The organism is Micromonospora sp. BRA006-A (assembly GCF_033433935.1).
Lineage (GTDB): Bacteria > Actinomycetota > Actinomycetes > Mycobacteriales > Micromonosporaceae > Micromonospora > Micromonospora aurantiaca.
The window spans coordinates 5,714,072-5,765,284 of the sequence record NZ_JANCLW010000001.1; the positions used below are offsets into that span (position 1 = coordinate 5,714,072).

At 73.5% G+C, this 51,213-nt stretch carries 46 protein-coding genes (1 of these 46 running past the window's edge); 17 read left to right on the top strand and 29 right to left on the bottom strand.

Annotation, left to right across the window (positions count from 1 at the left end; all coding sequences use genetic code 11):
- A protein-coding gene (locus NMK34_RS26005) for a M48 family metallopeptidase (RefSeq protein WP_318335588.1) crosses the window boundary here: on the bottom strand, positions 1 to 8 show its 5' portion. The gene continues 514 nt to the left of window position 1, outside the view; the window shows 8 of its 522 coding nt (coding positions 1-8); the start codon lies at positions 6 to 8; its stop codon lies off the left edge, out of view.
- 474 nt (positions 9 to 482) lie between these two features.
- On the opposite strand from NMK34_RS26005, the gene NMK34_RS26010 reads away from it, so the two are divergent.
- The 3 genes from NMK34_RS26010 (at position 483) to NMK34_RS26020 (ending at position 3,298) form a co-directional block, all read left to right on the top strand.
- On the top strand, positions 483 to 650 hold the full coding sequence (locus NMK34_RS26010) for a DUF5679 domain-containing protein (RefSeq protein ID WP_007464795.1): 168 nt from the start codon (positions 483 to 485) through the stop codon (positions 648 to 650).
- A 178-nt stretch (positions 651 to 828) separates the two neighbouring features.
- Positions 829 to 1,941 (top strand): TOMM precursor leader peptide-binding protein, encoded by a 1,113-nt coding sequence (locus tag NMK34_RS26015; protein ID WP_318335589.1) that lies wholly within the window; start codon positions 829 to 831, stop codon positions 1,939 to 1,941.
- Positions 1,942 to 1,951: 10 nt separating this feature from the next.
- Positions 1,952 to 3,298: an AarF/ABC1/UbiB kinase family protein gene (locus tag NMK34_RS26020; protein ID WP_318335590.1), complete on the top strand. Its 1,347-nt coding sequence runs from the start codon at positions 1,952 to 1,954 to the stop codon at positions 3,296 to 3,298.
- Between the two features lie 318 nt (positions 3,299 to 3,616).
- Here the strand turns inward: NMK34_RS26020 and NMK34_RS26025 are convergent, their stop codons facing one another.
- The 3 genes from NMK34_RS26025 to NMK34_RS26035 form a co-directional block, all read right to left on the bottom strand.
- Entirely contained in the window at positions 3,617 to 3,982 is a 366-nt protein-coding gene (locus NMK34_RS26025) for a WhiB family transcriptional regulator (RefSeq protein WP_013288404.1), read from the bottom strand.
- A gap of 132 nt (positions 3,983 to 4,114) precedes the next feature.
- Positions 4,115 to 4,369 (bottom strand): hypothetical protein, encoded by a 255-nt coding sequence (locus NMK34_RS26030; RefSeq protein ID WP_318335591.1) that lies wholly within the window; start codon positions 4,367 to 4,369, stop codon positions 4,115 to 4,117.
- Between the two features lie 129 nt (positions 4,370 to 4,498).
- Complete coding sequence (locus NMK34_RS26035) at positions 4,499 to 6,622, bottom strand: ATP-dependent DNA helicase UvrD2 (RefSeq protein ID WP_318335592.1); 2,124 nt, start codon at positions 6,620 to 6,622, stop codon at positions 4,499 to 4,501.
- Positions 6,623 to 6,713: 91 nt separating this feature from the next.
- On the opposite strand from NMK34_RS26035, the gene NMK34_RS26040 reads away from it, so the two are divergent.
- Positions 6,714 to 6,956, top strand: a complete 243-nt coding sequence (locus NMK34_RS26040; RefSeq protein WP_018784736.1) for a mycoredoxin — start codon at positions 6,714 to 6,716, stop codon at positions 6,954 to 6,956.
- 57 nt (positions 6,957 to 7,013) lie between these two features.
- On the opposite strand, the gene NMK34_RS26045 is transcribed toward NMK34_RS26040, so the two are convergent.
- Positions 7,014 to 8,369, bottom strand: a complete 1,356-nt coding sequence (locus tag NMK34_RS26045) for an MFS transporter (RefSeq protein ID WP_412098920.1) — start codon at positions 8,367 to 8,369, stop codon at positions 7,014 to 7,016.
- A gap of 46 nt (positions 8,370 to 8,415) precedes the next feature.
- On the opposite strand from NMK34_RS26045, the gene NMK34_RS26050 reads away from it, so the two are divergent.
- From NMK34_RS26050 to NMK34_RS26060, 3 genes are all read left to right on the top strand, one after another.
- Positions 8,416 to 9,396 carry a helix-turn-helix domain-containing protein gene (locus NMK34_RS26050; RefSeq protein ID WP_135241923.1) on the top strand — a complete coding sequence of 327 codons (981 nt, stop codon included), beginning with the start codon at positions 8,416 to 8,418 and terminating at the stop codon, positions 9,394 to 9,396.
- Between the two features lie 71 nt (positions 9,397 to 9,467).
- Positions 9,468 to 9,707, top strand: coding sequence for a DUF397 domain-containing protein (locus NMK34_RS26055; RefSeq protein ID WP_318335594.1), 240 nt, complete (start codon positions 9,468 to 9,470; stop codon positions 9,705 to 9,707).
- Between the two features lie 196 nt (positions 9,708 to 9,903).
- Positions 9,904 to 10,173 carry a hypothetical protein gene (locus NMK34_RS26060; RefSeq protein ID WP_318335595.1) on the top strand — a complete coding sequence of 90 codons (270 nt, stop codon included), beginning with the start codon at positions 9,904 to 9,906 and terminating at the stop codon, positions 10,171 to 10,173.
- Between the two features lie 275 nt (positions 10,174 to 10,448).
- Here the strand turns inward: NMK34_RS26060 and nudC are convergent, their stop codons facing one another.
- Genes nudC through NMK34_RS26075 form a run of 3 tightly spaced genes read right to left on the bottom strand, consistent with a single transcriptional unit; the run spans position 10,449 to position 14,043 of the window.
- Complete coding sequence (gene nudC, locus NMK34_RS26065; RefSeq protein WP_318335596.1) at positions 10,449 to 11,396, bottom strand: NAD(+) diphosphatase; 948 nt, start codon at positions 11,394 to 11,396, stop codon at positions 10,449 to 10,451.
- Entirely contained in the window at positions 11,393 to 12,736 is a 1,344-nt protein-coding gene (locus NMK34_RS26070) for a pitrilysin family protein (RefSeq protein WP_318335597.1), read from the bottom strand. The genes nudC and NMK34_RS26070 overlap by 4 nt, the downstream gene beginning before the upstream one ends.
- Positions 12,733 to 14,043 carry a pitrilysin family protein gene (locus NMK34_RS26075; RefSeq protein ID WP_318335598.1) on the bottom strand — a complete coding sequence of 437 codons (1,311 nt, stop codon included), beginning with the start codon at positions 14,041 to 14,043 and terminating at the stop codon, positions 12,733 to 12,735. Before NMK34_RS26075 ends, NMK34_RS26070 begins: the two co-directional genes overlap by 4 nt.
- Positions 14,044 to 14,191: 148 nt before the next feature.
- On the opposite strand from NMK34_RS26075, the gene NMK34_RS26080 reads away from it, so the two are divergent.
- The 4 genes from NMK34_RS26080 to NMK34_RS26095 are packed head-to-tail and all read left to right on the top strand — an operon-like array spanning position 14,192 to position 17,351.
- Positions 14,192 to 15,253, top strand: coding sequence for an ABC transporter substrate-binding protein (locus NMK34_RS26080; RefSeq protein WP_318335599.1), 1,062 nt, complete (start codon positions 14,192 to 14,194; stop codon positions 15,251 to 15,253).
- The gene (locus tag NMK34_RS26085) at positions 15,250 to 16,029 is read left to right on the top strand and encodes an ABC transporter ATP-binding protein (protein ID WP_318335600.1); all 780 of its coding nucleotides are present in this window, start codon (positions 15,250 to 15,252) and stop codon (positions 16,027 to 16,029) included. Before NMK34_RS26080 ends, NMK34_RS26085 begins: the two co-directional genes overlap by 4 nt.
- Entirely contained in the window at positions 16,019 to 16,903 is an 885-nt protein-coding gene (locus tag NMK34_RS26090) for an ABC transporter permease (protein ID WP_318335601.1), read from the top strand. Before NMK34_RS26085 ends, NMK34_RS26090 begins: the two co-directional genes overlap by 11 nt.
- A gap of 4 nt (positions 16,904 to 16,907) precedes the next feature.
- Entirely contained in the window at positions 16,908 to 17,351 is a 444-nt protein-coding gene (locus NMK34_RS26095) for an RrF2 family transcriptional regulator (protein ID WP_030273860.1), read from the top strand.
- Between the two features lie 145 nt (positions 17,352 to 17,496).
- Here NMK34_RS26095 and NMK34_RS26100 read toward each other — a convergent pair whose 3' ends face one another.
- The 7 genes from NMK34_RS26100 to NMK34_RS26130 all read right to left on the bottom strand — a co-directional run bounded on the left by NMK34_RS26100 (position 17,497) and on the right by NMK34_RS26130 (position 28,509).
- On the bottom strand, positions 17,497 to 17,682 hold the full coding sequence (locus NMK34_RS26100) for a hypothetical protein (RefSeq protein WP_318335602.1): 186 nt from the start codon (positions 17,680 to 17,682) through the stop codon (positions 17,497 to 17,499).
- 169 nt (positions 17,683 to 17,851) lie between these two features.
- Positions 17,852 to 19,105: a DEAD/DEAH box helicase gene (locus NMK34_RS26105; protein WP_318335603.1), complete on the bottom strand. Its 1,254-nt coding sequence runs from the start codon at positions 19,103 to 19,105 to the stop codon at positions 17,852 to 17,854.
- Positions 19,106 to 19,284: 179 nt separating this feature from the next.
- Complete coding sequence (locus tag NMK34_RS26110) at positions 19,285 to 19,488, bottom strand: cold-shock protein (protein WP_013288421.1); 204 nt, start codon at positions 19,486 to 19,488, stop codon at positions 19,285 to 19,287.
- 204 nt (positions 19,489 to 19,692) lie between these two features.
- Entirely contained in the window at positions 19,693 to 23,097 is a 3,405-nt protein-coding gene (locus NMK34_RS26115) for an ATP-dependent helicase (RefSeq protein ID WP_318335604.1), read from the bottom strand.
- Positions 23,094 to 26,792, bottom strand: a complete 3,699-nt coding sequence (locus NMK34_RS26120) for an ATP-dependent helicase (protein ID WP_318336428.1) — start codon at positions 26,790 to 26,792, stop codon at positions 23,094 to 23,096. Before NMK34_RS26120 ends, NMK34_RS26115 begins: the two co-directional genes overlap by 4 nt.
- Before the next feature lie 287 nt (positions 26,793 to 27,079).
- Complete coding sequence (locus tag NMK34_RS26125) at positions 27,080 to 27,625, bottom strand: TIGR00730 family Rossman fold protein (RefSeq protein ID WP_318335605.1); 546 nt, start codon at positions 27,623 to 27,625, stop codon at positions 27,080 to 27,082.
- Between the two features lie 2 nt (positions 27,626 to 27,627).
- Positions 27,628 to 28,509 carry a TIGR00730 family Rossman fold protein gene (locus NMK34_RS26130; RefSeq protein WP_318335606.1) on the bottom strand — a complete coding sequence of 294 codons (882 nt, stop codon included), beginning with the start codon at positions 28,507 to 28,509 and terminating at the stop codon, positions 27,628 to 27,630.
- A gap of 155 nt (positions 28,510 to 28,664) precedes the next feature.
- On the opposite strand from NMK34_RS26130, the gene NMK34_RS26135 reads away from it, so the two are divergent.
- Complete coding sequence (locus NMK34_RS26135) at positions 28,665 to 28,826, top strand: hypothetical protein (RefSeq protein ID WP_013288426.1); 162 nt, start codon at positions 28,665 to 28,667, stop codon at positions 28,824 to 28,826.
- A gap of 49 nt (positions 28,827 to 28,875) precedes the next feature.
- On the opposite strand, the gene dapE is transcribed toward NMK34_RS26135, so the two are convergent.
- Entirely contained in the window at positions 28,876 to 29,949 is a 1,074-nt protein-coding gene (dapE, locus tag NMK34_RS26140; protein WP_030273854.1) for a succinyl-diaminopimelate desuccinylase, read from the bottom strand.
- 103 nt (positions 29,950 to 30,052) lie between these two features.
- Here dapE and dapD point away from each other — a divergent pair, with 103 nt between their 5' ends.
- Entirely contained in the window at positions 30,053 to 31,012 is a 960-nt protein-coding gene (gene dapD, locus NMK34_RS26145) for a 2,3,4,5-tetrahydropyridine-2,6-dicarboxylate N-succinyltransferase (RefSeq protein ID WP_262013984.1), read from the top strand.
- A gap of 57 nt (positions 31,013 to 31,069) precedes the next feature.
- Here the strand turns inward: dapD and NMK34_RS26150 are convergent, their stop codons facing one another.
- Positions 31,070 to 34,420, bottom strand: coding sequence for a S8 family serine peptidase (locus NMK34_RS26150; protein ID WP_318335607.1), 3,351 nt, complete (start codon positions 34,418 to 34,420; stop codon positions 31,070 to 31,072).
- Positions 34,421 to 34,560: 140 nt separating this feature from the next.
- Here NMK34_RS26150 and NMK34_RS26155 point away from each other — a divergent pair, with 140 nt between their 5' ends.
- Together NMK34_RS26155 and NMK34_RS26160 are read left to right on the top strand one after the other, a co-directional pair.
- The gene (locus NMK34_RS26155; RefSeq protein ID WP_318335608.1) at positions 34,561 to 35,127 is read left to right on the top strand and encodes a sugar O-acetyltransferase; all 567 of its coding nucleotides are present in this window, start codon (positions 34,561 to 34,563) and stop codon (positions 35,125 to 35,127) included.
- 83 nt (positions 35,128 to 35,210) lie between these two features.
- The gene (locus tag NMK34_RS26160; RefSeq protein ID WP_318335609.1) at positions 35,211 to 37,796 is read left to right on the top strand and encodes a hypothetical protein; all 2,586 of its coding nucleotides are present in this window, start codon (positions 35,211 to 35,213) and stop codon (positions 37,794 to 37,796) included.
- A 12-nt stretch (positions 37,797 to 37,808) separates the two neighbouring features.
- Here the strand turns inward: NMK34_RS26160 and NMK34_RS26165 are convergent, their stop codons facing one another.
- From NMK34_RS26165 to fdxA, 5 genes are read right to left on the bottom strand one after another with little or no spacing between them, the layout of a single operon-like run.
- A complete protein-coding gene (locus NMK34_RS26165) occupies positions 37,809 to 38,456 on the bottom strand; it encodes a nucleoside/nucleotide kinase family protein (RefSeq protein WP_318335610.1) in 648 nt (215 codons plus the stop codon).
- On the bottom strand, positions 38,456 to 39,100 hold the full coding sequence (locus NMK34_RS26170; protein ID WP_318335611.1) for an SIMPL domain-containing protein: 645 nt from the start codon (positions 39,098 to 39,100) through the stop codon (positions 38,456 to 38,458). The genes NMK34_RS26165 and NMK34_RS26170 overlap by 1 nt, the downstream gene beginning before the upstream one ends.
- 5 nt (positions 39,101 to 39,105) lie before the next feature.
- A complete protein-coding gene (locus NMK34_RS26175; RefSeq protein WP_318335612.1) occupies positions 39,106 to 40,122 on the bottom strand; it encodes a prephenate dehydrogenase in 1,017 nt (338 codons plus the stop codon).
- A 1-nt stretch (position 40,123) separates the two neighbouring features.
- Complete coding sequence (gene dapC, locus NMK34_RS26180; protein ID WP_318336429.1) at positions 40,124 to 41,233, bottom strand: succinyldiaminopimelate transaminase; 1,110 nt, start codon at positions 41,231 to 41,233, stop codon at positions 40,124 to 40,126.
- Positions 41,230 to 41,556, bottom strand: a complete 327-nt coding sequence (fdxA, locus tag NMK34_RS26185) for a ferredoxin (protein ID WP_007464872.1) — start codon at positions 41,554 to 41,556, stop codon at positions 41,230 to 41,232. Before fdxA ends, dapC begins: the two co-directional genes overlap by 4 nt.
- Positions 41,557 to 41,635: 79 nt before the next feature.
- On the opposite strand from fdxA, the gene NMK34_RS26190 reads away from it, so the two are divergent.
- Entirely contained in the window at positions 41,636 to 42,673 is a 1,038-nt protein-coding gene (locus NMK34_RS26190; protein ID WP_318335613.1) for a GNAT family N-acetyltransferase, read from the top strand.
- Positions 42,674 to 42,686: 13 nt separating this feature from the next.
- Here NMK34_RS26190 and NMK34_RS26195 read toward each other — a convergent pair whose 3' ends face one another.
- From NMK34_RS26195 to mshB, 3 genes are all read right to left on the bottom strand, one after another.
- Positions 42,687 to 43,151 carry a hypothetical protein gene (locus tag NMK34_RS26195; protein WP_262013992.1) on the bottom strand — a complete coding sequence of 155 codons (465 nt, stop codon included), beginning with the start codon at positions 43,149 to 43,151 and terminating at the stop codon, positions 42,687 to 42,689.
- Between the two features lie 86 nt (positions 43,152 to 43,237).
- On the bottom strand, positions 43,238 to 43,732 hold the full coding sequence (locus tag NMK34_RS26200; protein WP_318335614.1) for a hypothetical protein: 495 nt from the start codon (positions 43,730 to 43,732) through the stop codon (positions 43,238 to 43,240).
- Positions 43,729 to 44,652, bottom strand: a complete 924-nt coding sequence (mshB, locus tag NMK34_RS26205) for an N-acetyl-1-D-myo-inositol-2-amino-2-deoxy-alpha-D-glucopyranoside deacetylase (RefSeq protein ID WP_209310357.1) — start codon at positions 44,650 to 44,652, stop codon at positions 43,729 to 43,731. The genes NMK34_RS26200 and mshB overlap by 4 nt, the downstream gene beginning before the upstream one ends.
- A gap of 85 nt (positions 44,653 to 44,737) precedes the next feature.
- Between mshB and NMK34_RS26210 the strand changes: the two genes are divergently transcribed.
- Positions 44,738 to 46,882, top strand: coding sequence for a prolyl oligopeptidase family serine peptidase (locus NMK34_RS26210; protein WP_318335615.1), 2,145 nt, complete (start codon positions 44,738 to 44,740; stop codon positions 46,880 to 46,882).
- Positions 46,883 to 46,970: 88 nt separating this feature from the next.
- Here the strand turns inward: NMK34_RS26210 and NMK34_RS26215 are convergent, their stop codons facing one another.
- The 4 genes from NMK34_RS26215 to NMK34_RS26230 form a co-directional block, all read right to left on the bottom strand.
- Positions 46,971 to 48,713 (bottom strand): ABC transporter substrate-binding protein, encoded by a 1,743-nt coding sequence (locus NMK34_RS26215; RefSeq protein ID WP_194800443.1) that lies wholly within the window; start codon positions 48,711 to 48,713, stop codon positions 46,971 to 46,973.
- A 108-nt stretch (positions 48,714 to 48,821) separates the two neighbouring features.
- Positions 48,822 to 49,808, bottom strand: coding sequence for an ABC transporter permease (locus NMK34_RS26220; RefSeq protein WP_318335616.1), 987 nt, complete (start codon positions 49,806 to 49,808; stop codon positions 48,822 to 48,824).
- A gap of 11 nt (positions 49,809 to 49,819) precedes the next feature.
- Positions 49,820 to 50,827: an ABC transporter permease gene (locus tag NMK34_RS26225; protein WP_318335617.1), complete on the bottom strand. Its 1,008-nt coding sequence runs from the start codon at positions 50,825 to 50,827 to the stop codon at positions 49,820 to 49,822.
- On the bottom strand, positions 50,824 to 51,213 hold a 390-nt coding region (locus tag NMK34_RS26230), incomplete at its 5' end, for an oligopeptide/dipeptide ABC transporter ATP-binding protein (protein WP_412098921.1). The genes NMK34_RS26225 and NMK34_RS26230, both read right to left, overlap by 4 nt.

Consider the following 51,213-nt stretch of genomic DNA (forward strand, 5'->3'; position numbering starts at 1 on the left):
ACGGCCATTACCGGTCCGCGCAGCCTCGGTTGACTGTCACGATGGAAAGCTAATGCGTACTGACCAGGACTCCGCAAGAGTCAACACGACGACACGCGCCCGGAAAGTGGCGGTTGATTGTCAGGAGTCCGGAAAAAAATTCTTTGCGACGGTAGCTGACCATCACCTGACCGGCCCTGTTCACGTTAAGTGATCTACGACGAGTGACGGTCGGTGGGGCCGCGCGAAGCGGATCTGGGTGCATTCATCCGGCGTGTCCGCGCGAAACTGACTTATCCGACGTTACTCGGCATGCACACTCTCGACGTCGACTTGCTCACAGAGTCGGCGCACAGCTGACATGGAACTGCCCGTACCTGGGTAGGGTCCGCCAACCACGGTCAGGTGACTGACCGCGGAGAACCCCCCGGCGCCGGTGCCACGCGTGGGCCGCCGCAGGGAGACCGCCGGGCACCTCCGGCGGACGAGACGAGGAGGCTACCGTGGCCGACCAGGCCCAGACCTACAACGGTTACTGCGTGAAGTGCAAGGAGAAGCGGGACTTCGAGGGGCACGTGGAGGTCTCGAAGACCGGCATGAACATGGCCAAGGGCAAGTGCCCGGTGTGCGGCACAACAGTGAACCGCATCCTGGGCAAGGCCAAGGTCTGACCCGTACGACAGACACCGGGGAGGACGGCCGCCGGCCGTCCTCCCCGGTCGTGTAGCCGACAGAGTTACCGGCTAGTTGTGGAAAACCGGCGAGAACCTGTGGACAACGCTGGCCACGGCTCGCCGCACCTGTGGACAACGAGCGACGGAGCGCGCGGAGACGGTCACCATCAGTGGCGTGACCGACCCGACACCGCTCGTCCGTCCCGTCCTGCTCCCCGGCCTGACGCGGCTCTGGCGCGACCGGCACACGCTCCAGCTCGGCGAGCCGCCCGGCCGTGCGGTGCTGCTGGAGATGTCCTCTCCGGGGACGGCCCGCCTGCTCGACCTGCTCGACGGCACCCGCAGCGAACGCGTCGTGCTGGCCGAGGCGCGCGCCGCCCGGGTTCCGCCCGACGAGGCACGCGCCCTGTTCGACACGCTCCGGGACGCCGGGCTGGTGGTGCCGGCACAAGCACTGCTCCCCCGTGACCTCGCCGGGACGACACGGGCCCGCCTGACCGCCGAGGCCGCCGCGCTGGCGCTCGCGTCGCCCGACCTGCCCGGCACACCGGCCCGGCTGCTGCGCCGCCGCCGCGACGCCCGGGTGCTGGTCACCGGCACCGGACGACTCGGCGCGGCGGTCACCGTCGCGCTGGCGCAGGCCGGCGTCGGTCACGTCGTACCCGATCTGGCCGGCCCGGTCGGCGGCGGTGACCTGGTCGGGACCGGCCTGACCGCCGCAGAGCTGGGCCGGCCGCTGGCCCTCGCGGTACGCGCGGCGCTGGAGCGGTGCGCGCCCGGAACGGTCACCGTCCCGTCGCGGGCGACCCGGCCGGACCTGGTGGTGCAGCTCGGCGTCGACCGTCCGGCCGAGCTGCTCGCCACCGGGTACGCCCGCCGGCGCCAGCCGCACCTGCTGCTCGACCTGCGCGGCGGCGTACCGGTGATCGGCCCGCTGGTCCGCCCGCCCGTCGGTCCCTGCCTGCGCTGCCTCGACCTGCACCGCGGCGACCGGGATCCGGACTGGCCCGCGCTCGCCGCCCAGCTCGCCGCCGACCGGGGCGAGCGGGCCTGCGCCGCCGCCACCCGGCTCGCCGCGGCGGCCTTCGCGACGGCCGAGGTGCTGGCCCAGCTCGACGGCGCCCAGCCGGAGACGCTCGGCGGCGCGGTGGAGATCCGCGGGCCGGGCCGGGTCCGCTACCGACGGTGGCCGCCGCACCCCTCCTGCGGTTGCTGCCGGCGTCGCCCGATCCGGTCGGCCCCGGCCGCTACCCGCCGCACGGCAGCAGCGGAGGCCCCGCGTCGGTAACAATGGCCGGGTGACCGACATCCCGCGCCGGGCCGTGTCCCGCACCGCCAAACTCGCCGCCCTGCCGCTCGGGTTCGCCGGTCGAACCGTCCTCGGCATGGGCAAGCGGGTGACCGGCCTCGCGTCCGACGTCATCTCCGCCGAGATCCAGCAGCGCACCGCCGAGCAGTTGTTCAGCGTGCTCGGGCAGCTCAAGGGCGGGGCGATGAAGTTCGGCCAGGCCCTGTCGGTGTTCGAGGCGGCGTTGCCCGAGGAGGTCGCCGCGCCCTACCGGCAGGCGCTCACCAAGCTCCAGGAGGCCGCGCCGCCGCTGCCGGCCGCGACAGTGCACAAGGTCCTCGCCGAGCAGCTCGGCCCGGACTGGCGGGACCGGTTCGTCGAGTTCGACGACACCCCGGCCGCCGCGGCCAGCATCGGCCAGGTGCATCGGGCGGTCTGGCGCGACCCGGGGTACGAGGCGGAGGGCGGCCCCCGGCACCGGGACGTGGCCGTGAAGATCCAGTACCCGGGTGCCGGTGACGCCCTGCTCGCCGACCTCAAGCAGCTCTCCCGGCTCGGCGGTATGTTCCGGGCCATCCAGCCGGGGCTGGACGTGAAGCCGCTGCTGGCCGAGCTGCGCGAGCGCATCACCGAGGAGCTGGACTACGAGCTGGAGGCGGAGTCGCAGCGGGCGTTCGCGGCCGCGTACGCCGACGACCCGGACATCTTCATCCCGGAGGTGCTCGACGCCGCGCCGCGGGTGCTGATCACCGAATGGGTGGAGGGCATCCCGCTGTCGCAGATCATCCGGGAGGGCACCGAGGAGCAGCGGAACGAGGCCGGCCGGCTGATGGCCGAGCTGCACCTGTCCGCGCCGGAGCGGGCCGGGCTGCTGCACGCCGACCCGCACCCGGGCAACTTCCGGCTGCTCCCGGACGGCCGGCTCGGTGTGATCGACTTCGGGGCGGTGGCCCGGATGCCGCAGGGCACGCCCGAGCCGATCGGCCGGATCGCGGCGCTGGCGCTGCGCGGGGACGCCGACGCGGTGGTGGACGGGCTGCGCGCCGAGGGCTTCGTCAGCCGTACCGAGTCGATCGACGCCCCGGCCGTGCTCGACTTCCTGCGTCCGATGCTGGAGCCGATCGCCGCCGACGAGTTCCGTTTCACCCGGGCCTGGCTGCGCGCCGAGGCGACCCGGCTGGCCAGCCCGCGCTCCCCCGCCTACCAGCTCAGCCGGCAGCTCAACCTGCCGCCGTCGTACCTGATGATCCACCGGGTCACGCTGGGGTCGATCGGGGTGCTCTGCCAGTTGGAGGCGAAGGCGTCCTACCGGTCGATCCTGGAACGCTGGCTGCCGGGCTTCGCGCCGGTGGCCTGAGCGCAAGCCGGCGCCGGAAGACTACGAAGGGGCGGTGACCTGGTCGGTCACCGCCCCTTCCTCACGATCGTCCTACAGAACGCCCAGGTCGCGGGCCGATTGGCTGCGACTCCGCATGGCGACGGTACGGGCGGAACGGGTTGCCTCAGTGCTCGTGGTGGTGCGACCGGCCTGAGGCCGGCGCATTCGAGCCCTGGACAACGCTTCGTGGAGTAGTTGCATCTCGAATCCGTTCGGCAGGTTCAGCATCAGGGTTTCTCTTTCAGGTCGGCCGGTGGAGGGACACCGGCATCGGTTCGGGTTCGGAACGTAGGTGTGTCAGGCTGCCAGCCGGACGGAGCTCCGCGACTCGGACAGCCCGCTGGCCGCCAGTCGCGCCTCCGCCTCGACCCGGAGCTGCGCGTCACGGGCGAGGTCCTCCTTGCGCGGACGGCCACGGGGCCGCTTGCGCGGGACGACCGCGCCACGCTCGAAGATCTCGCCGCCCCAGACGCCCCAGGGCTCCGCTCGCTCCACCGCACCGGCCAGGCACTCGACGCGCAGCGGGCAGTCCCCGCAGAGCGACTTGGCCAGCTCGAGCTCGGCGGGCGAGTCGGAGAACCACAGGTCGGGGTCGAACTTCCGGCAGGGCAGGTTCGCCTCCACGTCGACGCTCACGTCGAGGGGGGCCAACGCCAGACTCATCCTCCGGTCACCTCTCTCTCACTTCGATCTCGTGGATCGCATTCCGACGTACTTCGGCGGGACAAAAAACTGAGGCCGCGGATCCCGGTATGCGGGTTCCGCGGCCTCGAGGTGAGCCGGTGGTCTGATGGATCAGACCGGTCTACCTCGAGGTGGAACACCGCGGACATCCGTGCGCTTCGTGGCGCCATCGATGCCCTTGCCCGCGAAGCCACTGGTCCCCTCGACTCCGGCGATCGGCGCAACGGTCAGGTTCAGCTCGGCCTGAACCGGAACCTGGTGCACCTGCGGAGCCGACGGTCGAGCGGCGAGGGCCACCCGGACAGCCGACAGCGGAGCGACGGCAGACGGCATCGCCGCAAGACGCTCATAGGTGAAGATCTTCATTGGTGCCACCTCCCTACTCTCCTCGTGCCGACCGTGGACTCATCCCCGTTGAGCAGCCAGAACGGCGCCGCTCGCGAGGTGTGCCATGAGGCTATTCCTCGTCCTCGGGGGAGGGCAAACGATTTACGGCTAGTTTTCAGAAGTTTTCTGTGGGCAGACGTCGTCCACCGTGGCGCCCGCCACCAGGGCGAGCACCGTATCCCCGTAAAGCCCGACTTTTCGGGGCCCGATCCCGGCGATCGCCACCAGTTCCTCGGTGCGTCCGGGCTTCCGTTCGGCCAGCGCGGTCAGGGTGGCGTCGGTGAAGACCACGTACGCCGGCACCTTCTGCGCGCCCGCCACCCGCTGCCGCCACTCGCGCAGCCGCTCGTACAGCTCCTCGTCGATGTCGGACGGGCAGGTCGGGCAGCGGCCCAGTTTGCGGTCCGCGCCGGCGAGCAGCGTGGCGCCGCAGATCCGGCAGGAGACCACCTGCGGCCGGCGCCGCTCGGCCCGCCGCGCCGGCCCGGCGCCGCCGGCCCGCTCGCCGCCGCCGGACCGGTCGAGCTGCGGCAGGAACCGCGACGGCCGCCGGGCCCGCCCACCCGGCGAGCGGGCCGTGGCGTACGACAGCCAGAGCCACTCCCGGGCCCGGGTGATCCCGACGTAGAGCAGCCGCCGTTCCTCCTCGACCTGCTCCATCGTCTTCGCGTACGTGGTGGGCAGCGTGCCCTCGGCCAGCCCGACCAGGAACACCGCGTCCCACTCCAGCCCCTTCGCCGAGTGCAGCGACGCGAGTGTCACCCCCTCGACGGTGGGCACGTGCTGCTGGGCGGCCCGCCGGGCGAGTTCCTCGGTGAACCCGGTCAGGCCGGGTTCCTCCTCGGCCTGCGCCGCGTACTCCTCGGCGAGCTGGACCAGCGCGGCGAGCGCCTCCCACCGCTCGCGGGCGGCACCGCCGGGCGGTGGCGCGTCGGGCGCCCAGCCGACGGCGGTGAGCGCCTCGACCACGGCGGCCGGCAGCGGGGTCCCCGCGTCGGCCGACCGGGTGGCGGCGCGCAACGCGATCATCGCCTGGCGCACCTCGGGCCGTTCGAAGAACCGCTCCGCGCCCTGGAGCACGTACGGCACACCGGCCTCGGACAGCGCCTTCTCGTACGCCTCGGACTGCGCGTTGGTGCGGAACAGCACCGCGATCTCCCGGGCCGGGGTGCCGCCCGCGACGAGCGCCCGGCAGCGCGCGGCGACCGCGTTCGCCTCGGCCGGCTCGTCGGTGAAGATCCGCAGGTCGGGTTCCGGGCCGGGCCGGCGCTGGCCGTGCAGTTCCAGCCGCAGCCGCGCCTCGGTGCCCCGGGCCTGCGAGATCACCGCGTTGGCGAGCCCGACGACCTGCGGGGTGGAGCGGTAGTCGCGGACCAGCCGGACGACTGTCGCGCCCCGGTGCAGGCGGGGGAAGTCGACCAGGTATGACGAGGTGGCGCCGGTGAACGAGTAGATCGTCTGGCTGGCGTCGCCGACCACTGTGAGGTCGTCCCGGCCGCCCAGCCACGCCTCCAGCAGCCGCTGCTGGAGCGGGTTGACGTCCTGGTACTCGTCGACCACGAAGTGCCGGTACTGGTTGCGCACCTGCTCGGCCACGTCCGGGTGCTCCTCGATGCCCCAGACTGCGGCACGCAGCATGTCCTCGAAGTCGATCACCCCGTTGCCGCGCTTGAGCCGCTCGTACGCGTCGAACACGTCTGCCACCCGGGCCGGCTCGTACGGCGTCTCGCGCAGCGCCTTGGCCGCGGCGACGACGTACTCCCCGGGCTCGACCAGCGACGACTTGGCCCACTCGATCTCGGCGGACAGGTCCCGCGCGGCGGCCCGGTCGGCGCGCAGGCCGACCTTGGCGGCGGCGAGCGTGACCACCCGCACCTTGCTGTCCAGCAGTTCCGGCATGGCCCGCCCGGCCAGCAGCCGGGGCGCGAAGTAGCGGACCTGCCGCAGCGCCGCGGCGTGGAACGTGCGCGCCTGCACCCCCTGCACCCCGAGCACGCCGAGCCGGCTGCGCATCTCGGCGGCGGCGCGGGCGGTGAAGGTGACCGCCAGCACATGCCGGCCGGCGATGTCGCCGGTCAGCGCCCGGTACGCGATCCGCGAGGTCACCGCCCGGGTCTTGCCGGTGCCGGCGCCGGCCAGGATGCAGACCGGCCCGGCCGGGGCGGTCACCGCTGAGCGCTGCTCCGGATCCAGCCCGGCCAGCACCTGTTCCGCCGCTGAGTGAACGCCCACAGCAGGGAATCATCCCAGCATCGTGTGACGTTGCAGCGGTTAGCCTGGCCTGATCGGACCGGGCGCGAGTCACCCCTTGGAGGATCAGACCATGCTGACGATGTATTCCACCCCGTGGTGCGGCTACTGCCACCGGCTGAAGTCGCAGCTCGACCGGGAGGGCATCGCGTACGAGGTGGTCGACATCGAGCAGGATCCGACGGCCGCGGACTTCGTGATGAGCGTCAACGGCGGCAACCAGACCGTCCCGACGCTGCGCTTCGCCGACGGCAGCGCCCTGACGAACCCCTCGATCACCCAGGTCAAGCAGCACCTCGCGGCGCTGCCCGGCTGATCTCCCGCGACACCACGAGCGGCCGTACCCGATCCGGGTGCGGCCGTTCGCCGTCGGTCAGGAGCCTCCGCGGCTGAGCACCCCGTCGTCGGCCGGCCGGCGTTGTGACGGGATCCGGACCGGCGCGGCGACCGGCGTGGTCAGCCCGCGGCCCCGCCACAGGTAGAGGCCGGCCGCCGTGGTGACGGCACCGACGAGGGCGAACAGCAGCCGGTAGTCGAACACGCCGACGAGCAGCGCGCCGGTGCCGATGGAGAACGCCTGCGGACCGCTGACCAGGGCCTCGGACGCGGCGGTGACCCGGCCGAGCAGCCACGGCGGCGTCCGCCGCTGGATCAGCGTGTTCAACCCCACCATGGTCAGCGGCAGCGACAGACCGGCCAGCAGCAGCGCCACCACCCCGAGCCACAACCGGGGGTACGCCAGCGCCAGCGCTGCCGGTCCGAAGAACGTCACGCCCGCGGCGAGCGCGCCGACCTCGCCGAACCGGCGGACCACGGCGGCCGAGAACAGGCCGCCGACCAGCCCGCCGACGCCCTGCACCATGACCAGCACGCCGACGAACGCGGCGTCGCGGTGCAGACCCAGATCGACGTACGCGAAGATCAGCGACTCGGTGAAGCCCATCACCAGCGAGCCCAGCCCGTATCCGAGCAGCGCCCGGCGCAGCGCCGGCTCGCCGGTCAGGTGGCGCAGCCCAGCGCCCAGTTCGGACGGCCCGCGCCGATCCGGGCGCGACGGTGTGCGCTCCTCCACCCGCAGCCGCACGACCACCGCCGCCGCGGTCAGGAATCCGGTCATGGCCAGCAGCACCAGCAGCCAGCCGCCCACGGCGGCGTACACGCCCGCCCCGGCCAGCGGACCGATCAGCCGCAGCCCTTGCCGGACGGTCTGGAGCAGCCCGTTCGCGTCGGCGAGCAGCTCGGGCGGAACCAGATGCCGGATCAGGCCGTTGAGTACGGCGGTGAGCGTGATGTACGACAGCCCGTAGAGCGCGGCTACCACGTAGATCACCCAGACGTCGGACCGGTCCCGGACCGTGAGCAGCGGGCCGAGCAGCACCGCCGCGACCAGGTTGGCGGCGATGAAGAACTGCCGCCTGCGGTAGCGGTCGACCACCCAGCCGACCAGCGGGGCGAGCGCCATCGGCGCGATGACCGCGAAGATGGTCGCCCCGGCCATGCTGTCCGAGCCGGTCAGGTCCTTGACCCAGACGGCCAGGGCGAGCAGCAGGACCGACTCCGCCGCCATGCTCGCGACGAGCGCGGCGAACAGGAGACGGAAGTCGGGGCGGCGCAGGACGGTGCGCATCGGGGTCCCTCCACGGTCCTCTTTTTGTCTCGTGACACGCCCGTGCCGGAGCCTCCGACGCCGGTCGCGCCGTCCATACTGACCGTGGGGGGCGAATTTCATACAGTTACCGTCGCGTCAAGCGACGGTCGACGGGAAAGAGGACGCCGTGCCTCCTGCCGTACCAGGCCCGATTCTGCGCCGTCGTCGACTCGGCACCGAGCTGCGTCGGCTCCGCGAACAGGCCGGTCTGACCGGTGACCAGGTCATCGAGCGGATCGGCTGGGCCTCCGCATCCAAGTTGTCCCGCCTGGAGAACGGCCGCAGCCGTCCCGACCCGGACGACGTGGACGTCCTGCTGACGCTCTACGGCGCCGACGAGGAGCAGCGCGCGGAGCTGACCGGGATCACCCACGAGGCCGGCGACATGCGCGGCTGGCTGCGCAACTTCCCGGTGATGACCCAGCAGCAGCGCGCCTTCGCCGAGCTGGAGGCGGGTTGCGCGGAGATCTCCGAGTACAACCCGGTGCTGGTGCCGGGGCTGTTGCAGACGCCCGGGTACGCCCGGCACCGGATCCTGTCCGCCGCGCAGGTCGCCGCCGAGGCCGGCGACCCGGAGACCGAGGATCCCGAGACCGAGGTACGCGCGCGGCAGGCCCGCCAGTCGCTGCTGACCCGCTCCCCCGACGTGCCCCGCTACACGGCGGTGCTGGAGGAGGCGGCGCTCGGCCGCCGGGCCGGGCCGCCGGAGGTGCTGCACGAACAGCTCGTCCACCTGTGCGAGATGGCGCTGCTGCCGAACGTGACGCTGCGTCTGCTGCTGCGGGACACCCGGGTCGGTGACTGGTACCTTCCGCCGACCGCGTTCTCGGTCTATCGGTTCGCCGATCCTCTCGATCCGGAGACACTCGCCATCGAAGGTGGGTTCACCGACGTCATGTCGACCGAGGTAAACACCCTAAATCGCTATAAAGTGGTGTTCGAGTGGCTATGCTCGTCGGCACTCTCCGCATCGGACACCCTCTCCTGGTTGATCGAGGCGACGGGACGGCTGACCGGCACGGCAGTCGAGTCCACGGTGGCGTACGGGCCGGCAACGGCGCCGGCCCAGCGTCGCCGGGACTCGGGGCGCCTCACCACGGAACGGTGATCCGGCACGGACACCGCCCGCGCTCCGGCGTCGCTCGGTCCCATCGGAGCACCTCACCAGGAGCAAGCACCATGAACGAGATCCACACCAGCACGACCGCCGGCTCGGGACGGCTCGCCGGCGCCGCCTGGCGCAAGAGCACCCGCAGCCAGACCTCCAACTGCGTGGAGGTCGCACCGCTCGGCTCCGGGCCGGCCACCGTGGCGCTGCGGGACAGCAAGGACCCGAGCGGGCCGGTGCTGCTGTTCGACCGGGCCGGTTGGCTCGGCTTCCTCGCCGGCACGAAGAGCGGTCAGTTCGATCTGGACTGATCCGGCGAACCACGGGGGGCCGTCGGCGCGAGCCGGCGGCCCCCCGCGCGTCCATCCCCGACAACGGTGCTGACCTGGGATCCCCCGATCGGTCGAGCTGGCGCGTTCCCCTTGCCGGGCGGACACATCGGCGTAACATGACGCGGGAGTGACGTGGAAGTTCCAGCGTGTAACCGCCGATTGTCCGGGGGACACCATGCGGTTCCTGATCGTCCGCACCGAGATCCGCACCGCCGCCGACGCCGACATCGCCGCCGCCTGGGCCGGCGGAGGCCGCCTGCGGGACGAGACGTGCACGCCGGAACCCCGCCGCCAGGTCGTCCACGCCGAGGACCGGGACGCCGCGCTCCTGCTCGCCCGCGCGCTGTCCACAGTCGGTGCGGTCCGCGCGGGCCGGCACCGGGTCAAGGTGCTGCCGATCGAGGAAGCCACCCCCGGGCACCCGTACCGCTGGGACGGTGGATGACCGGACGCTGACGTCCGTCGTGGCCGGACCGGCCTCCCCCGCCGTTCTCCCGCCTCATCCGGCCTCGACGGCACGTGTTCCCGGCCCGAGACCGTCGCGGCAACGACGGTCCGGGTCGGGGCCGCGTCCTCCCGGCCTGTGTCCGCCCGGCCCGGGCCGGGCGGCTTCGGCAGCTCGGGGAGGTGGCTGCATCCCACCGCCCTCGACCACACCACTTCCCCGAGCTGGTGCCACCCACCAGCCGAAACCCGCCAACCCGACGGGGTCGGGCCGGGTCAGCAGTGGCCGTCGAGCCAGCGGTGCACCAGGAACAACGCGATCGACGACGGCGGCGGCAGGACCAGCCGGTCTCCCCCGCCCACCGGCACCGGCTCGCCCGCCAGCGCCGCGCCGATCTCCCGGCGGGTGAACCAGCGCGCGTGCGCGATCTCGGCCGGGTCGACCCGGATCGGCGCGTCCGCGTCGGCGCGGGCCAGGAAGCCGAGCATCAGCGAGCCGGGGAACGGCCAGGACTGGCTGCCCACGTACGCGATCTGCTCGACCGGGACGCCCACCTCCTCGCGGACCTCGCGCAGCACGGCGGCCTCGGCCGACTCGCCGGGCTCGACGTATCCGGCCAGGCAGGAGTAGCGGCGCTGTCCCGGGGTGCGCGGCCAGGCCGCGTTGTTGCCGAGCAGGCAGCGGCCGTCCGGGCCGTCCACACCGTCGTGCACCAGCACGATCATCGCCGGATCGGTACGCGGCCAGACCCGGCCGCCGTCCGGGTCGATCCGCGACCAGCCGGCCTCGTCGGCGCTCGTCGCCTTGCCGGTCGTCGACGAGTAGCCGTGCCGCAGGTGCCAGTTGAGCAGCGCCAGCGCGGTGGTGAACAGGCCCGCGTCCCGGTCGGTCATCAGGTGGCCGACCTCGCGCAGGTGGGCCGGGCGGGTGTCCGGCAGCGCCGGCAGCGGCCCGTCCACCGCGAACACGGGTACGCCGTCCGGCTCGACGCCGAGGAACATCGGCACCGACCGGGGTACCTCGGGCAGTTCGCCGGGGCCGACCAGGACCAGTTCCGGCGGGGTCGCCGCGCCCCGGACCAGCGCCCGCCCCTCCGCGGCGGAGTCGAGCACCAGCACCCGGGCCCGTTCCCACGCCTCGGTCAGCCAGGCTGGATCGGTACGCCGGTGCGCGGCCCGGTCGAGCGTCGACCGGGCCAGCGGCGGGGCGGGTTCGCCGCTCATGCCGATTCCGTACGCACCGGTGTCAGCGCGGCGAGCGAATCGGCCACCCGCGCCGCATCACCGAGCACGACGGTGACCGCGCGGGCCGGGGCCAGGTAGCGCGCGGCCACCTCGGCCACGTCGTCCACCGTCGTGGCGGCCAGCCGGGCGGCGTACTCGGCGAGGAAGTCCAGCCGCAGCCCGTTACCGGCGTACGCGCTGGTCAGCGATGCGAGACCGGCCTGGGTGGACATGCCGAGCTGAAGGGTGCCGAGCGCGTACTGGCGGGCCTGCTCCAGCTCGTCGGTCTTCGGCGGCACCGTCGCCAGGCGGCCCAGCTCGTAGGTCGTCTCCACAAGCGCCGCCGCTGTCACCTCGGTGGCCACCTCGGCACCGGCGACGAGGAGCGAACCGGCCACCGAGTGCTCGACGAGCGAGTGCGGCCCGTACGTGTAGCCCTTGTCCTCGCGGATGTTCTCCACCCAGCGGGAGGAGAAGTAGCCGCCGAAGATCAGGTTGGCGAGCTGCAACGCGGCGTGGTCCGGGTGCGTGCGGGGCACCGCCGGCAGCGCGAGGCGTACCGAGGACTGCACCGAGCCGGGCCGGTCGACCAGCAGCAACGGCCCGGATTCCAGCGGCGGCGCCGGGGGCAGCTCGGCGACGTGTCCGTCACCGCGCCACCCGGCGAGCGCCTTCTCGGCCGCGTCCAGCGCCCGTTCCGGGGCCACGTCGCCGACGAGCACCAGCACCGCGCCCGCCGGATGCACGCGCTCGGCGTGCAGCCGGCGCAACGCGGCCGGGCGGACCGCCCGGACCTGGTCCGGGTCGGGCGTCTGCTCCGCGTACGGGTGCCGGCCGTACACCCGCTTGAGCAGCGCGGTGCGGGCCAGGTGCGACGGCTGGCTCTGGGCGACCTGGATGCGGTCGACCAGGCGGTCCCGCTCGGTCTCCACCCAGTCGGCCGGGTAGGTGGCGCCGGTGAGCACCTCGCCGAGCAGCTCCAGCATCCGGTCCAGGCCGGTGACCAGGCCCGCACCGGAGAGCATCAGGCGGTCCGGGTCGAGGCCGGCGGTCAGTCCGCCGCCGACCTTCTGCAACTCGGCCGCCAGCTCGGTGGCGCTGTGCGCCTCGGTGCCGGAGAGCATGGTCTGCGCCAGCATCGCGCCCCGGGCCAGGTGGGTACGCCCGAACGGCATCCACAGTCGCAGCTCGACCAGCGGCACGGAGGAGCGGCGTACCGCGATCACGGTGAGGCCGTTGGCAAGCGTGCGCTCGGCCTGCTTGGGCACCTTGAGGCGGCGGTTCGGACCGAGCGCCGGCAGCGGCCGGACGGCGGTGGCGGTGGTCGTACTCGTGCTCATCGCGCACCTCCGGGAACGACCTCGACTGCCGCGCGGCGCTCGGGCCGCAGGGTGGCGGCGGCGGCGCGGACCTGTTCCTCGGTCACCTCGCCGACCAGCCGGGGCAGGTCGTTGAGCAGGCCGGGTTCTCCGCGTTGCTGTTCCAGCACCGCCATCCGCAATGCGCGGCCGAGTACCGCGTCCGTGTCGCGCAGCAGGTGGGTGGCCATCCGGGCCTGGGTACGCGCCAGCTCCCCGGCGGTCAGCCCGTCGGTCGCCAGCCGGTCCAGTTCCTCGTCGACGGTGCGCAGCACCTTGTCCACGTCGCCGCCGGGCGGCAGGTGCGCCTGGAGCAGCAGCGCGGTGGGGTCGCGGACGTCGAACGGGTCGCCCATGAAGCCGAGGTACCCGCCGAGGCTGGTGACCGACCGGTCGCGCTGCACCAGCCGCTCGACCAGCCGGGAGGCGTCACCGTCGGTGAGCACCTCGGCCAGCACCACGTAGGGCAGATAACCGGCGAAGTCGCTGACCGGGTCGGGCACCCGCCACGCGCCGGCCACCGCCGGGAGCGGGGCCAGCGCGTCGGTGTACGTGCTGCGCCGCTCGGTGGTCAGGTCGGGCTCGGCGAAGTCGGGCCGCCCCGGGGCGGGCCGGGCCGGCACGTCCCCGAAGTGCCGCTCGATCAGCGCGGTCGCCTCGGCCACGTCGATGTCGCCGCTGACCGCGAGTACGGCGTTGCCGCTGGCGTAGTAGCGGCGGAAGAAGTCGGCGGCGTCGGCGACGGTGGCCGACTCCAGGTCGACGAAGGAGCCGTAGCCGTCGTGCGCGTTGGGGAAGGTGTCGAACATCACCGGGGGCAGCGTCAGCCAGGGGAACCCGCCGTACGGCCGGTTCAGCACGTTGACCCGGATCTCCTCCTTGACCACGTCGACCTGGTTGCGCAGGTTCTCCTCGGTCAGCCGGGGGCCGCGCATCCGGTCGGCCTCCAGGAACAGCGCCCGTTCCAGGGCGTTGGCGGGAAGCGTCTCGAAGTAGTCGGTGTAGTCCAGGTGGGTGGAGCCGTTGAACGTCCCGCCCGCGCCCTGGACGTGCCGGAAGTGGGCGAGCTTCTCCAGGTTCTCCGAGCCCTGGAACATCAGGTGCTCGAAGAGGTGGGCGAACCCGGTGCGTCCTTCGGGCTCGGAGCGGATGCCGACGTCGTAGACCACCGCCACCCCGGTGACCGGGGCGCTGCGGTCCGGCGTGAGCACCACGCGCAGGCCGTTGTCGAGGGTGAACCGTTCGACCGGGTACTTCGTCGCTGGGATCTTCGCTCTCCGCGTCGGCACGAGATCGACACTAGCGCCTCGGCACCGGCTCTATCGCCGGTGTGCCCTGGCCGAACGGTGGACTGTTGCGGGACGGGTCTTGACGCCGGCGGCCACTTGCCCCACTCTTCCTACCAACTAAATAGGAATACTGCGGATTGGACATTCGATGAGAGGGCTTCCCCTGCGCCGCCTGGTCACCCTGGCGACCCTGGCCGCGGTCGGCACGGCCACGCTCGGCACCACCGCCGCCTGCGGCGAGGACAGCGACGCCGCCGCCGGGTCCGGCCCGGTGACGCTGCGCCTGGGTTACTTCCCCAACATCACGCACGCCCCGGCAGTGGTCGGCGTGGAGAAGGGGATCTTCGCCGAGAAGCTCGGCAGTGACGTCGAGCTGGACACCAAGACGTTCAACGCCGGCCCGGCCGCCATCGAGGCCGTCTTCTCCGGCGCGCTCGACGCCACGTACATCGGCCCGAACCCGACAGTGAACGCCTTCTCCAAGTCCAAGGGCGAGGCGGTCCGGGTCATCTCCGGCGCCGCGTCCGGCGGCGTCGCGCTCGTGGTCAAGCCCGGCATCACCTCGGTGGAGCAGCTGCGCGGCAAGAAGATCGCCACCCCGCAGCTCGGCAACACCCAGGACGTGGCGCTGCGCTACTGGCTCAAGGAGAAGGGCCTGGAGACCACCAAGGAGGGCGGCGGCGACGTCAAGGTCGTGCCGCAGGAGAACGCGCAGACGGTCGAGACGTTCGGCAGCGGCGCCATCGACGGCGCCTGGGTGCCCGAGCCGTTCGTCTCCCGGCTGGTCAACGCCGGCGGCAAGGTGCTCGTCGACGAGCGCGACCTGTGGCCGGACAAGAAGTTCGTCATCACCAACCTGCTGGTCAGCACCAAGTTCCTCAAGGCGCACCCGGACGTGGTGAAGAAGCTGGTCGAGGGCCAGGTCGCGGCGAACGAGTTCGTCAACAGCAAGCCGGACGAGGCGCAGCAGGCCATCTCCGACCACATCGGCAAGATCACCGGCAAGCCGCTGGACCTCAAGCTCATCAAGCAGGCCTGGCCGACGCTGGAGTTCACGAACGACCCGATCCCGTCGTCGCTGAAGACCGGCCTGGACCACGCGGTCGCGGTCGGGCTCACCCAGCCGGTCGACCTGAACGGCCTGTACGACCTGAAGTACCTCAACGAGGTACTCAAGGCGCAGGGCAAGGCCGAGGTCAGCCAACCGTGACGACGACCGGCACGACCCCGCGCAGCGCGACCGGCTCGGTCGCGCTGCGCGGCGTGACGAAGGTGTACGGCCAGGGCGAGCAGGCGGTCCTGGCGCTGGACGGGCTGTCGCTCGATGTCGCCCCGGGCGAGTTCGTCTGCATGGTCGGCGCGTCCGGCTGCGGCAAGAGCACGCTGCTCAACCTGGTAGCCGGCCTGGACCGGGCCAGCGGCGGCGCGATCGAGCTGGGCGAGGGCGTCAACCCGGGACTGATGTTCCAGGAGCCGGCGCTGTTCCCGTGGCTCACCGTCGAGGGCAACGTCGAGGTGCCGCTGAAGCTGCGCGGGCTCCCCCGTGACCAGCGCAAGGATCGGGTGGCCGAGCTGCTGCGCACGGTCCACCTGTCCGAGTTCGGCCGCAAGCGGCCGCACCAGCTCTCCGGCGGCATGCGGCAGCGGGTCGCGCTGGCTCGCACGCTCGCGCTGGAGACGCCGGTGCTGCTGATGGACGAGCCGTTCGGCGCACTGGACGCGATGACCCGCGACATCCTGCACGACGAGCTGGAGCGGATCTGGGCCGAGCGCGAGCTCACCGTCCTGTTCGTCACGCACAACGTCCGCGAGGCGGCCCGGCTCGCCGACCGCATCGTGCTGCTCTCCAGCCGGCCCGGCCGGATCATCTACTCCACCGAGGTCGCCGTGCCGCGCCCCCGGCGGATCGACTCGCCGGAGGTCTCGGCCATCGCCGCCGAGGTCACCGACCGGCTGCGCAAGGAGGTGGGCCGGCATGGCCAGTGACACCCTCGCCGGGTCGGCGCGTACCGACGCGGAGATCTCCGGGCTCGACGCGCTGGAGATCGCCGGCCGGGAGAAGGGCCCGTCCCGGGTACGCCGCCTGTGGTCGGCCACCTGGCCCAAGTTCGCCGCGCTCACGCTGGCCGTCGCCATCTGGCAGGCGGTGGTCTGGTCCGGGTGGAAGGAGCCGTGGGCGCTGCCCGGCCCGGCGGTGGTCTTCGGCGACCTCGGGGACTACCTGCTCAGCTCGGCGCTCTGGGAGGGCCTCGCCACCACCGCCCGGCGCGCGGCGGTCGGGTTCGCCGCCGCGGTCGCGGTCGGCCTGCTGCTCGGCCTGGGGGTGGCCCGGGTCAAGGTGCTCCGGGCCGCGCTCGGCTCGATGATCACCGCGTTGCAGACCATGCCGTCGATCGCCTGGTTCCCACTGGCCATCCTGCTGTTCCAGCTCAGCGAGCAGGCGATCTTCTTCGTCGTGGTGCTCGGCGCCGCGCCGTCGGTCGCCAACGGCGTCATCCACGGCGTGGACTACGTGCCGCCGCTGCTGGTCCGCGCCGGCCGCAACCTCGGCGCCCGGGGGCTCAACCTCTACCGGTACGTGATCGCACCGGCCGCGCTACCCGCCATCGTGGCCGGGCTCAAGCAGGGCTGGGCGTTCGCCTGGCGCAGCCTGATGGCCGGTGAGCTGCTTGTGGTCATCGCCACCCGCACCTCGATCGGCGCTCAGCTCACGTACGCACGCGAGCTGAGCGAGGCGCCACGCCTGATGGCCATCATGATCGTCATCCTGGTGGTGGGCCTGCTCGTGGACACCGCGTTCGGGGCCGCCGACAAGGCGATCCGCCGCCGCTGGGGCGTGCTGGACCAGGCCGGCAACTGACGTCGTGTACATCTCCGCGCGCGCCGACTACGCGCTCCGGGCCATGCTCGCCGTCGCCGACGCCGCCGTCACCACCGGCGATCCGGCGGCCGGCGGCGGCGAGCTGGTCAAGGCGGCGAGCCTGGCCGAGAGCCAGGACATCCCGCTCAGCTTCCTCCAGGGGATCCTGCTCGACCTGCGGCGGGCCGGACTGCTGCACAGTCACCGCGGCACCGAGGGCGGGTACGCGCTGACCCGCCCGCCGGACGAGATCAGCGTCGGCGACGTGCTGCGCGCCGTCGGTGGCGCGATCACGAGCGTCCGCGGCATCCCCGCGGACCGGGCCGGCTACCACGGCGTGGCCACCGGCCTGCGGGACGTGTGGCTGGCGGTGGACGGTGCGATCGCCCTGGTCGTGGACCGGACCACGCTCGCCGATCTGCTGAGCGACCGGGCCACGGCACCCTGACACGTCCGGTCATGGGGGTCGGCGGCGGGACCGCATGCCCGACCGGTCGTCGGCCACAGAGGCATGACTCCCGGCCGGTATGACTCTGAGGCATATTCATGCCGGAGAGTCATACCGGTATCTCGGCATCATCCGCCCGAAGCGGCTACTGCGTGTGCGGGGCGCTCATCCCGGGCGTGAAGCTGCGAGCGGCGCCGCGATCCGGCGAGCCGCCGTCGGACGGCTGCCACGGCCCGAACGCGGCCACCGCGGCGAGCGCCAGACCGGCCCCCGCCACCGCGAGCACCAGCACCACTTCCCGCGCTCCGCCCGATCCGGCTTCCCCCACCATGAACCGCTCCCTCCGCGTCCGGCCGACCCCCCGACCGGTCCCCCGCGCAGCAGCATCACCGGCGGGTTCCGGCCGCACAGTCGGGCAGCCGACCGAACATCGACTGATTCCCGACTCAGGAGCCACCGCTCCGCCCGACCGGAGACAGCCGGTCAGGCGCGGGCCGCGGTCAGCGGCGGCGCGGGCGCCGGCGCGGACGGGTTCCCGGAGCGGGATGCGCGGCGGCGGGCGCGGTGATGGTCACCGGCACGCCGGAGGGCTCCCGGGCACCGGTGAGCCGGGTCAGCTCGCCGTCGCCGGGGCGTACCCGCGTGGTCTTGGGGTTGATGCCCGCGGTGCTCATCAGCCGGGCGACGTCGCGGCGCTGGTCCGGCAGGACGAGCGTCACCACGGTGCCCGACTCGCCGGCCCGCGCGGTCCGGCCGCCCCGGTGCAGGTAGTCCTTGGCCTCGGTGGGCGGGTCGGCGTTGACGACCAGGTCCAGCCCGTCGACGTGGATGCCCCGGGCCGCCACGTCGGTCGCCACCAGCGCGGTGACCTGGCCGGTGCGGAACTGCTCCAGGATGCGGGTGCGCTGCGGCTGCGACTTGCCGCCGTGCAGCGCCGCCGCGCGTACGCCCTTGGCGAGCAACTGGCGGGCCACCCGGTCGGCGCGGTGCTTGGTGGCGATGAACACGATGGTGCGGCCCTCGCGGGCGGCGATGTGCGCCAGCGCGGCCGGCTTGTCCTCCGCGTCCAGGTGCAGTACGTGGTGCGTCATCGCGGTGACGGTGGCGGTGCCCGGGTCGACGGAGTGCGTCACCGGGTCGGTCAGGAAGCGGCGGACCAGCCGGTCCACGCCGCGGTCCAGGGTGGCCGAGAACAGCATCCGCTGCCCGCCCGGCGCGACCTGCTCCAGCAGCTTCGTCACCTGCGGCAGGAAGCCCATGTCGGCCATCTGGTCCGCCTCGTCGAGCACGGTGATGGCCACCTGGTCCAGCCGGGCGTCCCCCCGGTCGATCAGGTCGTGCAGCCGGCCCGGCGTGGCCACCAGCACCTCGGCGCCGGCACGCAGCGCAGCCGCCTGCCGGCCCAGCGAGAGCCCGCCGACCACTGTGGCGCAGCGCAGGCCGAGCGTGGCGGCGTACGGGGCGAGCGCGTCGGTGACCTGCGCGGCCAGTTCACGGGTCGGCACGAGCACCAGCGCCAGCGGGCGGCCCGGGCGGGCCCGGCGACCGGCCGTACGGTGCAGCAGCGGCAACCCGAACGCAAGCGTCTTGCCGGAGCCGGTCCGGCCCCGGCCGAGCACATCCCGGCCGGCCAGCGAGTCCGGGATCGTGGCCGCCTGGATCGGGAACGGCGCGGAGATGCCCTGCGCGGCCAGCTCGGAGACGAGCGCCGGAGCCAGGCCGGTGGCGGCGAACGTGGGCAGGGTCGTGGTCATGCGGAAAGCCTTCCTCGACGCGGCACGTGTCGAGGAAGGGCGCCGGACAGCGGCGCGTCACCGGTGGTCACCGGTGGTCACAAGCACGAACCGAAAGGGACGGGCCGGCCCGGCAGAGGCGGGCCGGCCCGTGCACCACGCCCGAGAGGGCGCGATGGTGGTGCCGGTTGATCCGAAGATCAGAGCGGGCGGATGTTCTCCGCCTGCGGGCCCTTCTGGCCCTGGGTCACCTCGAACTCGACCCGCTGGTTCTCGTCCAGGCTCCGGTAGCCGGAGGTCTGGATCGCCGAGAAGTGGGCGAAGACGTCGGCGCCGCCGTCGTCCGGGGTGATGAAGCCGAAGCCCTTGTCAGCGTTGAACCACTTGACGGTGCCAATTGCCATGTGTTTCGTCTCCTTGACGGAACGGTCGGCCCGCACGTGTTGCGGGCCGGAGAGGAGCACCCCGCGCGTGGAATACGCGGCGTGCCTGTCGCTGCTGGTCGCCCCGCCCGGAGAACTCCGGACACAACAAAGAGCGCCTGGGGCCACAATCCGCCAGGCGCACACAGAGTCTCTGGAAACCAAAACTGCAACCCGGCCAACGTATCACGGATTCGTGCGCTGCGGGAGATCCCCCGGGATTTCCGGCACGGCGGCCACCAGACCGGCCAGTCCCTCCGCGTCGAGCAGGTCCGCCGGGCGGACGGTGGCGGAATCCCGCACGTAGTGGAACGCCGCGCCCACCCGGTCCACCGGCACCCCGGCCAGCTCCGCCCAGGCCAGCCGGTAGACCGCCAGCTGCACCGCCGCCGCGTCGGCCTCCCGGCCGGACGGCTGCCGCCCGGTCTTCCAGTCGACCACGTCGTAGCGCCCGCCCGGGCGGGCGAACACGGCGTCCATCCGGCCCCTGATCACGACGCCGGCGATGACGGTGGCGAACGGCACCTCCACCTCCACCGGCACCCGGTCGGCCCACTCACTGGCCAGGAAGCGCTCCTGCAACTCGACCAGCGCCTCGTCCGGGGCCGCGTCCTCGTCCGCCGCGCCGGGCAGCTCGTCCACGTCGAGCAGCCGGTCCGCGCCGAACCGCTGTTCCAGCCAGGCGTGGAACGCGGTACCGCGCCGGGCGTACGGGGTCGGCTCGGTGGGCATCGGGCGGCGCAGCGTCCGGGCCAGCGCCTCCGGGTCGCGGCGCAGCGCCACGAGCTGGGTCACCGACATCTGGCCGGGTAGTTCGACCTCGACCGCCTCGGCCTGCCGGGCCAGCTCCGCCCGCTCCGCGAGCAGCAGATCGGCCTCGCGCCGCCAGCGGGCCACCTCGGCGTCCTCCGCCGCTCCCGCGGTGGCGAGCACTGCCGCCTCGCGGCGGGCCGTCTCCGGGTCGGCCAGGTGCCGGCGGACCAGCGCCGCCGCCTCGGTCAGCGCCGGACGGCGGGCGCCCAGCGGGTCGGCCGGCCACTCGGCCCGCAGCACCGTCTCGGTGGTCGGGTTCACCGCGTCCCCGGCCGGTTCCGGCGTCCACGCGTCCACCACGTGCCCGTCCGCGCCGGCCAGGCAGGCGTCGTGCACCTCCCGCAGGAACACCGACGGGCCGCGGAACCGTTTGGTCCCCTCCCCCCACCAGTAGCCGGAGCAGAGCAGCAGCCGACGCGGGCGGGTCACCGCCACGTACGCCAGCCGGCGCTCCTCCCGCTCGTCGTGCGCCCGCCACGCGTCGGTGAAGTCGGTCAGCGCCCGGGCCACGCCACGCTGGTCCTCCGCCTCCGGCAGGCCCAGTTCGGGCAGCCCGTCCGCGTCGCCGCGCAACGGGAACGGCAGCACGCCCAGCCCGCCCAGCCAGTGGTCGGAGTTGCGGACCGGCCCCGGCCAGACGCCCCGGGTCATCCCGGCCACCGCCACCACGTCCCATTCCAGGCCCTTCGCGGCGTGCGCGGTGAGCACCTGCACCGCGCCGGCCACCACCTCGACCTCGCCGGGCGCCAGCCCGCGTTCCTCGTCCTCGGCGGCGGCCAGGTAGGCGAGGAAACCGGCCAGCGTGGCGCCGGGCGTCTCGCCGCTGAACCGGGCCGCCACGTCGCCGAGCGCGTCCAGGTGGGCGCGGGCCAGCCCGGCGTCGCCCGCGCCGTCCCGCCCGGCCCGGACCGCCACCTCCACGTCCAAGCCGATGGTCCGCTCGATGTCCGCGATCAGTTCCGGCAGCGACTGGTCCAGCCGGTAACGCAGCAGCGCCAGCTCCATCCCGTACGAGCGCAGCCGCGCGTAGCCCTCGGCCGAGTACGCCTGCGCCGGCCCCAGGTCCGCCAGCGCCTCGACCAGCGTCGCCTCGTCCAGCGCGTCCACGGTGATCTCCGGGCCCTCGTCGCCGGTGAGCTCCCGGCGGCTGCGGGCGATGGCGCGGGCGCGGCGGTGCAGGGCGACCAGGTCACGCGGGCCGATCCGCCAGCGCGCGCCGGTGAGCAGCCGCAGCAGCGCCGCCCCGTCGGTCGGGTCGGCGAGCACGCGCAGCGTGCACACCACGTCCCGTACCTCGGGGGTGTCCAGCAGCCCACCCAGGCCGACCACGTCGACAGGCAGCCCGCGGACACGCATCGCCGCCTCGATCGCCGGGATCTGGCTGCGCAGCCGCACCAGCACCGCAGTGGTCGGGCGACGGTCGGCCGGGATGTGCTCGGGCAGCGCGCCGGGCATCCCGGCCGCGCCCCGCCAGGCCGCCAGCACGCTGTCCGCGATCCAGTCGGCCTCGTCGGCGTACGTCTCCAGCAGCGCGCAGTGCACGGTGCCGCCGGCCTGCCCGCCCGGCGTGCGGTGCGGGATCGGGTCGCGGACGCTGAGCGCGGCGTGCAGTTCCGGCACCCGCGCGCCGGCCGCCCGCAGCGGCACCGACAGCGTGTTGGCGACGCCGAGGATCTCCGGCCGGTTACGCCAGCTCGTCGTCAGGCTGAGCACGTCGGCGGGGCTGCCGTCGGTGCGGGCGAACTCGGCCGGGAACCGGTCGAGCGTGCCGGCGCTGGCCCCGCGCCAGCCGTAGATGGACTGGCACGGGTCGCCGACGGCGGTGACCGGGTGGCCGCCGCCGAACAGCGCGTTGAGCAGCACCACCTGGGCGTGGCTGGTGTCCTGGTACTCGTCGAGCAGCACCACCCGGAACCGGTCCCGCTCGATCACGCCGACGCCGGGATGGTCGCGGGCCACCCGGGCCGCGCGGGCGAGCTGGTCGGCGAAGTCCATCGCCTCGAAGTCGTCCTTGCGCCGGGCGTACGCGCGGACCAGCGGCAGCAGCTTCAGCCGGGTCCGCTGGAGCTGGAGCGCCTTGCGGACGTCGGCGTAGACCCGGCCGGGCCGGGACTGCACGTCGGCGAAGAACCGGCCGGTCCAGGCGGCCAGCTCGTCCGGGTCGACCAGGTGCTCGTCCAGCTCACCGGCGAGCGCCAGAACGGCGTCGGTGATGGTCGACGGCATCCGGTCCACCTCGGACATGTCGCCGTCGTAGTTGCGCACCAGCAGGTCGACGAGCTGCCAGCGGGACGCCTCGGTGAGCAGCCGGGTGGTCGGCTCGTACCCGGCGCGCAACCCGTGCTCGGTGACGATCCGCCCGGCGTACGAGTGGTAGGTCGACACGGTCGGCTCGCCCGCCAGCGGGTCGTCGTGCGGGTCCCGCCCCGGCCGGCCGAGCCGGCGGATGAGCTGGTCGAGCCGGGTCCGGACCCGGTGCGCCAGCTCGCCTGCCGCCTTGCGGGTGAAGGTGAGGCCGAGGATGTGCTCGGGGCGTACGTAGGAGTTGGCGACCAGCCACATCACCCGCGCGGCCATCGTCTCGGTCTTGCCCGAGCCGGCGCCCGCCACCACCAGCAGCGGCTCCACGGGCGCGGCGATGATCGCGGCCTGCTCCCGGGTGGGCGCGGGCAGCCGCAGCAGCCGGGCCAGCTCGACGGGCGTGTAGCGGGGCCCGGCGTCGGCGGTGCGCGGCGCGGGCGTGGCGGAGGCGCCGAACAGCGCCGGCTGAACACTCACGGTGCGGTCTCCGGTGGCGGCTCGACCACCTGGCGGCCCTGGCCGGAGACCGGGCAGCTGGTGCGGACCGGGCAGACCCGGCACTTGGAGTTGGCCACGGCGGCGAACGTGGAGGCGGCCATCGTGTCGGCGGTACGGCGCACCAGCGCGGTGGCCCACCCGGCCTCCGGCCCCTCCCCGGCCGCAGCCTGGGTCTGCTCCTTGGCGTCCCGCGCGCCGGTGCCGAGCTGCACCAGCGCGGCCCCGCCCGGTTCCTCGCCGAACTCGGCGAACCCGCCCGCCTCCACGGCCGCCTGGTACGCGCCGAGCTGCGGATGCTCGGCCACCTCCCGCTCGGTGACAGCCGTCGACTTGCCGGTCTTCAGGTCGATCACCACGAGCCGCCCCTCGTCGTCGACCTCCAGCCGGTCGACCCGGCCGGTCAGCTCGATCGGGCGGGACGGGTCGTCGAGGCGGACCGCGAACTCGTGCTCGATCGCGAGCAGCCGGCGCGGGTTGCCGGCCAGCCAGCGCAGCAGCTTGTCCACCATCGCCTCGGCGCGCTGCCGCTCCGGGCCGGCCATCCAGCGCGCGGCCAGCTCGATCGCGTCGAACCGGGCGGCCACGTACTCCAGCAACGCCTCCCGGTCGACGCTGGCGTCCTCCGCGAGCATCGCGGCGGCGTGCACCAGGTTGCCGACGCCCTGCGCGGCGCTGGCCGGCCCGCTGCCGCCGTGCCGTTCCAGCAGCCAGCGCAGGCTGCACCGCAACGCGCTCTCCATCGCCGACGGGGTGACCCGTACCGGCTCGCCCTCGTCGACCAGCGGCCGGTCGTCGGAGAGGCCGCGCAACCCCCACCAGTCGTCCGGGTGCGCGCCGGGCACCCCGGCGGCGGCCAGCCGCGCCAGCTCACCCGCCGCCGCGTGCCGCCGGGTGATCGGCGTGGCGGGGTCGGTGACGGCGGTACGCAGCTCCGCCACCAGCGCGGACAGCGTGAGCCCTCGCGGCGGCAGGGTGACCGGGAGCGCGGCGGACGGCCCGTCCTGCGGATACTCGTCCCCGTGCGGCACCGGCCCGTCCGGGGTGCCCCCGCGCGTGGCCGTACCTGTCGGGCCGTTCCCGGTCAGGGCCGGGCCGGTCGGAGCCGGGCCCGTCGGGTTCGGGCCGGTCGGGGCCGGGCCGGTTCCGCCGGTGGCGGGTGGGTCGGCGGCGGCCAGCTCGTGCAGGAAGCGGCTCGGCTGCTCCTCGTGGTCGTCCCCGCCCACAGCGGCCGATGCGACAGCGGTGACCAGCAGCCGCCGCCGGGCCCGGCTGATCGCCACGTGGAACAGCCGTCGCTCCTCGTCCAGCAGCGCGGACGTCTGCCCGACCAGGCTGGCCCGCAGCCCGGCACCGTCCGCGCGACCGGCGAGCACGTCGACGAGCCGCTCCGAGCCGAGCAGGCTGCCGCGCAGGCGCAGGTCCGGCCAGACGCCCTCCTGCACCCCGGCCACCGCGACCAGATCCCACTCCAGCCCCTTGGCGGCGTGCGCGGTGAGCAGGCGTACCGCGTCGCCCCGGTCGGCGGCGGCGGCGAGCGTGTCGGCGGGCAACTCCTGCCCGAGCACGTGGTCGAGGAACACCTCGGTACGCGCGCCCGGCAACCGGTCGGTGAACCGGGCCGCCGCGTCGAAGAGGACGAGTACGGCGTCCAGGTCACGGTCGGCGGCCTCGGCCCGCCAGCGCTGGGCGGTCTCGTGCTCGCCGGTGGCCGCCCGCCCCCTGGTGATCGCCCCGGCCCAGCGTTCGGCCAGCCCGCTCTCCCGCCACACCGCCCAGAGCACGTCCTCGACTGTGGCGCCGGGCCGGCCGGCCGTCTCCCGGGCGGTCGCGAGCAGGTGCGCCACGGCCTGTGCGGGCGCCGCCCAGCGGCGCTCGATGGCGGCCAGTTCCGCCGGTTCGCGCAGCGCCTCGACCAGCAGTTCCCCGGACGGACGGCGGTCGCCGCCGGCCAGCGCCAGCGCCCGCAGCCCCTGGCGCAGCCGCCGTTCGGCCAGCGGGTCGGCGCCGCCCAGCGGCGAGTGCAGCAGCGCGACCGCCGCCTCCTCGTCCAGCCGGTCGGGTTCGAGCGCGCAGCGCAGCAGGAGCAGCAGCGGCGCGACCGCCGGCTGGAGGTGCAGCGGCAGATCCTCGCCGTGTACGACGGTCGGCACGCCCGCGGTGTGCAGCGCGCGCCGCAGCGACGGCAGTTGCCGGCCGGTGGAGCGGACCAGCACCGCCATCCGGGACCACGGCACGCCGTCGAGCAGGTGCGCCTCGCGCAACGCGTGCGCCAGCCAGGCCGACTCGCTGGTGGCGGACCGGAACGTGCGTACCTCGACAGTTCCCGCGGGCGCGCCGGGAAGCGGGCGCAGCCGCCGGTGCGCCGCCGGGCCGCGCAGCCGCCGGGCCAGCCGGGCGGTCGCCGCGAGCAGTTCCGGCCCGGCCCGGTACGAGGTGGTCATCGTGACCTGAGCCGCCGGCGCACCGGAGGCGGTGCGGAAGCGGTGCGGGAACGTGGTGACGCCCGCCGGGTCGGCGCCGCGGAACGCGTACGTGGACGAGTCCGGGTCGGCGAACGCGACAAGGGACCGCCCACCTCCGGCCACCACGGCGAGCAGGTCGAGCTGGGCCGGGTCGGTGTCGGCCAGCTCGTCGACGTACACGTGGGCCAGGCGACGGCGCTCGGCGGCGAGCAGCTCCGGATCGTCGAGCAGCATGCCGGTGGCGGCGCGCACCAGCTCCGCCGGGTCGTACGCCACCGAGCCCCGGTTGCTCACGTCGCGCAGGGCGAGCACGGCGACGTACTCCCGCAGGAAGCGCGCGGCGGCCGGCCAGTCGGCGCGGCCCAGCTTCTCGCCCAGCCGGGCCAGCTCGACCGGCCCGACGCCGCGCTCCGCGGCACGCATCAGCAGGTCGCGGAGCTGCTGGGCGAACGCCCGGGTACGCAGCGCGGGGCGCAGATCCTCCGGCCAGCCGACCGGGTCGTCGCCTGGTTCCTCCCCCACCACGTCGAGCAGCTCGCGGATGATCAGATCCTGCTCGGGGCCGGTGAGCAGCCGGGGCGAGGGCTCGCCGCGTTCGGCCGCCGCGCGGCGCAGCAGCCCGAAGGCGTACGCCGGGAACGTACGCACCAGCGGCTCGCGGACGACCCGGTGTCCGTCGCCGGCGATCCGCGCCTCGATCCGGTGGCGCAGCTCGGTGGCGCCGCGCCGGCCGAAGGTGAGCACGAGGATCCGCTCCGGGTCGACGCCCTCGGCCACCCGGGCGGCGACCGCCTCGACGAGCGTCGTCGTCTTGCCGGTGCCGGGACCGCCCACGACGAGCATCGGCCCATCGGTGTGCGCGACCACTTCGGCCTGCACCGGGTCCACCGCACGCACACGGCTCAGGCCCTGCCCGGCCCCGGTCTCCCGGGTCTCGTCGCCAGTCCGCGCCTCTTCGCCCCCCGCATCCGGCGTGGTGGCGGGTGAGGCAGCTCCGCGTGTGCCGGTGCCGGGTGTCGCGGGAGTCGTGGCGTCGGCGGAGGCGGGCGGCGTGATGGGCTCCGGGTGTGCGGCATCGCCCGCCGACCCCCCGGATCGCGGCTCCGCATCAGCCGGCCCACCGGGCCGACCCACCCCCTGCCCCGCCCCGGCGTCGTGGGTGACCCCCGCCTCCGCGCCGCCGGGCCGGCGCACCAACCGGTACGCCTGCATCACCGACATCCCACCACGCCGGTACGACACCCGGAAACCGACCGCCGTCCCGCCCGTCACCAGCTCACCTGCCCGCAGCGTGCACCACTGCCCAGCTCTGCCACACACCCGTCTCTCAGGCGTTCACGCCACTTCGGCGAAGTGGCGGCATCCCACCCCTAGATCAACACCACCTCGGGCAAATGGCCACATCACACACGCCCGGACACCACCACCTCCCCGAAATGGTGTCGATCAAGCCCGCCGAAACGGTGGTGAACAAGGACGGGCCGACCGGGCGGGCGGGGTCAGGTCAGGCGGGTGTCCATCAGGTCCAGGGCGGCGGGGACGCTGTCGGCCACCAGCAGCAGGTCCAGCGCGGCCGGCTTGAGGAACCGCTGCTCGCCGAGCCCGCGGATCCAGTCGAGCAGCGGCCGGTAGAAGCCGTCCACGTCGACGATCACCATCGGCTTGGCGTGCAGGGCCAGGGTGGCTGTCGTCCAGACCTCGAACAGCTCGTCGAGCGTGCCGAGGCCGCCGGGCAGCGCCACGAACGCGTCGGACTTCTCGTCCATCAGCGTCTTGCGGCTGGCCAGGCTGTCGGTCACCAGCAACTCGTCGGAGTCCAGGTCGGCGACCTCCAGGTCGACCAGGGACTGCGGGATGACGCCGACGGTGCGACCGCCGGCCGCCCGCGCGCCCTGCACCACGGCGCCCATCATCCCGACGCAGCCGCCGCCGCTGACCAGCGTGTGGCCGCGCCGGGCCAGTTCCGCACCGGTCTCGGTGGCGAGCGCCAGCCAGCGGGCGTCGAGGGTACGGGAGGACGCGCAGAAGACACAGACGTTGGCCACGGTCAGCTCCGTCCCGCCGGGCCCTCGGGGGCGGCCTCGGCGGCGGCGCGCTGGTCGGCGGCCACCCGGGCGACCGCCTCCTCGCGGACCGCCTCCTGCTCGGCGGAGAGCACGGCCTCGGCCTCCACGATGTGCCGGACCGCCTCGTTGACGTCGTCGGTGAGGCGGATCAGGTCGAGGTCGGACGGGCCGATCTTGCCCTCGGCGGCCATGGTGCCGCGCAGCCAGTCGAGCAGCCCGCGCCAGTAGTCGGTGCCCATCAGCACGACCGGGAAGCGGGTCACCTTGCCGGTCTGCACCAGGGTGAGCGCCTCGAACAGCTCGTCCAGGGTGCCGAAGCCGCCGGGGAGCACCACGAACGCCTGGGCGTACTTGACGAACATGGTCTTGCGGGCGAAGAAGTAGCGGAAGTCGATGGCCAGGTCGACCCAGTCGTTGAGGCCCTGCTCGAACGGCAGCTCGATGCCGAGCCCGACGGAGAGGCCGCCGGCCTCACCGGCGCCCCGGTTGGCGGCCTCCATCACGCCGGGACCGCCGCCGGTGATCACCGCGTACCCGGCCCGGGCGAGGGCACCGCCCAGCTCCTCGGCCATCCGGCACTCGGGGCTGTCCGGCTTGCTGCGGGCGGAGCCGAAGACGCTGACCGCCGGGGGCAGGTCGGCGAGGGTGTCGAAGCCCTCGACGAACTCGGAGAGGATCCGCAGCGCGCGCCAGGCGTCCTTGGTCTTCCAGTCGCTGCGTCCCCGGGAGTCGAGCAGCCGCTGGTCGGCCGTACTCGTAGGAATCGCCCGGTTGCGCAGCGTCACCGCGCCACGGTGCCGTTCTCCCCGGTTCCGCTCCTCCCGCTGGCCGTGCCCGGCCGACATTCCCCTGCTCTCGCCCATGGGCTCACCGTAGTAGAGGGGCTCCGGCGCGGCGCGCAGGCCCGGGAGCCGGAGAAATCTTTGGGATCCGGGCAACTAATTCGGTCGCACGTACGTCTTACTATTCACATACCCGGTATACCCCGGGCGACGCGCCTTCGGGGGAGGAGCCAGCGTTGATCAGTAACAGCGAGATGATCCGGATCCGCCGTCAGATGCAGCGGCGGATCCGTGACGTGGTGGCCGAGCGCCGCCGCGCCCGGATGATGGAGACCCACCGGTCCGACCTGACCGGCGAGACCGGCGAGGCGGAAGCACCCCTGACGACGACCGTCTGACGATCACCGGGGCCCGCGCGGCGGGCGCGGGCCCCGGTATCGCCGCGCGTCAGGCCGGGGCCAGCCAGCGGTGCAGCGTCGCCGCGCCGTCCCGGATCTTGGTCAGCTCGACGTGCTCGTCCTTGTGGTGCGCCAGGTTCGGGTCGCCGGGGCCGAAGTTCAGCGCGGGAATGCCCATGGCCGCGAACCGCGCCACGTCCGTCCAGCCCAGCTTGCCGATCGGCGCGGCACCGACCGCCGCCAGGAACTCCTGCGCCGCCGGGCTCTCCAGCCCGGGCGGCGCGCCGGCCGCCGCGTCGGTGACCTCCAGCTCGAAGCCGGCGAAGACCTCGCGCAGGTGCGCCTCGGCGCCCGCCGGGTCGCGGTCCGGCGCGTACCGGTAGTTGATCTCGATCTCGCAGCGGTCGGGGATGACGTTGCCGGCCACCCCGCCGGTGATCCGCACCGCGTTGAGACCCTCGCGGTAGTCGCAGCCCTCGATCGTCACCCGGCGGGCCTCGTACGTGGTCAGCCGCCGCAGCACCTCGCTCGCGCCGTGGATGGCGTTCACCCCGTGCCAGGAGCGCGCCGCGTGGGCCCGCTCGCCGTGCGTGGTGACCACCGCCCGCATGGTGCCCTGGCAGCCCGCCTCGACGATCCCGTACGTCGGCTCCAGCAGCACCGCGAAGTCGGCCTCCAGCCACTCCGGGTGGCTCTGCGCGACCAGGGTGAGGCCGTTGTACTTCGACTCGATCTCCTCGGCCTCGTAGAAGAAGTACGTGACGTCGTAGCGCGGGTCGGGCAGCGTCACCGCCAGGTGCAGCGCGAACGCGACGCCGGACTTCATGTCGGAGGTGCCGCAGCCGTACATCAGGTCGCCGCGCATGGTCGAGGGGAAGTTGCCGTTGAGCGGAACGGTGTCCAGGTGGCCGGCGAGCACCACGCGCTGTGCCCGGCCCAGGTCGGTACGGGCCATCACGGTGTTCGAGTGCCGGTAGGTGGTCAGGTGCGGCACACCGCGCAGCACCTCCTCGACGCAGTCGGCGATGGCCTTCTCGTTGAGGGATACCGACTCGATGTCGACCAGGGCGCGGGTGAGCGCCACCGGATCGGCCAGGACCTCGGGGGTCAACGGGTTCTGCATGTCTCGCACGGTACCGTCATCCTCGGTGGGCGCGAGGGACACGTGCCGCGCCCCCGGCCGCGAGCAGCGGCGGACGCCGCCGCCGGAGCAGAGAGGTGTCACCGTGACGTCCGCACCATCCGCCTGGGGTATCGGCCTGGCCACCGTCACCGCACAGGACCAGGTGCTCGACACCTGGTACCCGACCGGCAAGCTGGGCCTGGGCGAGCTGCCGCTGGTGCCCGGCGAGGACCGGGCCGACGTGCTCGACCTGCCGCCGGGTGCGATCGGCGAGCGGACGCTGCCCGGGTTGCGCACTGTCGAGGTGACCACGCTGATCGGCTCGCTGGACGACCCGATCAAGGACGCCGCCGACGCGTACCTGCGGTTGCACCTGCTCTCCCACCGCCTGGTGCGGCCGAACGAGCTGAACCTCGACGGCATCTTCGGCAAGCTGGCGAACGTGGCCTGGACGTCGGCCGGGCCGTGCCCGCCGGAGCGGGTGGACGAGCTGCGTGTCATCGAGCGGGCCGCCGGCCGCCACCTGTCCGTGTACGGGGTGGACAAGTTCCCCCGGATGACCGACTACGTGGTGCCGTCCGGGGTGCGGATCGCCGACGCGGACCGGGTCCGGCTGGGCGCGTACCTGTCCTCCGGCACCACTGTGATGCACGAGGGCTTCGTCAACTTCAACGCGGGCACGCTGGGCACCTCGATGGTCGAGGGCCGGATCGTGCAGGGCGTGGTGGTCGGCGACGGCTCCGACATCGGCGGCGGCGCCTCGATCATGGGCACGCTCTCCGGCGGCGGCACGGAGAAGGTGCGCATCGGTGAGCGGAGCCTGGTCGGCGCGAACGCCGGTGTCGGCATCACGCTCGGCGACGACTGCGTGGTGGAGGCCGGCTGCTACATCACCGCCGCCTCGAAGATCACCCTGCCGGACGGCCGGACGGTCAAGGCCCGCGAGCTGTCCGGCGTCGACGGGCTGCTGTTCTGGCGCAACTCGGTGACCGGCGCGCTGGAGGCGAAGCCCCGCACCGGCCAGGGCATCACGCTCAACGCCGCGCTGCACGCCAACGACTGAGCCGTACCCCCGTCCGGGTCCGCGACGGCGACCGCCGCGCGGACCCGGACGGCCGGCTCACCGCAGGCGGTACGCCTGGATGATCCGCTGGGTCACGGTGTTGCCGGCGTCGTCACGGGCGGTGGCCCGCAGCGACGCGTACCCCGGGCCGGCCGGGTGCCGGACGGTGGCCGTCCACGCCCCGCCCTGCTTCTTCAGCGCCGCCTTCTGCCAGGTCTTCCCACCGTCGTAGGAGACGTCGACGGTGAGCGCCACGACCCGGCCGGACGGCGCGCCGGGCTGACGTTGCACGGTCACCGGCACGGTGAACGTCCGGCCCGCCGGGGCGGAGCTGTCCACCGCCAGCGGCGGGGTGAACCGGACCGCCATGGCCGGCAGCCGGGCCGGCACGTCACCCGGCACCCGCTTGGAGCGGAACGTCCAGCTCGCCGAAACCTCGGTGCTCAGGTCGGTGAAGTCGCGCTTCGCCACGGTCTCCAGCCGGTAGTTCGCCGTTCCCGGCGGCACGGTGAACTCGCCGTACCCCGGGTAGGGCGACTCGTCGACCAGCTTGCCGTTGCGGTAGAGCCGGGTGTGCTCGGTGTCGTTGAGCGAGCCGCCCGGGTGCCCGGCCGCGTCGCTGTGCACCGGCAGCGAGACGATGAGGGTGTCGCCGGTCCGCGTGATGCCCTGTTCCGGCCACTGCGGCTGCGGGAACGACGGGCCGAACGGGGCCTTGTTCCACTCGTCGCGGTAGCTGTGCCCGGCCCGGTAGCGGGTCGGCACTCGTTCCAGCGCCGCCCGCGGCTCCAGCCAGCCCTCCTCGGACCGCTCACCGAAGGCCAGTTCGGCGCTCCAGCGGGTGCGGGTGACGCTGAGGTGGTCGATCCGCCTGCCCGGCACCTGCACGGGCAGGACGATCGCCGAGCCGCCCATGTTGTAGTCGCGCTCCGCGTAGACGACCAGTTCGTTCTCCATCCCGGCGTAGCCGGCGGCGAACCGGTTCGTGACGGTGGCCAGGTCGGCCGGCCGGTAGTGCCGGACGAAGCCGGTCGGGAACCGGCCCGGGAACAGGTCGTTCAGGCCGTAGAAGTACGGGCTGCGTTCGGGCGCGGTCGGCTCGGCCCACTGGCTGGCGAGCGCGCCGACGAAGACCTCGTCGGAGACGGTGCGGCCGATCTGGGCCGAGTACAGGCCCTCGAACCGATCGGTCCACAGCCCGAAGCTGTTGTAGTAGTCGCCGAATCCCCAGGCCGCGGTGAGGTCGATCAGCAGTGGTGCCGCGCCTCGCTGCGGCACCGTGGTGCGGATCGGCTTCGCCCGCCGGGCGTCCAGCGTGAGCCGCTGGTTCCCGGCCACCACCAGTTCCGGCTGGGCGAGGAAGGAGACCTCCGACCAGCCCTGGTCACCGTCGACGAAGATCAGGCTCTGTACGCCGTACCGGCCCTTCGGCACCCGGATCCGGGTCTCGCCGCCGGCGCCGTAGACGTCCCGGTAGCCGCCGTCGTCGAGCCCGAGCAGAACGGTGTAGTAGCCGTCGGTCAGGGCACCGGAGCGGTTGCGGTGGGTCACGGTCAGGTCGTAGCTCTCCACCTCGCGGTCGACCGCGAGCGGGGTCACCGCCACCGTGTCGCCGGCGCGGGCGAGCAGGCGGCCGGTCCAGTAGCCGTCGGCGCCACCGAGCCGGGTGTCGATCACCACCGTCACCTGGGCGCTGCCGCCCGCCGGAACGGTGAGCCGGGAGGTGCTGAGGGTCAGCATGCCGGCCGGCGCGGTCCGCCCGCCCGGTCCGGTGAACTGCGTGCTCAGGTCGAGCGTGAGCGGGGCGGTCCCGCTGTTGCGGTAGGTGACCGTCCGGCTGACCGGCTTGTCGTCGGTGTGCGGCCAGGCCGCCACGCCGAACGAGACGGACGCCGGTTCGCTCGTCACCTGCTGGGTGATCGCGCGGGCGACGTCGACCCGGCCCGCGCCCTGCTGGAACGCGGTCTGGTCCGGGTGCGGCTTCGCCGAGGCCATCAGCGTCGCCTTGTAGCGCTCGGGCGTCCAGCCGGGGTGCTGCTGGGCGAGCAGCGCGACCGCGCCGGCCACGTGCGGGGCGGCCATCGACGTGCCGGACAGCGAGGCGTACCGGTCCCCCACCGGGTCGCCGATCTGGCCGTGCGCGGCCCGCGCGGCCACGATCTCCACACCCGGCGCGGTGACGTCCGGCTTGATCGCCCCGTCGCCGACCCGGGGACCGCGGCTGGAGAAGTCGGCGAGCGCGTCGTCCCGGTCGACCGCGCCGACCGCGAGCGCGGCGTCGGCGGTGGCCGGCGAGCCGACCGAGCCGTCGGCGCCGTCGTTGCCGGCGGAGATCACGAACAGCGTCCCGTGCTGCTCGGTGAGCGTTCCGACCGCCTCCTCCAGCGGGTCCACCTCCGGGGTGTCGCCGCCGCTGAGGCTCATGTTGACCACTGTGGCGTGCTGTTCGGCAGCGGCCCACTGCATGCCGGCCAGGATGGCCGACTCGGTGCAGCCGTAGACCTCGCAGACCTTCCCGGACAGCAGCGTGGCGTCGGGCGCCACACCCCGGTACTTCCCGCCCGAGGCGGCGCCGCTGCCGGCGATGGTGGAGGCCACGTGCGTGCCGTGCCCGACGATGTCGTCCGGGTCCGCCTCCTCGGTGAAGTTGCGCGACTCGGCGACTTTGCCGGCCAGGTCCGGGTGGCTGAGGTCGACGCCGGTGTCGAGCACCGCGACCCGCACGCCCTTACCGGTATAGCCGGCCGCCCACGCGGTCGGCGCGCCGATCTGCGGCACGCTGTGGTCGAGTGTCAGCCGCCGCCGGCCGTCCAGCCAGATCCGGTCGACACCCCCCGCCGCGTCGAGCCGGGCACCGGAGCGGTCGGCGCTCACCGCCTTCCAGAGCGCCCCGGTGTCATCCTTGTCGGCGACGACCGCCGCGCCGGCGATCGCCGGCAGGTCGCGGGTCACCCGCGCGCCGGCGAGCGGGGCCGCCGTCCGCCGGGCCGTCCCCGGCCGGTACGTCACGAGCAGCGGTACGCTGCCGCGCCGCGCGTCGTCGTACCCGGCCTCGATCAGCCCGCTCACGTCGAACAGGCGCCGGTCGAGCTTGCCGGCGCGGACCAGCGGGAGCGCGTCCTGCGGCATCACGGTGAGCCGGTCGCGCTCCTGTCCGACCAGGAACTGGATGCCGGCGCGGCCGGCGCCGGGGCGTACCGCGGCACGGCCGCCCGAGGCGACGGTGACCCGGTCGCCGGTGATCAGGGTGACGGTGACCGGTGGGACGCCGGCCGGGGTGGACGGCCCGGTACGGGCGGACGGGCCGGTCGGCGCCGTCGGCGCGGCGGCCAGCGCGGGCACCGGCAGGCCGAGCGCCAGCGTCAGGCCGAGGCCGAACGCCGTCAGCTTTCTGCGGTTCCGGAGCAACCTTCCTCCTTCGTCGAACGTTTCATCGATGAGAGACACATCGACGCGGGTATCAGGATTGCATACCGCGTATGCATCGGAAAGTCGCCGATCCGACGGAACCGCCACCACCCACCGGAACGGGCCGGGACGATCGGACGATGACCTCCATGAAGGACCGGATGCTGGCCGGCGAGCAGTACATCGCCGACGATCCCGCGATCATCGCCGACCTGGAGCGGGCGGCCCTACTCAGCGAACGCTTCAACCGCAGCTCCGCCGACGATCCGGCGGGCCGCCTCGCCGCGCTGCGCGAACTGCTCGGCTCGCTCGGCGAGGACGCCTGGGTCCGGCCGCCGCTGTACTGCGACTACGGACACCAGACGCACATCGGCGCGCGTACGTTCGTCAACTTCAACGCGGTGTTCCTCGACGTCGCCCGCATCACCATCGGCGCCGACGTCCAGATCGGACCGAACGTGCAACTGCTCACCGCCACCCACCCGGTGGAACCGGAGGCACGCCGGGCCAAGTGGGAGTCCGCGAAACCGATCACCATCGGTGACAACGTCTGGCTCGGTGGCGGTGTGATCGTGCTAGCCGGAGTGACCATCGGCGAGAACACGGTGGTCGGCGCCGGCGCGGTGGTGACGCGCGACCTGTCGGCGAACGTGGTGGCGGTGGGTAACCCCGCCCGCCCGATCAGGAGCCTCGACCAGCCATCCTGAGCTGCGGAAACAGCCGTTCCAGCGGATGCGGATTCCCGGCCCGTCGCGCACTCTGGGTAGTAGCACGTTTACCGGGAGGCACAATGGAACGGGTTCTCGAACTGCGGGTGCACGGGGTCTCCAACACCCCGCCGGATCAGCTGCTCGGCCTGACCGCCGGCGCCAACGGTGACGGTGCGCAACCAACACTTGTCGCCGGCGGTCAGACCACCGGCTTCTACCGGTCCAGCACGGCGGGCCGGGACGACCCGATCACCGTCGAGGCGTACAGCTGGGGGCAGTTGACCTCCGGCGCGCGGACCCGGCGGGACGTGGAACGGGCGCTGTGGACGCTGATGCTCCCTTTCGCGCTGGCGAACGTCGCGCTGCACGCCCGCGCCGGCATCCCGCCCGACCCGGACCAGGAACGCTGGGCCAGCCGGTCCGGCATCACGGCCTGGCTCATCCGCCTGTTCTGCCTGAGCCTGACCTGCACGCTCGTCGTCACGGTGACCGGCGTGGGCGTGGACCTCATCGCCTGGCAGTGCGCCGAGGCGGACTGCCTCGGCAAGATTCCCGGGCCGTGGGAGTTCCTCGGCGACCCCTGGTGGCGCGAGGGCACCCGGACGCTCGCGCTCGGGCTGCTGCTGCCACTGCTCGTGCTGGCCGGGATCGGGCTCGTCGCCTTCCGCACCTACCAGTACGAGGCGCAGATGCCCGCAGACCCGCACCACCACGCGCCGGCCCGGGAGGACGGCGAGCCGGACGGACGGCCGGACCCGCGTGAACCCCCACGGAACCCGCTCCAGGATCCGACGTTCTGGAACGGGGAGGGGCAACTGCGCCGGGCCGCCGTGCTGCACCTGTGCACCGGGGCGGTCAGCGCCGCCGCCGTACCGGTCGCCGCAGTGATGATCATGGACCCGCCGCGAGGTGTACGGGCCGCCGTCGCCTGGCCCACAGTGGCGCTGCTCGCCGCCGTGGTGGTGATCGCCGTGGTCGCTGTCGCCCGGCCGTGGCTGAGCCGGCGGCAGGGCGCCACCCCGCTCGGCCGGTGGAGCGCGGCGGTCGTGGCGCTCACCGCGCTCGGACTGATCGGGGCGTTCACCCTGCTGCTGCTCCCCGACGGGGCGGCCGGGCAGCCGCTGTCGGCGTACCGGCCGCCGGACGGGTGCACGGCGCAGCCGGTCACCGCCGGCTGCCGCACCGACAGGTCCCTGCCCGGGTACGACACGGCTGTCGCGTGGCTGCTCGCGTACCAGGTGCTGTTGCTGCTCGCCATCGCCGCGGCGAACCGCTCCGGCCGCCGGGCGCTGATCGGCCCCGTCGCCGGGATGGTGCTGCTGCCGGTCGGCGCGACCTGGATCGAACGCGGGCTGCCCGTGCTGCCCGCCGCGCCGGGCGAGTTGCGCACCTGGATTCTCGTCGCTCCGGCCGTCGCGCTGGCCGCCGCCGGACTGTTCCTGCCCCGCCTGCGACCGGCGGTGCCGACCCAGCCGCTCGGCGCGTACACCGATCTCGCCTGGCGCGGCTGCGCCCCGGCCGTCATCGCCGGGTTCGGCTGGATGATGGCGGTGGCGTACTGCGCCGGGCTGCTCTACTGGGTCAGCGACCGGCTCGACGCGTCGGCCGAGCCGAGCGGCCTGAGCCGGGTCGTGCCGCCGCTGGCCGTCTTCTGGGCCGGGCTGGCCTGCGCGATCGGCCTGGCCGCGCTGATCGGACTGCTGATCCGAGCCGTCGTCCTGCTGCACCGGCTGCGCCGGGTGGAGTACGCCCGGCTGGCCGCCACCCCCGGCCTGTCCGCACACGACCTGCGGCGCTGCCGCGACGTCAGCACCTACCGGGCGCTGCACCGGCTGATCGGCGAGCACGCGGTACGGCTGCTGGGCTGCTATGCCGCGTTCTGCGCCGTCCTGGTCACCCTCTGCTGCGCCGCCGCCCTGTCCGGCGAGCGGCCCAGCCCGCTGTCCCCGTCCGGCTGGCAGACCGCCATCCACTGGACCGCCGAGCGCGGCGACGCGCTCCTCGGCTGGCTGCCGGTGGTGATGGCGGCGCTCGGGCTGCTCGTCTACCGCACCGACTCGGTACGCCGCTCGGTCGGCGTGATCTGGGACGTGTGCACGTTCTGGCCCCGGGCCGCGCATCCGCTCGCGCCGCCCAGCTACGCCGAACGCGCCGTACCGGAACTCCAGACCCGGGTGGCGGGCCTGCTGGCGCTGCCGCCGCACCACGGCGACCGGATGGACGGCGTCATCCTCTCCGGGCACAGCCAGGGCACCGTCATCTGCGCCGCGGTACTGCTGCAACTGCCCCGCCGGTGGCGGCGGCGGACCTGGTTCTTCTCCTACGGCTGCCAGCTCACCCGGCTCTACGGGCGGGTCTTCCCGTCCTACTTCGGGCCGGAACGGCTGCGGGCGCTGGCCGGCGCGCTCACCTGGCCCGGGGGGCACGTGGCCTGGACGAATTTCTGGCGGGACACCGACCCGCTGGGCTGGCAGGTCAGCGCCGGTCAGCGGGACGTGCCGGTGGCCGACCCGGAGGCGCTGCACCCGTCCGGCGGCGAGGTGGCCGACCCGCCCATCCGCAGCCACAGCGGCTACCCGGAGGCGGTGGAGTTCACCCGCGAACGGGCGGTGGTGGCGCGGCTGCTGCGCCGCACCGTGCCGTCGCCGCGCCAGCGGACCGGCTGACCTCGCCCGGCGTCACGCCTGCGGCGGTTCGGCCAGGCGTACCACCAGGTCGGCGTGCTCGGCCGTGCCGGACACCCGCCGGGCGTTCTCCTCGTCGCTGCCGAGCGCCCAGGCGCGGGCCTGCGCCGGCGACTTCCCGTACGCCTCGTGGCGCGCGGTGAGCCGGCGCAGCCGCAGCTCCGCGTCCAGGTCCAGGAACCAGATCTGGTGTACGAGGGTGCGCACCTCCTCCCACGGGTCGTCCCGCAGCAGCAGGTAGTTGCCCTCGGTGACCACCAGGCGCACCTCGGGCGGCACCTCGATCGCCCCGGCGACCGGCTCCTCCAGGTCGCGGCGGAACTCCGGCACCCACACCGACGTCGGTTCCAGCCGGCGCAACCGGCGCAGCACGGAGACGAAACCGTTGACGTCGAACGTGTCCGGCGCGCCCTTGCGCCCGGCCCGGCCGAGCCGTTCCAGCGCCGATCCGGCCAGGTGGAAGCCGTCCATCGGGACCAGCCGGGCGACCGGGCCGAGCGCGGCCACGATCCGTTCCGCCAGGGTGGACTTGCCCGCACCGGGCGCGCCGGCGATGCCGAGCAGCTGACGCGGGCCGGCCTCGGCCAGCGTGCGCGCCCGGGCGACCAGGTCGTCGAGCCCGAGCACCTCCGCGGGCGGCATCAGCCCAGCACCGGCTCGCTGATGGTGAACCGCGCCTCGACCGCCGCCTGCACCGGCTGCGGCGCCGGGTCCAGTTCCAGTTCGCGCTCCGGCTCGCCGGAGCGCGAGTACGCCGCCCCGACCATCATCATCGGCGGGGCGGCGCTCATCCCGGTGTCGGACAGCTCGCGCAACGCGATCACCCGGGCGCCGAGCGCCTCGGCGTACTCCCGGGCCCGGACCAGCGCGTCGGCGATGGCGGCCTGCCGCGCCTCCCGGTAGGCCGGGCTGTCCGGACGCAGCGACCACACCGGCCCGGCCACCTCGACCTGCTCCTGGTCGGCCAGGCGGAGCATCAGCTCGCCGAGCGCGGTGAAGTCGGTGGTCGTGACGGTGGTGCTCACGCTGCCCTGGTAGGCCACCACCCGCTCGCCGGAACGCTTCGTCACCGGCCAGACGTGGACCTGGCCGGTCTCCCGGCGCTCCACAGCCGGCTCGGCGGCGTCGAGCAGCGCGCGCACCGCGGCGGCCCGTTCGGCCAGCCGGGTCAGCGTGGTCTCCCGGTCCCGGTCGCGCGCCACCGCCGTCACCGTGAACCGGGCCAGCTCGGGAGCCACCTCCCGGTACGCCTCACCGCGTACCGCCACGACCGGTGCGTCAGCCATGCCGCTCAGCCTAACGGCGGGGTGGCCGGCAGGTGCCCCATGTAGGTGACCGCGCCGGCCGTCTCCCGTACCCCGCTCAGGTGACCGCCCGCCGCGCCCAGCTCCCGCAGGTACGCCAGCTCGCCCGCGTGGTCGGCGGCGGCCGGGAACTCCCGCCGGTGCGTGCTGAACGTACGCGCCCGCAGCGTCGCGCGGACGTCCCGCCCCTCGGCGAACCGGTCCGCCAGCGCACCGGCGTCGCCACCGCGCAGCGCCTCGGTCAGCTCGCTCAGGAACGCGCCGAGCGCGTCCAGTTCGGCGAGGACGCGGTCCCGGTTGCCGAGCAGCATGTTCGCGGTCCGTTCGGGCGGCCCGCCGGCTACCCGGGTGCCGTCGGAGAAGCTGCCGGCGGCGAGCGTCAGCACCGCGTCCCGCAACGCCGACCGGTGCACGGTGCCGGCCAGCGCTCCCGCCAGCACGTGCGGTACGTGCGAGGCGAGCGCGGCGGCGCCGTCGTGTTCCGGGGCGGACATCGGCACCACCCGGGCGTGGAAGACGTCCACCAGCAGCACCGCCAGCCGCCGGAACGCGCCCAGGCCGGTCGGCCCCGGGCAGAGCACCCAGGCGGCGCCGTCGAGCAGGTCCGGGCCGGCCGCGGCCACTCCGGCCCGGTCCGCGCCGGCCATCGGGTGCCCCGGCACGACCCGGTGCCCGAGCCCCTGCACGGTGGCGGCGGTGCTCACCTCGGCCTTGACGCTGCCCACGTCGGTGAGTACGCAGTCGTCGTCGGTCACGGCGGCGACCCGGGCCAGTGTCGCCGGCAGCGTGGGCAGCGGGCCGCAGAGGAACACCACGTCCCGGCCGGTGACCGCCTCCTCGAGCGTGCCGGGCGCGTCGACGCCCAGGTCGCGTACCTGCCGGCGGGCCGCCGGATCGGGATCCCAGCCGGCGACGTCGAGCCCGGCGTCGCGCAGCCGCAGCAGCACCGAACCGCCGATCAGCCCGGTGCCCACCACCGCCGCCCGCGCCAGCCCGCCCGCCACGTCAGGCCCCGGCGAGCCGCCCGGCCACCGCGTCCACGTGCTCGTCGGACTCGGTGAGGGCCGCCCGGACGTGCCGGGCGCCGGCCGGGCCGTAGAAGACACCGGCGGCCACCAGGATGCCCCGGCGGGCCAGCCAGTCCACTGTCTTCCAGCAGTCCTCGTCCCGGGTGAGCCAGAGGTAGAGCCCGGCCTCCGAGTGCTCGACGGTGAAGCCGGCGGCGGTGAACGCCGCGCGCAGCTTCTCCCGCCGGACGCGGTAGCGCTCCCGCTGGGCGTCGGCGTGCTCCTGGTCGCCGAGCGCGGCCACCATCGCGGCCTGCACCGGCGCCGGCACGATCAGACCCGCGTGCTTGCGGATCTTGAGCAGCTCGGCCACCAGCGCCGGGTCACCGGCGACGAACCCGGCCCGGTAGCCGGCCAGGTTGGAGCGCTTGGACAGCGAGTGCACCGCCAGCACGCCGTCGTACGAGCCGCCGCACACCTCGGGCGAGAGCACCGAGACGGGCTCGGCGTCCCAGCCCAGCGGCAGGTAGCACTCGTCGCTGGCGACCACCGCGCCCCGCTCGCGCGCCCACTCGACCACCTTGCGCAGGTGGGCGGCGGGCAACACCCGGCCGGTCGGGTTACCGGGCGAGTTGACCCAGACCAGTCGGACCCGGGGATCCGGGCCCAGCGCGGTCAGCGAGTCGGTGCGTACCGTCGTCGCGCCGGCCAGCCGGGCCCCGTCCTCGTAGGTCGGGTAGGCCACCGACGGCACCACCACCACGTCACCGGGGCCGAGCCCGAGCAGCGTGGGCAGCCAGGCCACCAGCTCCTTGGAGCCGATCGTCGGCAGCACACCCAGGCCGTCGACGCCCGCGCCGCAGGCCCGCGCGACCCACGCCGCGATCGCGTCCCGCAGGGCGGGCGTACCGGCGGTCAGCGGGTAGCCCGGCGCGTTCGACGCGTCGGCCAGGGCCCGGCGGATCAGCTCCGGCACCGGGTCGACCGGCGTGCCCATCGACAGGTTGATGAGACCGCCCGGGTGCGCCGCGGCCGTGGCGGCCGCGGCGTCCAGGGTGTCCCAGGTGAAGTCGGGCAGCCGTGCCGAAACCGGCGAGCGCCGGTTCAGTGGCCCTCGCCGCGCGGCGGCTGCGCGGCGACGAAGGTGGCGTCCTTCTCCACCTTGCCGATCTTCGAGGCGCCCCCGGGCGAGCCCAGGTCCTCGAAGAACTCGTAGTTGGCCCCGGTGTAGTCCTTCCACTGCTCCGGGACGTCGTCCTCGTAGAAGATCGCTTCCACCGGGCAGACCGGCTCACAGGCACCACAGTCGACGCACTCGTCGGGGTGGATGTAGAGCATCCGGTTGCCCTCGTAGATGCAGTCGACCGGGCACTCCTCGATGCATGCCTTGTCGAGCACATCCACGCACGGCTCGGCGATGATGTAGGTCACCGGTCTTCTCCTCCGCAAGACTCGTCGCGATCAACCGCAACGGTAAGAGCCTAGTATCTCGCCGGGGAGGGGGTCGATCGTGCTCCGACAGCAGGACGTGGGACACCGGATCGTGGTCCGCCGGATTGTGGGGATTCGCGAGGGCCGCACGCTGTTCTCCGACGCGCTCGGCGAGCTCGTGGAGCTGAGCGAGACCCACATCACTCTGTCCACCGACGCCGGGCCGCTGCGCGTACCGGTGGCCGAGGTGCACCGGGCAAAGCGGGTGCCACCGGCCCGGCGGCCCACCGCCGCCGCCGTGGTCGCGCTGGAGCTGGCCGCCGACGAGGCGTGGCCCGCGCCGGTACGCGGACGGCTCGGCGACTGGCGGCTGCGCTGGGCCGACGGCTGGACCGGGCGGGCGAACAGTGCGCTACCCGTCGGCGACCCGGACCGCGCGCTGCCCGCCGCGCTGGACGCGGTGCAGCGCTGGTACGCCGAGCGCGGCGGGCCCGCCCTGGTGAACACCCCGCTGCCGCTGGCCGCCCCGGTCGGCGCGGAGCTGGACGCACGCGGCTGGACGTCCCGGCCCCCGGTGCTGGTCCAGACCGTCCCGCTGCGCACCCTGACCGTGCCGCCGCCCGCCGTCCCCCGGCCGGCCGCCATCCCACTGCCGGGCGCCGGACCGCTACCCGCCGACGCCCCGCTGCCGGCCGACGCCGCCGCCGGGATGCCGCCGGTGACGCTGACGGACGCGCCCGCCGACGACTGGCTGGCGATCGCCGCCGGCCGCAAGGGCGGGCTGCCGGACGCCGCCCGGCAGGTGCTCACCGGGACGCCCCGGGCCCGCTTCGCCGAGCTGCGCGAGGACGGCCGGCTGCTCGCGGTCGGGCGGGGCACGGTGACCGGCGGGGGCCGCTGGCTCGGCGTCAGCCTGCTGGAGACGGTGCCGCAGGCGCGCCGCCGAGGGCTCGCCGCCGCTGTCGTCCGCGCCCTGGCCGCCTGGGGCGCCGCCGAGGGCGCCACCCACGCGTTCCTCCAGGTAGAGCAGAGCAACACCGGGGCGGTGGCGCTCTACCGGCGGCTCGGCTTCACCACCCACCACACCTACCTGACCCGGGTCGCCCCGGCGGCCTGAGCGGCGCTCCCGGTCAGCGCCGGACGATCTTGCGAGGCCGGGTGCGCTTCATCTCGGCGTACCGCTTGAGCTGGCGGGACCGGTAGTCCCGGCCCAGCGCGGTCAGGATCAGGTAGCCGACAAGGACGCCCGCCGCGGTGGCCGCGAGATAGAGCCAGATCTGGGCGAAGAACAGTCCCGCGCCGCCGCCGAACGGGTTCTCCCCGACCAGCAGCGGACCGACGAACACGGTGAGCGCCAGCGCGACCGCGACCGCGGCAGCCAGGTCACCGGCCCAGCGGCCCAGTGGCCGGTCGGCGCCCCACCGGAACGCGGTGCCGGCCAGGATCAGCCCGATGACCAGGAACATGGCGAGCGAGACGCGGCCGGACGCGGTGTCGTCGTCCGGGAACGCGAATCTGATGACCAGCCGGGCCACCACGTTCACCCCGAACAACGCGGCCGCCAGCACGCCTACCGCACGCCACCGCTGACCCATCGCACGCCTCCCGCCGTACCGCCCGCTCCCTCGGCGGGCCTCTTGGCTGGAATGTCTACCACCGCGAGCTGTGCGGCGTCAGCACCTCACCGTGCGTCGGGCGGCGTCACCAGGTGCCGGAAACCCAGCACCGCGAACGTGACCGCGCCGGCCACGATCAGCGCGAGGCCGAGCACGTTGTCACCGGCGAGCGCCAGATCGCCCTCGACGGTCCGGAAACCCCCCACCACGATCACCAGGAACCACGGCAACGCGCCGAGCACCACCGCCCAGCGCGTACCCGTCGACCGGTGGGCGAACCGGCCCAGCAGCACCGTCGTCGCCACCACGGCGACGACGCCGGCGGCCACCAGGCCGACGCCGAGGAGCGCCCGCAGCCCGCCGGAGCGGCCCTGCACGGTCTCCCAGGCCCACGTCGCGAAGATCAGGTCGAGCAGCGCCAGCAGGACGCCGGCCCAGACCGTCACGACGCCGCCGGCCACCCGCAGCGCGCGGTCGAGCACCCGCTCCGCCGGGCTCGGCGTCGCGGCCGCCGGCGGCTGCTCAGGGACTGTCGACACGGGTACGGCCGGCAGCGTCACCGGAGACCGGCCGCCGCGACCGGGGACCGCCGCGGGTCGTCCAGGGCGATGCCGGCGAAGAGGTCGTCCTCCCAGCCGTACGGGCCGGCACCCGGCCCCTTCTCGCCGACCGCGAGCGTGAAGTACTCGACGCCCATGAACTCGCCGCCGAAGTTGCCGGCGATCGAGTAGAGCCAGGAGTTCGCCGGGATCTGGGTGGCGTGGGCGCGCATCGCCGCCTCCTTCGCGGCGTGCTGGTCGGTGCCGTCGATCCGGGCGGCGATCTCCGCATCAGGCGTGCCGAACGGCAGCTCGTCGGCGCTCTCGATGCCGGCGAACGGATTGTCCGACGACTCGGTGAACGTCTCCAGGCCCGCGTCGAGCACGCTGCGCGGCATCGCCGTCCAGTAGACCTTCGCCGGTGCGATCCCCTCGGCTGCGGCCAGTTCCACCGCCCGCATCGCCACCCGGTGCGCCTGGATGTGGTCGGGGTGGCCGTAGAAGCCGTCCGGGTCGTACGTGACCAGTACCTGCGGGCGGACCTCGCGGATGACCTCCACCAGGTAGCCGGCGGCGGTGTCCAGGTCGGCCTGCCAGAACGCCCGCGGATGCTCGTTCGTGGCCAGGCCCATCATGCCGGAGTCGCGGTAGCGGCCCGCGCCGCCGAGGAACCGGTGGTCGGTCACGCCGAGCGCGGCGCAGGCGGCCGCCAGCTCGCCGATCCGGTAGCCGCCGAGCTGGTCCGCCTCGGCCGCGCAGAGCTGCGCCAGCGCCGGGACGTGGATCTCGCCCTCCTCACCGAGCGTGCAGGTCACGAGCGTGACGTGGGCGCCGGTGGCGGCGTAGTGCGCCATCGTCGCGCCGGTCCCGATCGACTCGTCGTCCGGATGCGCGTGGACCAGCAGAAGGCGTCGGTCGGGCAGCGTCGTCACGCCCGTCACTCTAACCGGCGGTCCTGCCCGCTCGACGGTGATGCGTCCGCCCAGGTCGGCCACATCACCTCCGGCGCCCGCCTACTCTGCAGGCGTGGACTTTCCCGAGCTGGCCGCCCGTACCCGTCGGTTCAGCCACGGGGCGCCGCGTGCCGTCACCGTCGCGGGCGACGGCGCCCGGGTGATCTTCCTGCGTTCCGCGGGACCGGAGGACCCGGCCGACGCGCTCTGGCTGCTCGACGTCGACAGCGGCGAGGAACGACTGGTAGCGGACCCGGCGGTGCTGCTGGGCACCGACGCCGAGCCGGCCCGCCTCGCCCCCGGTGAACGGGCGCTGCGCGAACGGCTGCGGCTCAGCTCCGGCGGCATCGGCTCGTACGCGCTTGACTCGACCGGCCGGGTCGCCGCGTTCGCGCTGGCCGGGCGGCTGTTCCGGGCCGACCTGGTGCACGGCGACGTGATCGAGGTGGCGGCGATCGGGCCGGTGATCGACCCGCGGCCCGACCCGGCCGGCGAACGGCTCGCGTACGTCACCGACGCCGCCGAGGGGGTGCGCCGGGGCCAGTTGCGGGTGGTCGAACCGGACGGTACGGACAACCTGCTCGCCGGGGAGGACCACGGCGTCACCTGGGGGCTGGCCGAACACATCGCGGCCGAGGAGTTCCACCGCTACCGCGGCTACTGGTGGGCGCCGGACGGGCGCAGCGTGCTGGCCGCCCGGGTCGACGAGTCCCGCCTGGAACGCTGGTACCTGCACGACCCGGCGGACCCGGCGACCCCGCCGACGTCGCTCGCGTACCCCGTGGCGGGTGGGCCGAACGCGGAGGTCAGCCTGCACCTGCTCGACCTCGACGGCGGCTGGGTCGACGTGCACTGGGACCGGGAGACCTATCCGTACCTGAGTTCGGTGGACTGGACCGAGGGCGGACCGCTGATCACCGTGCTGCGCCGCTCGCAGCAGCACGGCCTGGTGCTCGCCGTCGACCCGCGCACCGGGGAGACGCAGGTGCACGCCGAGCTGGCCGACCCGCGCTGGGTGGAGCCGATCCCCGGTACCCCGGCACACCTGCCCGACGGGCGGGTGCTGGTCGGCGGCGAACTGGCCCACGACGGGTACGACGCGCGCTGCCTGTTCGCCGACGGCACGCTGCTCACCCCGCCGTCGCTGTACGTGCGGCGGGTGGTCGGACGGTTGCCGAACGGCCCGAACGCGGCGGCCGACCTGCTGGTGGAGGCGAGCGAGGGCGAACCGAGCCAGCGCCACCTCTACCGGGTGCGGACCACCATCGGCGGCGGCATGGACGCCCGCCGGATGGGCAGCGACCCCGGCTGGCACACCGCCTCGATCGGCGGGGCCACGCTGGCGGTGGGCATCGCGTCGCTGGAGCACGCCGGGATCCGCTGGCGGGTGTGGCACGGCGACCGCGAGGTGGCCGAGTTGCGCTCGTTCGCCGCCACCTGCTCGTACGCGCCACGGCCGACGATGGTCCGGGTGACCGACAGGCGGCTGCCCAGCGCGGTGCTCTACCCGGCCGAGCACGTCAAGGGCACCCGGCTGCCGGTGCTGCTGGACGTCTACGGCGGCCCGGGCCACCAGGAGGTGGTGGCGGCCCGCGGAGTCTGGCTGGAACGGCAGTGGTGGGCCGAGCAGGGCTTCGCGGTGGTCACCATCGACAACCGGGGGACGCCGGGCATCGCGCCGTCGTTCGAGAAGGCGATCCACAGGCGGGTCGCCGACGTGATCCTCACCGACCAGGTGGACGCGCTCACCGCGCTCGCCGACAAGCACCCGGATCTGGACCTGGAACGGGTGGCGGTGCGCGGCTGGTCGTTCGGCGGCTGGCTGGCCGGGCTCGCGGTGCTGCGCCACCCCGAGTTGTTCAAGTGCGCGATCGTCGGCGCGCCGGTCACCGACTGGGCGTTGTACGACACCGCGTACAGCGAGCGCTACCTGGGCATGCCGGACGACGGGATGGACGTGTACGCCCACCATTCGCTGGTCGAGCTGGCCGCCGAGCCGCTGGGCGACCCGGCGCAGGCCCGGCCGATGCTGCTGGTGCACGGCCTGGCCGACGACAACGTGCTGGCCGCGCACACGCTGCGGCTGTCGGCGGCGCTGCTGGCGACGGGCCGCCCGCACGCGGTGCTGCCGCTGACCGGCGCGAGCCACCTGGCCGCCGGCGGCGTGTCCGAGCGCCTGCTCCGGCTGGAGCTGGACTTCCTCCGCCGCTACTTGTAAGGAAGGGCCCCCTTTTAACGCCTGCGGTAGAGGAAGGGCCCCTTGTTAACGCGAGGCGTTAACAAGGGGCCCTTCCTTCAGCTACGGGCTACTGCTTGACGTAGGCGTTGACGAAGTTCGGGTAGCCGAACACGGAGGAGATGAACACCCCGCCCGCCTTCGACCCGTGCACGTTGTACGCCACGTCCACGTAGAGCGGCACCACTGGCGCGTGCTCCTTCATGATCCGCTCATCGAGCTTGCCCCACTCCGGGCCCTGCTCGGACGGCGGCAGCGCCAGGATCCGGTCCATCTCGGCGTTGATCGCGTCGTCGTTGAAGTACGACTGGTTGCTGTTGCCCTCGGCCTTGATGGTCCGGCCGTCGTAGAGCACCGGCAGGATCGACGCGCCGCTCGGCCAGTCCGCCGCCCAGTTGCCGATGTACAGGTCCCAGGGGTTGTTCTTCTTCTTGACCTCGTCCAGCTTCGCGTCGTCCGGGATGTTCCGCACGGTGATCTTGAAGCCGGCGCGCTCCAGGTTGCCCTTGAGCTGGACCGCCTCCGCCTGCTCGGTCGTGTTGTCGGCGACACCGAGGACCAGCTCCGGCGTCTGGCCGCCGAGCAGCTCCTTGGCCTTCTCCACGTTGCCGTTGGCGCCCGCCGGGTACGCGTCGTACGCCTTGTAGCCGATGGTCGACGGCGGCATCAGCGTGGTGATCGGCTGCGCGACGGTCTGGCCGCCGAGCGCCTTGACCAGGCCCTCGCGGTCGATCGCGTAGTTGAGCGCCTGGCGGATCTTCAGGTCCTTGACCCGCTGGGTGTTGATCACGAGCTGGTTGGCGCTCGGGGTCGGGGACAGCAGCGTGCGGGACTTCAGCGCCGGGTCACCGGCCACCTTCGCCACGAGCGAGGCGGGCACCGAGTTGAACGCCAGCGCGCTCTGGTCGGCGCCGTTGTCCGCGATCACCCGGTTGTTCGCGGCGTCGGCGGTCGGGCCGAAGCTCCACACGAACTGGTCCGGGTACTGGTGCCGCACCGGGTCGGTCTTCGCGTCCCAGTTCGGGTTGCGGTCGAGCGTGAGCTGGACCCCGACCTGGTTCTTGGCGATCTTGTACGGGCCGGACGAGAACGGCTTCTGGTCCAGGTTGACCCCGGTGTCCTTCTCCGGCTTGAGCGGCGCCGTGGTGGGCAGCGAGACCGCGAACGGCAGGTCGCAGCGCGGCTTGGCGAACTCGAAGCGCAGCGTCTTGTCGTCCGGCGTGGTCAGGCCCGGCGGCAGCGACGTCTTGTTCTTCTTGAAGTCCCACTTGGTGTCGTACTGCGCGGTGTCGGCCAGCCACTCCTGGATGTAGGTGGGGCCGCCGGTGAGGTCCGGGTCGAAGGAGCGGGCGATGCCGTACGCGATCTCCTTCGAGGTGATCGGGCTGCCGTCCTCGAACTTCACCCCGTCCTTGATGGTGAATTCCCAGACCTTGCAGTCGTTGTTGACGTTCTTGCCCGGGGTCTCGGCCAGGTCACCCACGAGGACCAGGCCACCCTTGCCGTCGTCCTTCCAGGTGGTCAGGTAGCGGGCGAAGAGCGGGTTGGCCATCAGACCGGCGAACGAGTACGTCCGCTGCGGGTCCAGGTGGGAGATGGGGGTCTCCCGGATGATGGTGAACGTCCCGCCCTTGGCCGCGCCGTCGATCTCGGCGGCCGGGCCCTGCGAGTCCTTGGGGTCGGTCGCGATGACCCCGGTCTGCTGCCGGTTGCCGTCTACAGTGGTGCCTTCGCCCGTGTTCTCCGAGCAGGCACCGAGTGCCACAACCAGTGCGATGGCGCCGCCAGCGGCGGCCGCTGCGCGTGGTCGCATGTCCTACCTCCTCCACCCGTGCGCCGAGCGCATCCGCCGACGTCCCGAGGATCGTAAAGAAGAAAAGCTACGAGTTGGATAACAGTTGTCGATAAATTTCGTCGCGGTTCAGCCGAGCCGCACCCGCGGGTCGATCACCGCGTAGAGCAGGTCCACCACCACGTTCGCCAGCACCACGAAGACCGCCGCGATCAGCACGGTCGCCATGATCGTCGGCAGGTCACCCGAGCGGACCGCGTCGACAGCGGTACGCCCCATCCCGTTCAGACCGAATGTCGTCTCGGTGATCACCGTGCCGCCCAGCGCCCCGCCCACGTCCAGACCGGCGATCGTCACCACCGGTGTGATCGCGGCGCGCAGCGCGTGCCGGCCGTACACCTTGCGTTTGGCCAGGCCCTTCGCCCGCGCGGTCCGGACGAAGTCCTCCGAGAGTGTCTCCAGCATCTGCGCCCGGGACAGTCGCGCGTAGATCGCGGAGAAGAGGAACGCCAGCGCCACCCAGGCCAGCACCAGCCCGCTCGTCCACTTCATCGGATTGTCGAACAACGAGGTGTAGCTCGGCACCGGCAGCAGGCGCAGGTTGTAGACGAAGACGATGAGCAGCACCGCGCCGACGAAGTAGAGCTGCAACGAGGCGCCGGTGAGTGAGAAGCCGATCGCCGCCCGGTCCAGCCAGCTGCCCCGGCGCAGCGCCGAGAGCATGCCCAGGCCGACGCCGAGCAGCAGCCACAGGATGGCGGCCGGGATGACGATGCTCAGCGTCACCGGCAGCACCCGGGCGATGGTGTCGGAGACCGCCTCGTTCGACACGTACGACCAGCCGAGGCAGGGGGCGTCGCACCGGCCGCCCTGGGCGCTGCCCAGGTCCCGGCCGGTGAAGATGCCCTTCATGTAGCCGGCGTACTGGCTGATCAGCGGATCACGCAGGCCCAGCTCCTGGCGGACCCGCTCCAGTCGCTCCGGGTTGCAGTTCTTCGGGCACATGCCGGTGACCGGGTCGCGGGGCAGCGCGAAGAACATCAGGAAGCTGAGCACGCTCACCGCGAACAGCGTGAGCGCGGCGGACAGCAGCCGGCGGATGAGGAATCGCGTCATGGGCCGGCCTCCTACCGGGACGACTTCGGGTCGAGCGCGTCGCGCAGCGCGTCACCGAAGAGGTTGAAGGCGAACACGAGCGCGAAGATGGTGATGCCCGGGAAGAAGACGTACGCCGGGTCGGTCTGCAGGTAGTCGAGGCTGCGGTAGATCATGCGGCCGAAGCTCGGCGTCTCGTCGGTGAGACCGACGCCGATGAACGACAGCGCGGCCTCGCTGGTGATGTACTGCGGCACCGCCAGCGAGAAGGCGACCAGGATCGGCGCCCAGGCGTTCGGCAGCAACTGGCGGAACAGCATGTGCCCGAGACCCGCGCCGCTGGCCCGCGCCGCCTCCACGAACTCGCGTTCGCGCAGCGCGATGATCTGACCCCGGACCAGCCGGGCCGTACCGGTCCAGCCGAACAGGGCGAAGATCGCGATGAGCACACCGATCTGGAAGTACGCCGGCACGGCCTCGCGCTGCCCGTAGAAGCGCAGCGCGACGGTCGGCATCAGGGCCAGCGCGATGATCAGGAACGGCATGGCCAGGGTCAGGTCGGTGATCCAGTTGATCACCGTGTCCAGCCAGCCGCCCAGGTAGCCGGCGAGCGTCCCGAGCGTCACGCCGATCACCGCGGTCAGCACGGCCGCCGCGAACGCGATGAACAGCGACGTCCGCAGCCCGTGCACCATCCGGATGAAGATGTCCCGGCCGAGACCGGGTTCCAGCCCGAACCAGTGCTCCCCGGTCACGCCGCCGGCGTAGCCCAACGGCATGCCGTAGCCGTCGAGGCGGCTCTGGAACTGCTCCTTCGGGCCCACCCCGTACAGCGCCTCGATGAGCGGTACGGCGAGCGCGACGAGCACGAAGAACGCCAGCAGGCCGCCGCTGATCAGCGCGGTGCGGTCCCGCCTGAGCCGCGCGAGGGCGAGCTGGCCGGGTGACCGGCCGACGAACTCCTTCTTGCCGCTCTCGTCGCCCTCGCCGGGCGACTCGATCTCGGCGAGCGCGACGCCCTCGACCGGCGACAGGCTCATTGGGACACCTCCACGGGTTCGCCGGTCGGCACGCCGACCGGTCCGCTCTCCGGGTAGTGGCAGGCGGTGAGTTGCCCGCCGTCGTTCCGCGTGGTCAGCGCCGGCTCTTCGGTGGCGCAGTGGTCGGTGGCTTTCCAGCAGCGGGTACGGAAGCGGCAGCCCGACGGCGGGTTGAGTGGCGTGGGGACGTCGCCGGTGAGGCGGATGCGTCCGGCGGGGCCGAGGGTGGTGACGTCGGGGATCGCGGACAGCAGCGCCCTCGTGTAGGGGTGTTGCGGGCGGGTGTAGATGGTGTCGCGGTCGCCGATCTCGACGATCTTGCCGAGGTACATGACGGCGACGCGGTGGCAGAAGTGCCGCACCACGGCCAGGTCGTGGGCGATGAA

Coding starts and splice junctions, on each gene's coding strand:
- NMK34_RS26025 (WP_013288404.1), bottom strand. CDS start 3,982: ATGAGTCTGGCGTTGGCCCCCCTCGACGTGAGCGTCGACGTGGAGGCG.
- NMK34_RS26030 (WP_318335591.1), bottom strand. CDS start 4,369: ATGAAGATCTTCACCTATGAGCGTCTTGCGGCGATGCCGTCTGCCGTC.
- NMK34_RS26040 (WP_018784736.1), top strand. CDS start 6,714: ATGCTGACGATGTATTCCACCCCGTGGTGCGGCTACTGCCACCGGCTG.
- NMK34_RS26045 (WP_412098920.1), bottom strand. CDS start 8,369: ATGAAATTCGCCCCCCACGGTCAGTATGGACGGCGCGACCGGCGTCGG.
- NMK34_RS26055 (WP_318335594.1), top strand. CDS start 9,468: ATGAACGAGATCCACACCAGCACGACCGCCGGCTCGGGACGGCTCGCC.
- NMK34_RS26060 (WP_318335595.1), top strand. CDS start 9,904: ATGCGGTTCCTGATCGTCCGCACCGAGATCCGCACCGCCGCCGACGCC.
- nudC (WP_318335596.1), bottom strand. CDS start 11,396: ATGAGCGGCGAACCCGCCCCGCCGCTGGCCCGGTCGACGCTCGACCGG.
- NMK34_RS26070 (WP_318335597.1), bottom strand. CDS start 12,736: ATGAGCACGAGTACGACCACCGCCACCGCCGTCCGGCCGCTGCCGGCG.
- NMK34_RS26080 (WP_318335599.1), top strand. CDS start 14,192: ATGAGAGGGCTTCCCCTGCGCCGCCTGGTCACCCTGGCGACCCTGGCC.
- NMK34_RS26090 (WP_318335601.1), top strand. CDS start 16,019: ATGGCCAGTGACACCCTCGCCGGGTCGGCGCGTACCGACGCGGAGATC.
- NMK34_RS26100 (WP_318335602.1), bottom strand. CDS start 17,682: ATGGTGGGGGAAGCCGGATCGGGCGGAGCGCGGGAAGTGGTGCTGGTG.
- NMK34_RS26105 (WP_318335603.1), bottom strand. CDS start 19,105: ATGACCACGACCCTGCCCACGTTCGCCGCCACCGGCCTGGCTCCGGCG.
- NMK34_RS26110 (WP_013288421.1), bottom strand. CDS start 19,488: ATGGCAATTGGCACCGTCAAGTGGTTCAACGCTGACAAGGGCTTCGGC.
- NMK34_RS26120 (WP_318336428.1), bottom strand. CDS start 26,792: ATGCAGGCGTACCGGTTGGTGCGCCGGCCCGGCGGCGCGGAGGCGGGG.
- NMK34_RS26130 (WP_318335606.1), bottom strand. CDS start 28,509: ATGGGCGAGAGCAGGGGAATGTCGGCCGGGCACGGCCAGCGGGAGGAG.
- dapE (WP_030273854.1), bottom strand. CDS start 29,949: ATGCAGAACCCGTTGACCCCCGAGGTCCTGGCCGATCCGGTGGCGCTC.
- NMK34_RS26155 (WP_318335608.1), top strand. CDS start 34,561: ATGACCTCCATGAAGGACCGGATGCTGGCCGGCGAGCAGTACATCGCC.
- NMK34_RS26160 (WP_318335609.1), top strand. CDS start 35,211: ATGGAACGGGTTCTCGAACTGCGGGTGCACGGGGTCTCCAACACCCCG.
- NMK34_RS26165 (WP_318335610.1), bottom strand. CDS start 38,456: ATGCCGCCCGCGGAGGTGCTCGGGCTCGACGACCTGGTCGCCCGGGCG.
- NMK34_RS26170 (WP_318335611.1), bottom strand. CDS start 39,100: ATGGCTGACGCACCGGTCGTGGCGGTACGCGGTGAGGCGTACCGGGAG.
- NMK34_RS26195 (WP_262013992.1), bottom strand. CDS start 43,151: ATGGGTCAGCGGTGGCGTGCGGTAGGCGTGCTGGCGGCCGCGTTGTTC.
- NMK34_RS26215 (WP_194800443.1), bottom strand. CDS start 48,713: ATGCGACCACGCGCAGCGGCCGCCGCTGGCGGCGCCATCGCACTGGTT.
- NMK34_RS26220 (WP_318335616.1), bottom strand. CDS start 49,808: ATGACGCGATTCCTCATCCGCCGGCTGCTGTCCGCCGCGCTCACGCTG.
- NMK34_RS26225 (WP_318335617.1), bottom strand. CDS start 50,827: ATGAGCCTGTCGCCGGTCGAGGGCGTCGCGCTCGCCGAGATCGAGTCG.